A 57503-nucleotide genomic window follows, 5' to 3' on the forward strand; every position below is an offset into this window, starting at 1 on the left:
TCGAGATCGCCGCAGTGTTCGATGACTTGACTGGCCAGGTCCAGCGCGCTTGCCCCGCGAAAACCGGAGCCGAGCAGAACGGCCAGGAGCTCCCGGTCGGCAAGCACCGCCGCGCCGCTCGACATGAGCCTTTCTCGCGGCCGATCGCGCTCGTACAGATCTTTGACTCGCATTCGCAACCTCCGCACCCGTTCTATCAACGAGGACCGACAATCTCAGCCCCCGAGTTCCAGTCCGATAAAGGATGCAGTGCGCGGATATATCGCGCTTGAGTTACGTCGATGGTAACCCTGTGCCGGGAACGCGAGGAATGGCCACCTTCGCAATGCCGTGACGCGTATCAAACCCAGTCAGTGATGATCTCGCGCAGCGAGATTGGAGGGATGTTCTCGGGTCTCCATATGGCCGCCGGCCGGAACGCGCGATTTGCCAGCTTTGATGTGGGCCCCGTTGCTGGTGGTGATTTGACGAAGCCTTGCCCGGGTCGCCTGACAATGCCGTCTACGATTCCACGGCAAGCTTTCGACCGCTCTTGTTCGCCTGAAAGAGTCACAGTATTCTCGGACATTCGATGCCATACAATAAAAATCGGATAGTCCTGGATCGGCGCTTTTTCGTGACCGCGCATGTGGTTCCGGAAGCTGTTCTGATGGCTCCGCTGGAGACTCACTCCCCAAAGCGGTGACTGTCGCGCTAATTCCGACTGGGGACAGCGCAGCTCACTAGCATCGATTCGGAGATCGCATCGAGCGCGAGCCATACCAACCACCCCGAGGCTTCACCCTGGGCATATCTCCGACCCCCGCTGTCGGCAGCTGGGCGTATCGTCGACACGAGTCGCGCTTCGGTGGTCCGAGGCCGTCGACCGCCTGCTCGCGGTCTTCGAGGCCATTACGTCGTTGGTCGGGAAGACGACGCCTTGCAGATGCGCCTCGCTCGCCGCGGCGGAACGGCGCTCCTGGCCGTCAGTTCATCCCTCTCACATCCGGGCCTTCAACGCGTCGACCTCGCAGCCTGGCGCAAACGGGTCGAAGCCGTGCTCGATAAGCCATCTGATCGCCAGCAAGCTCCGTGAGGACCACCACCCGCGGATCACGTCGAGGTCGACGTCGGCCCCATAGCCGGCGATCAGATCGTCCAGGCGCTCCTCGTGTCCGAGCGTCAAGATGGCGAGGTCGAACAGCGCATCACCCTGGCCCGCCTCGGACCAGTCGATCACGCCGGTGACCTCGTCACCGTCGACGAACACGTGCGTGATCTGTAGGTCGCCGTGCGTGAACACCGGTTTCCATGGCCGGAGCGCAGCCGCGGCAACCTCGCGATTGCGCGCGACCAGGTCGGTCGGAAGGACGCCATTCGTGACGAGCCACTCGCATTCGGCGTCGAGACGCGATGTGACCTCGTCCAGGCTCTGACCAGGCCATGGTGGCAGGGGCGCGTCATGGAGCCTCCGCACGGCGGCACCCACTGCGGCCCAGGCCGCCGGCGACGCGACAGACGGCTCGCCCAAACGTCCGAGTGCGGTCCCTGGAACAGTGGCGAGCGCGAGCACGGGCGGTTTGCGCCACAAAACCTCCGGCGTCGGGATCGGCGCCATGGCCATTGCTTCGACCTCGACGTCAGTGCGCGCCTGATCGGCGTCGATCTTGAGAAACACGTCGCCGGCACGCAGCGTCGCGCGCTCGTTATGCGCGACGACGACCTCGATCTGCTCCACGTCGGTCATTATCGCGAGGATGACTATCGACGTCGCCAGGTTATTCGCGTGCAGTTGGGCGGCTGATCACGTCCTGCTGCCCGCCGTTGTGCAGGACACTGACCATGACGGATCAGGTCGTGAGGCGTCCCACGCCCGCAGGCGCAAGCCGCCATCAGCGACGGGATGACTCAGCTTGATCTACGAACAGTGAAGCCTGTGCGGCTTGCATGGACCTCCGCCGCCAGGACTGATTGGAGGTAAGCAGCAATCCGCACCTCAGGTTGCAACGGGCTCCTGACAAGCTCTGACGCGAATCCTTGTACCAAGGCCGAAGATGGAGTTGCAGCCGGAAGAGGATTCGTTGTGAGGCGACCGAGTACCAGAACATCCCCGTTGGGGCCTCCGGCGCGTAGTCCCCGTGTGGAGCTCCGCGAGGGCGATGGGGCAGGGCGACTCTTACCACGCCCTCCGGAAAATCAGTAGGCGCATAGCGATCCGGCCTGTGGTCCTTCGGTTCCTCAGGCGTCGCTTCCCGTGGGGCCTTCAGGCGGGTGCGTGAGGCTCCAGGCGGCAAGGAGCGGCGCCACCCGGAGCCCGGAACCGGTCAGACGGGCATGCTGTACATCACTCTGAAGCGATCGCCCGGAATGACGATGTCGCTCGTTTCGACAGGACGTTCGCCGGCCCAGTGCGTACGCTCCACATGCAGAACGTGAACCCCGGCCGCCAGATCGAGCGCATCGCTCTCGGCCGGTTGAGGCACCCGGGTGTGGATGCTCTCGACGACCTCAGTGATCTTTATGCCGTGCGCGTACATTCTCGCGACCAAGCTACGGCGTTCCTCCTCGGTGTGGGCGACGAACGCCATCGGCTCGTAAGCGGTGACAAGCTGAATCGGCTTGCCGTCTCCCCGAAAGACGTAGTGCGTTCTGGTCAGCGTGGAATGTTCGTCGATGCGTAGACGTCTGGCGATGTCGGGGCTGGCGTCGGCCGGTTCGCTGTGCCAATCCCACGTCACGCGTCTGCCTTGGGACTGCAGGTCGGACGCGAACGGCGCGGGGTGGTCCAGGAAGCGCCATCGATGCAAGGGCGTCAGATTTGGACGATCCCTGACGTAATGACCTGAACCGACACGGCCGATGATGAGACCCTCGCCCGCGAGGACGCGTAGAGCGTGACGGGCGGCGGTCTCGCCGACCTGGTACTTACGGGTCAGTTGCGCCCGTGAGGGAATGGGCGCGCCTGGGGGGAGGGTGCCGTCGAGGATCTGCCGCCGGATGTCTTCGACGACACGCAGGTAGACCGGATCTGAGGTGGCCACTAGTCCATCCCTGGGGGTTCGTGTGAGGCGTTGCCCCATGTTGCCGTATTCGACAGGTAACCGACCGTCATCGATGACTGCTGGAGCCCCAACTTTGCGATGGCGAAAAATTATCGGAGAAACCCTGTAACGCTGATGTAAGGGACACCGATTCTCCGGTAGAGGTCGTCGATGTGTGTACCCCCGAGCACATATCGGCGACCTCTTCCATGCGCGCCCTCAGGTGCGGCCGTTGACGCATGCTCCCGCAGCTCATTCAGTACGTCGAGCTCCGGTTCCTGTCTATTTATGGCATGTTCCCACCACCGTGCCGGAGGGACGGTTAGGGACGCACGGCAGCGGAGTTCTGAGAGAAGAACCTGACAGATGGGAACGGAACAGCACCAAGCTGCTCTGTCCTTGCCGGGCGCCCGTGTGACGGCCACAGCTGCGCGCGCCCGCGAACGCGGAGAGTGATGGGCCCACCGGGCACACGTGATCAGCTACGGCAGGAGTCCCAGCTGCGGTGCTCAATGAGCGAGACAGCAGCCGAGGGCAGCGCTACCTCCCGCAGGGGCGCAGTACCCGCAGGGCAGTCAGCACCGGCCGCCGGCACCCGCAGCGCCATCAACACCCGGAAGGTCAACACCCGGAAGGTCAACACCCGGAAGGTCAACACCCGGAAGGTCAACACCCGGAAGGTCAACACCCGGAAGGTCAACAACACCGGCAAGGTCTCCGGCAGCACACGCAGGGCCATCAGCGCCTGTAGAGCCATCAGTGCCGACAGGAGCCGTCGGTCGGCGGATTCCCCACGGGTCAGTGCTCTCGCCGAGGGGTTGTGCGGCGGTGCAGCGTCGGAGTGCCCCTCTAGGTTGATGGCTGACGACAGCGGCTGGACTTCGTGGCACATACCCCTGGATGTGGCCGGCACCAGGAAGAGTGGTCCTCTGATATCCCAAAGAAGTGGCTGTGTCGTAGAGGCCACCTTCTCCTTAGGTTGTGAGATTCCGTCTTCGTCTTAGTTGTCGGCGCCGTCCATCCTGTGGGCCCGGCTGTCTGAGGCCGTGCTTGTAAGGAGACCATGTGATCAGCATCGGCAAGCTCATGCCGTCCGACCGGGATGTGTGGGAGAGCTTGTTCCGGGCGTACATCGACTTCTACCAGCGAGTCGAGCCCGACGAGATGTATGCACGAGCCTGGCAGGAGTTCCAGGCAGACACCCGGCTGCACGCCTTCGGCGCGAGACTGGACGGGCGGCTCGTCGGCATTACCCACTTCTTGGTCCATGCCAGCACCTCGGCCCCTGACTCGGACGTCTGCTATCTCCAGGATCTGTTTACCGCTCCTGATGTCCGGGGCAAGGGGGTGGGACGCAAGCTGATCGAAGCTGTCGCGGACTGGGCTCGGGATGGCGGCTGCTCCCGTGTCTACTGGAACACTCACGAATCGAACAGCACCGCGCGCCGTCTCTATGACAAGGTGGCCGAGAACCGAGGTTTCATCAGGTACCAGATCGAACTGTCCCGGTAGGGGGCGCCGTGGGGCTGATCTTTGCTCTTCGGGCCCGTCCGGGGATAGGCGGGTGTGGGTGGAGATGATGGGGGCTCGGCTGTCGGCGAGGTGATCGCGAGCGAAGTAGATCGGGTTACCCCATGCGGTTATCCTTGTCACCTTGCTCCTCCGAATGCCTGTGAATGAGGGCAAATGGCTCCGTCGGGCTGGCAAAGCGGGGTGGCGACGTCCAACGTTTTTCCGAATCCAGGTAGCGTTCGCACTATGGCATCGCCAACTGGAACCGCCGAAGCACCCTTCGGTCGCATGCTGACCGCGATGGTCACGCCGTTCACCTCTGACGGCGACGTCGACTACGAAGGCGTACGACGCCTGGCCACCTACCTGGTGGACGAGCAGCGCAACGATGGCCTGATCGTCAATGGGACGACAGGCGAGTCGCCCACGACCTCGGACGATGAGAAGCGACGGATCGTCAGCGCCGTCCTGGAGGCCGTTGGCGACCGCGCCGCCGTAGTGGCGGGAGTGGGGACGAACGACACACGCCACACCGTCAAGCTCGCGAAGCAGGCGGCGGAGGTGGGCGCCCACGGGCTGCTGGTGGTGACTCCCTACTACAACAAGCCCCCGCAAGAGGGGCTCTACCAGCACTTCACCCTCGTGGCCGACGCCACCGAACTCCCGGTGATGCTCTACGACATCCCCGGGCGCAGTGGCGTGCCGATCAAGACCGAGACGTTGATCCGTCTGGCGCAGCACGACCGCATCGTGGCCGTGAAGGACGCCAAGGGCGACCTCTTCGCTGCCAGCCAGGTCATGACGGCGACCGATCTTGTGTTCTACTCCGGCGACGACCTGCTCAACCTCGCCTGGCTGTCCCTCGGCGCCGCAGGGTTCGTCAGTGTCGTCGGACATGTCGTGGGCTCCGAACTGGCTCGCATGATCGAGTTGCACAAGAGCGGTGACGTGAAGCAGGCGCTGGAGGTACACGGCCAGGTGGCTCCTGTAGTGGACGGGATCATGCTGAAGGCCGGTGGCGCGATCATGGCAAAGGCGGCGCTGAGCTTGGTGGGTATGCCGGTGGGACCGGTACGTCTGCCGCTCGTGGCCGCGACGGAGAAGCAAATCGCCGAGCTGCGTGCTTGCCTGGTAGCCGGCGGGGTGAAGTTGACAGACGCATAGGAACGGGGAGGAACCGGGAGTTTTGAGAACACGATTTGACCATGGGGGCCGGGCATGAGCCATCCGCATCCTGAGCTTGGCCCCCCGCCGGAGCTGCCTTACGGCGGCCTGCGCATCGTCGCGCTCGGCGGGTTGGGGGAGATCGGCAGAAACATGGCCGTCTTCGAATACGACGGCCGGCTGCTGATCGTCGACTGCGGGGTATTGTTCCCTGAGCCCGATCAGCCGGGCGTCGACCTGATCCTGCCCGACTTCGAATACATCAGGGACAGGCTCGACGACATCGAAGCCGTCGTGCTGACCCACGCCCACGAGGACCACATCGGGGCGGTGCCTTACCTTCTGCGCGAGCGGCGCAACATTCCGCTCATCGGATCCAAGCTCACCTTGGCCCTGATCGAGGCCAAGCTGACGGAGCACCGGATCCAGCCGACCAAGGTCGAGGTCGTCGAGGGCGAACGGCACATCTTCGGGCCCTTCGACTGCGAGTTCCTCGCGGTGAACCACTCGATTCCCGACGCGCTGGCCGTGGCGATCAGGACGCCCGCCGGCATCGTCCTGCACACTGGTGACTTCCGCATGGACCAGTTGCCGAGCGACGGCCGGCTCACCGACCTCGGCGGCTTCGCCAGGCTCGGCACCGAGGGCGTCGACCTGCTGATGTCGGACTCCACCAACGCCGAGGTGCCGGGCTTCGTCACCAGCGAGCGGGAGATCGGGCCGGTCATCGACGAGGTGATCCGCACCTCGGAGCAGCGGGTGATCGTGGCGAGCTTCGCCTCGCACGTGCACCGCATCCAGCAGGTGATGGATGCCGCGGCCAGGCACGGCCGCAAGGTCGCACTGGTGGGCCGATCGATGGTCCGGAACATGGGGGTGGCTCGTGATCTGGGCTACCTCAAGGTGCCGCCGGAGTTGATCGTCGACTCGCGCGACATCGAGCAGTGGCCGCCGGAGGACGTGGTGCTGGTCTGCACCGGCTCCCAGGGCGAGCCCATGGCGGCGCTGTCGCGGATGGCCAATCGCGATCATCCGATCCGCATCGCCGAGGGTGACACCGTGTTGCTGGCGTCGTCGCTGGTGCCGGGGAACGAGACCGCGGTCAACAAGGTGATCAACGGGCTCACCAGATGGGGCGCTCGTGTCGTGCACAAGGGCAACGCCAAGGTGCACGTCTCCGGCCACGCGGCCGCAGGCGAGCTCCTCTATGTGCTCAACCTGACTCGCCCCTCGAACTTCATGCCGGTTCACGGCGAATGGCGGCACCTGCGGGCGCACGCCAAGCTCGCCGCGCTCACCGGTGTTCCCGACGACCACATCGTGATCGCCGAGGACGGCGTCGTCGTGGACCTGGTCGACGGCAGAGCGAAGATCGTGGGAGCGGTTCACGCCGGGTACGTCTATGTCGACGGCACCTCGGTGGGCGAGATCACCGACACCTCGCTGAAGGACCGCAGGATTCTCGGCGACGAAGGATTCATTTCGGTGGTCGTCGTGGTCGACTCCGCCACCGGCAAGCTCACCGCCGGCCCCGAGATCCACGCACGAGGCTCCGGTATCGATCCGGCGCAGTTCGAGGAGTTCATTCCGCAGATCGAAAGAGCTCTTCAGGACAAGGCCGCGGATGGCGTGGTCGACATGCAGGAGATCCGCCGGGTCGTGCGTCGCACGGTCGGCCGTTGGGTCAGCGACACTTACCGTCGCCGACCCATGATCATTCCCGTCGTGCTCGAAGTCTGAGCCGCTGAGCGGTACGGCAGGCACCTGAGCCTGCCGTACCCACGGTTGCGGAACGAGATGGCAGAGGGTGTATCGCAACAAGGTCCATGGAGCGGGCATCTCAAGCATCCCTCCTGCGTATGAGCCAGATGGCGGTCAGCAGGGGAAGAGCTGCGTACAACACCAGCACGGTGGCGGCCGCAGGCGGAGACAGAAGTGACCCGTACACCGACGTGGTGATGAGCTCGCCGGTGATCTCGCGGGGAAGCGCACCGATCATGATCGAGCCCAGCCGCTCACTCCAGGGCTCCGGGATGTTGCCCACGATCATCGGAATGACGTAGATCAATCCCACCAACAAGGCGATCGCGCCGGTGGCGGAACGCAGAAGCGCGCCCAATCCCAAGCCAAGCAGCGCGAATACGACCACCGTGGAACTCGTGACGAGCAGGAACGGAAGCTTGTCCGCGAACGACGTCAGATAGGCGCCGGAGAATCGGTCGCCAAGCACCCAACGCGAGACGAAATACGTCCCGAACACCGCCACCGGACCAATGACCAAACTCAATACACCGACCACGACGGCCTTCGCAGCGAGAAGCGGCCATCTCCGGGGGACGACCGTCAGACTCGTTCTGATCAAGCCGGTGGCGTATTCAGATGTGATGGCCATTGTGCCCAGGACGCCCATGCAAAGTTGCGGCACGATCACCAGGACCTCTTCCAGATCCGCTATCCGGGCAGCCGGACGTTGCTCCACGGGAGCGTCGTCGTACATGCCGGCCGCCATGGAGGCCAAGGCAAGACCCAGAAGAATCGTGCCGAGACTGATGCCGATGATGAGATAAGAAGAGCGAACCGAACGAACCTTCAGCCACTCAGAGGCGAGAACACTCATACGTCCCTCCGCTTGAGCGAGATGAAACCGGCAACGAGCGCGAGCACCGGGTAAGCCAGGAGGACCAGCAGCGCGGCCCACGGTGGAAGAAAACCGTCTCCAAGCCGGGACGACAGGCGATCGCCGGCCAGCTGGGGAACCAGGTTCGGCAGCAGCAGTGATGCGGCACGCGTGTTCCACGGCGCAGGTAGGTAAACGACAACACCAGGCAGGACGAACAGCAAGGCCACGACCGAGATGAGCGCGCCAGCCGTCGACCGCGTGGCCATGCCCAGGCCGAGCCCCACCAGAGCCAGCGCAGTCACCGAGGCCCCCGCGGCCAACAGCATCGGCACGTCGTCGGCCAGCGAAGTCTCATTGAAGCCCAGCCGGTGGCCATTGGCGATCAGACGGCTCGCCGAATAGGTGACCAGAAGGATGACGTGAGCCGCAGTCAACGTGGCCAGGCCGACGACGACGGCCTTGGCCAGAAATAAGGTGCTGCGCCGCGGAACGACGGTAAGACTGGCGCGAATCATCCCTGTCGCGTATTCGGACGTGACCGCCAGCACGCCGAGCACAGTGAGGCTCATCTGCAGGAGGGGCAGGAAGCCCTGTTCCGGCGCGGCCGCCTGCAGCGTTCCCCGATCTTCGGCGAGGTCGCTGACGTAGAGCGTCCAGATCACGCCGAGCACAGCCATGAGAGCCGACGCACCCATTGCGTGCCAGGTGGAAGTCACTGACCGGAGCTTCAGCCATTCGGCCAGCAGGGCCGCCCTCATCTCGCCGCTCCGAACTGGACGCTGCTCGCTGTCAGAGCCATATAGGCGTCCTCCAGCGAGGGATAGCGCGCGGTCAGCTCGCTGACCGTGGAGTGCGCGACCAACCGCCCCCGGCCCAGGATCACGATGCGTTCAGCCGTCAACGCCATCTCGCTCATCAGGTGACTGGAGAGCAGAACGGTCCTGCCCTCGGCGGCCAGTGACCGCATCAGGTCACGGATCCAGCGCACTCCGTCGGGATCGAGGCCGTTGACGGGCTCGTCGAACAGCAGCACACCAGGATCGCCGAGCAGCGCAGCAGCGATGCCGAGTCGTTGTTTCATGCCGAGGGAGAAGCCGGCCACGCGTTTGCGTGCCACACCCGCCAATCCGACCTGCTCAAGCACCTCGGCCACGCGTGTGGCACCGATGCCGTTGGTGGTGGCCAGGCAGAGCAGATGGTTGTAGGCGCTGCGCCCGCCATTGACCGCACTCGCGTCGAGCAGCGCCCCCACCTCGAACATGGGCTTGCGCAAGGAGGCATACCGTCGGCCGCCGACCAGAGCCTGGCCGGAGGTCGGCGCGTCCAGGCCGAGAAGCAGGCGCAGCGTGGTGGATTTGCCCGCGCCGTTGGGGCCCAGGAAGCCCGTCACATGGCCCGGCTCGACCTCGAAGGACAGATCATCCACGGCGAGCGTGTCGTCGTAGCGCTTGGTGAGGTGCTGAAGTTCGATCACGCTGAAGAAGATGCGGCATGCCGGGCCGGCGGCGCATCAGACCACGGTTCGAACTTCAAGGTCAGACCCTGGGCTGACGTGCACGGCTCGGCGAGCGGCTACCGTTCAACGCGTGAACGAGAACCATCCCTTCTTCGCCAGGCGTTGGAGCCGCGGTCAGCTGATCGTGCTCGATCTGGCAGCGGGGCTGGGGTTCGCGTTCGTGTTCGTCACAGCGGCGGTCACCGCGCCTGGGATGCCGCCGTGGTTGAAGATCGCCCTCCCGTGCGGGCTGGGCCTGCCGTTGGCGGTACGAAGGCTGTGGCCTGTGCCCGTCTTCTGCTTCACACTGACGCTTGCCCTCTTCGCAGTTGCAGTTGACGTGGTGGGATATGCCTGCATCGCACCCGCTTATGCGATCTATATCGTGGCGACGTCCGACAGGTTCGGGGCCGTGCTGCCGTCCTCGGCCATCGGTGTGGTGAGCATGATCAGTGTGTTCGGACTGGTGGTCGCCGGTGGCGCACCGCGCGGGGGCACGCCTGCTTGGCTCGTGCACATCGATCAGCCGCTGGTCGGCATCGCGGCGCTCGGCGGAGCCTGGACCATAGGGCGGGCCGTCCGGGAACGCAGGCTGTACGCCGCTCGTGAGGCCGAGCGAATGGCCGAGCATGCAGTGACGCAGGAGCGGTTACGCATCGCGCGGGAATTGCACGACGTCGTGACTCACAGCGTGGGCTTGATCGCGGTCAAGGCCGGCGTGGCCAATCACGTGCTGGCGACCAGGCCGGAGGAAGCCCACGACGCCTTGCGTGTGATCGAGACCGCCAGTCGGAGTGCTCTGGTGGAGATGCGTCATCTTCTAGGCATGCTCCGTTCGACTCAGCTGCCAGATCTTGCTCCCGTTCCGGGTATCGCGGGCCTGGAGGGCTTGGTGGCGCAGGCGAGGCAAGCTGGGATCGAGGTCGAGCTTGATCTCCGGATTGGCGGAGATGAGGTTGGCCAGGGAAGTCCTGGCTTGCGGGGTCAGGCTGACAGCACGCCATGTGGGCAGCGAGGCGCGGGGCCTGGCGAAGTAGGCGGGCCTCACGACGGGGAACAGGCCACGCGGTGGGACGGTGACCGCGCGCTGGATGAAGGCTTGTGCGGAAGAGTCGTCGCCGCGAATGGAGTGGGGGAACGACGAGGAGGCGGTGCGACGCAGGAAAGACGGTTGCCCGATGGCGTGGAGTTGTCTGTGTATCGCATCGTGCAGGAGGCGCTCACGAACGTGGTCAAGCATGCCTCACCGACTCGCTGTCGCGTCTCTGTCGTAACGGACGCGGGCGAGGTGCGGATCGAGGTGGTTGACGAGGGCCCAGGAAGGCGCGTGTCGCCCGGGGACGGCTCCGGCCATGGACTGATCGGGATGCGGGAGCGGGTCATGATGTACGGCGGAGTCTTTGAGGCAGCGAGTCTGCCTCGGCGAGGGTTTCGTGTCTTCGCGCGTCTGCCGTTTCAGGAGGCCTCATGATCAGAGTGGTCGTTGCTGACGATCAAGCTCTGCTCAGGGGGAGCTTCACGATGCTGGTCGACTCCGAGCCTGACATGACAGTGGTGGGCGAGGCGTCAACCGGTGCTGAAGCAGTGGCGGTCGTCTTGGAGCATCGACCCGATGTGGTGCTGATGGATGTTCGCATGCCGCACATGGATGGCATCGAGGCGACTCGGCGGATCGGGGATGTCTCGCGGGTTCTCGTGGTGACGATGTTCGACCTGGATGCGTATGTCTACGACGCACTTCGGGCCGGTGCGAGTGGGTTTCTACTCAAGGACACGCCGCCTGCTGACCTGCTCGCTGCCGTTCGCGTGGTTGCAAGCGGTGAGGCTTTGCTGGCGCCAACGGTGACGCGACGCTTGATCGAGGAGTTCACGAAGACCCCGGTGGTGCTTCGCCCGCAAGGACTGGACAGGGTGACGGAGCGGGAGAGAGAAGTGCTGCTGTTGATCGCTCGTGGGCTGTCCAATGGGGAGATCGCTGATCATTTGCAGTTGAGCCTGGCCACTATCAAGACACATATCGGCCGCTTGCTCGCGAAGTTGGATGCTCGTGACAGAGCGCAGTTGGTTATCGCGGCGTACGAAAGCGGGTTGGTTACCGCAAGGGGGTGATGCAGAGGGCCTGGATCGACCATTGCTCAGTGCTTTCTGTGGCGGGTCGGAGGTCTCCGCAAGAGGCGGATTTGTAAGGCGAGTGTCGAGACCGCAAAGCCGAATTGGGTGTATTGGGCGGTCGCTTGCCGTCGGTCGTCTGCATGTAGGGAAAGTGAGTACTTCGGCCGCACTTCGTGATTTGGGTCGTCTGGATGGTTGGGCGTAGTTGCGAGCGGTGGGTTCGGGGCGCTACGGGAGCCATCATCTGCCGGATGCGTAGCAATCGATGTTGATCGATTCTCGGCTGGTTAAGGTCTTAGAGCGCTTAACAGAATGATCTCTGTTGTGCCTTGATCTCTCGCTGTAGTCGAGCGAGAGGGAGCGCGGGTGGCCAAGGTGAAGCTGTGGGAGGTCAGGGAGGAGTCGTGGTGGGTGATTGACCGTTGTCACCGCAGCGACAGCGGCGGTTCCGGCATCCGGGACGTAAACGGCTGGATGACTGGCTGGCGTTGCAGGGCATCCTGTTCGTGCTGCACACCGGGATCGTCTGGGAGCACCTGCCGCAAGAGCTCGGCTCCGGCGCTGGCATGACGTGCTGGTGAGGCTGGGCTGAGTGGAACAAGGCCGGCCTGTGGCAGCGGTTGCACGAGGTCCTGCACGAGGTCCTGCTCGATCGGCTGAGGGCGGCCGACGCGCTCGACTTCTCCCGCGCCGCGGTGGACTCCTTCCGGATCAGAGCGCTGAAAGGGGGCGCAGACCGGTCCGTCGCCGGTCGATCGAAGGCAGGTTGGCAGCAAGCATCACCTGATAGCCGAGGCCACCGGTATCTCGCTCGCGGTGATGCTGATCGGTGCCAACCGCGATGACGTCACCCGGTTGTGTCCGCTGTTGGACGCCATCCCGAAGGTACGCGGCAAGCGCGGCAGGCCGGCCGCGTCAGCGTCCTGGCGTGGTGCTCGCTGACCGCGGCTACGACCGCGACGAGTACCGCCGTCTCGTCCGCGAGCTGCAGATTCGCCGGCTGATCGACCGTTGCGGCACCCGAGCACGGCTTCGGCCTGGGCAAACAACGCTGAGTCGTCGAGCAGACCTTCGTCCTGCTGCACGGCTTCCGACGCTTGCGTATCCGATGGGGGTCCAGGCCGATATCCATGAGGCGTCCCTCAAGCTGGCGTGCCTGCTCATCTGCTGGCGGCGTCTCACCTCATTGCGTTAGCTGCTCTTTGAGAGCGGGGCCGCCGGGGGTCTGCCTGGCGGTGGTCCTCGGCAGACCCCTGCTGAGGTGTGGCGTCAGGATGAAACGGGCTCACTGGACCCGCCTGATGTTGGTGCTGAGGTGTCCAAGGCATGCTCGGTTCGGAAAAGGGGCGGCTGGAGTCGTTGGCCGTTGGCTTGATGGGGGCTGGCGCAAGCGGCATGGGGGCGTACTGAGGATGGACATGCTGGCGCCTGTTGCAGGTTCGGTTCGACCGTGATGAAGACGGTTGCCCTTCGGGGGAGTTGGTGCCCGCTCGCCGTGTTTGTGGCTCTTGGGTGTGGCCGTGGACGGTAGGTACAGAGGGGCAGCCGACTCGAAGGGGCGGCCCGCGCGGGCACAGGTGTAGGGGTTGGTGCTCGCGCGGGCCGGAGAGGAGGAACCGTAGGTGCCCGCGCGGGCAAAATGGAGGGGGATTCTAAGTGCCCGCGCGGGTGTCAATGGGATCCGGCATCGGATCGGTCTGTCCTACTTCGAACAGATTGGTGTGGAAACTGTTCGCTGTTTCGGCTTGCTCAGGGTGAAGATTACTAGCCGGTGGCCTAGTTGTGGGAGTGAATTCTTATCTTGATGCTGGCGGGATGGTGAAGGAGGGGCAGCCTCGGGGGTAGTGAGGCTAAGTGCTTTCTTTGGCGTTTTGTGCGGGATTGTCGTGAGTTCGAGGAGATTGTCTAGGGGGTTTGAGTTTTTTGAGGGTTCCGGGTTGCCTGGGTCAGGGGAGGGTGGTGTGGCCCCTTGGGTGGGTGTTCTTCGGGTCGCGCTTCCGCCAAGACGCGTTCCCATGTTCCGTCTTCGGTCCAGAGTTTGTATCGCTCGTAACAGGTTTGCCAGGGGCCGTAGCATTTCGGGATTTCTCGCCAGGTTGATCCGGTCTCAAAACGCCACAGGATTCCGTTCACCACTTGCCGGTGTCCACGCCACGGGCGGCCAGGGCCTGCGGTGGACGGGAGTAGGGGGGCGATCCGGTCCATGCTTTGTCGGTCAAGTCGCTGCGTGTTTCCACGGCTCACTATTTAAGCGGGATCCGAGGGGGGTGGTAAGGGGCTCCTGGGGGCGTTCTTTGGCCTGGAGGTGTGGGCGGGAGGCGGGAACCGTGAAGATGTCTGGTCTTTGGGTGTCAGGTCACAAATTATCAAGGCTTATGTCGTTTGGGAACTTTTGGGGGTGGCGATGTTGCTCTTGCGGTATGTGGTTGTGGTAGTTCCTCGTTGGTTGCTTGAAGTGTGTGCGGGCAAGGTGGCTAGCTGAGCGTGTTGCTGGCGCGGTGGGGTTCTGCCGGTACATGGGGGCTTTGTTTTGCGGGGGCGCAACTGTCTTGATTGGGGCGGGTTCTCGGCGTGGGTGTAGTGGGCTGGCCTTTGGTGTTGCGCGAGAAGGGCTGAGGGTCGATTGATTGAAGCATGCAGGGCGCTCGTCGTTGTGGTCTGCGCGTTAGAAGGCTGAGCACGCTCGGTGTGGAGGAGAAACTGTTCGAGCTGTGTTTGGCAGCAAGTTCAAGTCCGTCAGCGGTCTCGGCTGGTGGCTGATTAGGAATGGCCGCTGATGGTCGGCTCGTCTTCCGCGGGGTGGTTGAGAGGAAGGTCCATCGACTCTTGGGGAGCGTTGAGGGGCTTGAGGCGTTTGTGGTGCGGCGTACCTGGTGGCGGCTGCATGGTGTCGTGCAGTGGCAGGCAGGCAGGCAGGCAGGCAGGCAGGGGAGGGGCTGCGTCTGTGGCGAGGGCACGGTCTCAGGGCATGGGGGAGAGGGCGGCAGCGGAGGGGATGAGAGGGGTGACCTCTCGGTTCTCGTGGTGGAGGGGGACGAAAAGTAGATTTGTTCTATGAGTGATGTACGGGTGGTGTTTCGGAAGTACGGCGGGGCGTTGCACTGGAACCATCCGGGCACGGTGCTCGGAGACGATCAATATGGGGTTTGGGTGGCCGTGCCCGGCGGGACGGTTGCGCGCAAGGGGGATGGGCCGGCCATCACCTGGGACAACCACGCGACCATGCTGTTCCCGCGGGATGCCTGGTGGGCGGCATCGTTTAATGCGGCACCGCATCGCACTGAGGTCTACGTGGATGTCACCACGGTTCCCGAGTGGCGGGATGACGAGGTCACCATGTTGGATCTCGATCTCGACGTGATCAGGAAGCGGGACGGCCGGCTCATTCTCGACGATGAGGACGAGTTCGCCGAGCATCAGGTGGTGCTGGGGTATCCGCCGGAGTTGGTCGCCGGGGCGGAAGCGAGTGCGCGGTGGCTGATGGATGCGGTCGGGGCTCGTAGAGGGCCATTCGGGGGAGCGCACGTGAAGTGGCTCGCGATGATGGAGTGAGTGCCGTCGGTTCGGATGGTGGGTAGTGGGGCGGCGAGCTTGGGCTTGCGTCGGCGGCTGACACGGTGAGGTGTGTTGGGGCGTCGGGTGAGGCTGCTGGCGCTGCTGCTCAGGCGGGTCACCTTGGATTATGGACGGCGATGGTGCGAGGTGGCCGAGGGAGCGCCTGACTTGTGGTGAATCCTGCGTCCGTAAAGGCGCGGTGGATGGCCTGCCGTGGCCTGATGCTGAGGGCGGCTGGTGCAGTTTCCTTTTGCTTGCGCTGGTAAGTGAATGTTCGCCCGTTGGCGAGGTCGCAGGCGAGCAGGGTGGTCTGGGACCGTCGTTGGGTGGTCGATCACCGCTTGCGGCATCGGCTCACTGGCGAGCGTCAGCGACCTCGTGCGGACTTTCCGTTGTGTGGATTTGAGCGCTTCAACATCGACGAGTGCGGGTGCATCGCTGGGCTTTGCGACGGTGGGTCGTTTCGGGACAGGGGCATCGGCGGGGGAGGGCGGTGGGGACCGGGCGGGACCAGGCCTGGGAGCGGATCGGCAGGTACGAAGGCGGGATCGGGGACGTCCAGGACGCGGTGTGCCGGGGTGCGGGGTGGCGGCCCGGGTGGAGTGGTAGCCGGCGGCCAAGGCGATCGTGTCGACGCTCAACCCAGCCCAACCCAACCCAGACCAAACAGCCCAAGCCAAGCCAACCCGGCCCAGGCCAAGCCAACCCGGCCAAACCAACCCGGCCAAACCAACCCGGCCCAACCCGGCCCGGCCAGGCGGGCGGGCGGTGGTCGGGTTGCCGATGACGTCCCAGGGGTGGACGTAGGTGACGTTCACCAGCGGGGGAGCTTCGCGGAGAAGGCGGGCTCGATGCGCCGCATGTAGGTCGTGTCGTCGCGGGCGCGGATGCCGCAGGTCTCGTACTGCTCGTGCATGACCGCCAGCGCGTCGCGGTCCAGTTCGACGCCCAGGCCGGGGCCGGTGGGCACCGGTACGGCGCCGTTCACGAAGCGCAGGCTGCCGGGGAGTACCACGTCCTGGCCGTCCTGCCAGGGGGTGTGGGTGTCGCAGGCGAAGGTGAGGTTCGGGGTGGCGGCGGCCAGGTGGGTCATCGCGGCCAGGCTGATGCCGAGGTGGGAGTTGGAGTGCATCGACAGGTCCAGGCCGAAGGTGCGGCACAGGGTGGCGATGTGCGCGGATCGTACGAGTCCGCCCCAGTAGTGGTGGTCCAGCAGGAGCACGCCGATCGCGCCGGCGGCGATGGCGGGGGGCAGGTGTTCGGGGGTGACGACGCACATGTTCGTGGCGAGCGGCATCGGGACGGCTCTGGCCACCTCGGCCATGCCCGCGATGCCCGGCGTGGGGTCCTCCAGGTACTGGAGTGCGCCGTCGAGTTCGCGGCCGACGCGGATGGACGTCTCGACGGTCCAGGCGGCGTTGGGGTCCAGGCGGAGGGGGATGCCGGGGAACGCCTCGTGCAGGGCGCGGATGCCGGCGATCTCCTGGTCGGGCGGGAGGACGCCGCCCTTCAGCTTGATCGAGGAGAAGCCGTGCTCCTTGATCAGGAGGGTGGCCTGCGCCACCAGGGACGCCTCGTCGAGGGCCGGGCCGAAGCGGTCGGGGTCAGCGTCGGGGTGGCCCGCCCACTTGTAGAACAGGTACGCGCTGTAGGGGACGGCGTCGCGGACGCGGCCGCCGAGCAGGTCCACGACGGGTACGCCGGCCGCTTTGCCGCGGATGTCCAGGCAGGCCACCTCGAAGGGGGAGAAGACCCGGTCGACGCTCTTCTCCTTGGTGGCGACGCCGGTCAGTCCGTGCAGGTCGGTCACGACGTCGCCGACGGTGGCCGCGATGCGGGCGTGCATCTCGTTGGTCGCGTGGACGTCGAGCCCGAGCAGGACCTGTGCGCACTCGCGGACCTTGGTGAGGTGGCCGAGGTCGCCGTAGGTCTCGCCCAGTCCGGGGATGCCCTCGTCCGTGACGATCTCGACGACGGTCCGCAGGGCCCATGGCTCGTGCACGCCGGCGGCGTTCAGGAGGGGCGGATCCCGGAAGGCGACGGGGGTGACGTGGATCTGCCGGATGATCATTTCTGAACCGCCGTCCATATATGTGAACAATGGCCAGATTTGTGGACAGGCTGCTGCGACTGTAAGAATCGGGCCGAGAAAGTGTCAAGACTCCGAAGGGCCACTCGATGATCTACGGATACGACCCCAGGACCGGTGAGACCGTGGGCGGCGGGCTGCCCGAGACCGACGGCGCCGGGGTCGACTTGATCGTCTCCGCGGCGACGGCTGCGGGCGCCGCGTGGCGCGCGACGCCGGCGGACGAGCGGGCGGCGGCGCTGGAGGCCATCGCCGACGCCCTCACCGCGCACGTGGACGAACTGTGGCAACTCGCCGACCGGGAGACCGCGCTCGGTGAGGTACGGCTGCGGGGCGAGGTGGCGCGTACGGCCGGGCAGTTCCGGCTTTTCGCCCAGGTCGTCAGAGACGGCGGTTACCTGGAGGCCGTCATCGACCACGCGGACCCGGCGCTCGCGCCGCCGCGGCCGGACGTGCGGCGGATGAACCATCCGCTGCCCGGGGTCGTCGCGGTGTTCGCGGCGAGCAACTTCCCGTTCGCGTTCTCGGTGGCCGGCGGGGACACCGCCTCGGCGCTGGCCGCGGGGTGTGCAGTGGTGGTCAAGGCACATCCGGGGCATCCGAACACGTCCGAGCGGGTGGCGAAGATCGTACGGAATGCCTTGCCTTATCCGGACCTGCTCGGGCTGGTGCAGGGGATGCAGGCGGGCGCCGACCTGGTACGCCACCCGCGGGTGGTCGCGGCCGGGTTCACCGGGTCGGTGGCGGGCGGCAAGGCGATCCAGAAGCTGATCGACGAGCGGGAGACGCCCATCCCCTTCTACGGGGAGCTGGGCAGCGTCAACCCCGTGGTGGTGCTGCCGTCGGCGCCGGCGCAGGAGGTGGCGAGCGGGTTCGCGGCGTCGCTGACGCTGGGGGTCGGGCAGTTCTGCACGAACCCGGGGCTCATGTTCGTGCCCGAGGACGATGAGTTGCGCAAGGCGCTGGTCGCGGCGGTGGAGGGGACGAGCGGCGGCCCCATGCTGGCCGAGCGGATCAGGGACGGGTACCTGGGCGGGCTCGGCCGGCTCGGCGAGCTGACGCTGCTGGCGGAGGGGAAGCCGGGCGAGGGGGCCTGGGCGGTGGCGCCCAAGGTGTTCACGACCGATCTGAAGTCATTCGGGGAGCGGCTGCCGGAGATCGCGGAGGAGTGCTTCGGGCCGGCGGCTGTTGTGGTGACTTATCGGGAAATTTCGGAGCTGAGGAGGGTGCTGGAGCGGTTGGAGGGGTCGCTCACGGCTACCGTCCATGGCGGTGATCCGGAGGAGGCCGAGGGCATCGTCGAGGTGCTCGGGCGGAAGGCGGGGCGGCTGATCTGGAACGGATGGCCGACCGGGGTGGCGGTCTGCTGGGCCATGCACCACGGCGGGCCGTGGCCTGCGTCGACGTCGGCGTACACGTCGGTGGGGGCGACGGCGATCGGGCGGTGGGTGGCGCCGGTCGCGTACCAGGACTGGCCGGAGGCGCTGCTCCCGGACGAGCTCAAGGACGCCAACCCCCTCGGGATCCCGCGCCGGGTGGACGGCCGCCCGCAGACGGCATGAAAGGCCGCCCACGGCCTTGAGACGGCGCCGTCGCCGTCGAAGGGGGTCACGGGAAAGCCGTCTAAGAGGGGCACGGGAAAGCCGTCGAAGGGGGTCACGGAAAACCCGTCTAAGAGGGTCATGGGCAAGAAGAGAACACCACCGAGCCACATCGGCAGTCCTTCCAACGGGAGGGTCTAGCGGATGCCCTCCCTGCGCAGAGTGGCAGCCAGCTTGCGGGTGTGCCTGATCACCGCTTCGGTGACGCGCTCGATCTCGGCGGGCGGCAGCGCGGCCGGCATCGAGCAGCTGATCGCGTCGGTGGCCGGGATGCGGTAGTCGACCGCCACGGCCACGCAGGCCACGCCGGGGGTGCCCTGCTCGCGTTCGAGGGCCCAGCCGCGGGTGCGGACCTGGTCGAGCTCGCCGGTCAGCTTGGTCAGGTCGGTGATGGTGTGCTCGGTCAGCGGCCGCAGCGGGTCGGGCAGCAGGGCCACGACCTCGTCGTCGGTGAGCTGGGCGAGCAGCACCTGGCCGAGCGCGGTGACGTGGGCGGGCAGCCGCCGGCCCACCCTGGGGATCACGTGCCCGGCCTCGCGTGACTCGCGGGTGGCCAGGTAGAGGACGTGGGCCTCGTCCCGGCGGGCGAAGTGCACGGTCTGGCCGGTCTCGTCGCGTAGGTCCTCCAGGGTCTCCTGGGCGAAGGGCAGGGCCGGGTCCTTGTCGAGGTAGGCGGTGCCGGTCAGCAGGGCGTGCGGCCCGATCCCGAACGCCCCCCTGGTCGTGTCGGTCTCGACCCAGTTGAGCTCGACGAGGGTGCGCATGAGGGCGTGGAGGCTGCTGCGCGGGAAGCCGGTGCGCCGCTGGAGCTCCGACAGCGTCATGGGGGCGGCCGACTCTGCCAGGGTCTCCAGGATGCGTACGGTCCGCTCGGCGGACTTGACCAGCTGCGGCTCCATGCTCGTCCCATCTCGGCGGCGGCTTCCGGTGGGTCAGAATATGGGATCCCGTCCAGATACATGGACATCGCACCCCGCGCGAACTGGCCGCTGAACCGCCGGGAAGCGCCTTCCGGGCGGCCTCCTGATGGTGAGACATCAGACCGCCTCCCGTTCGCATTCGCGGACACGGCATTCGCGGACACGGCATTCGCGGACACGGCATTCGCGGACACGGCATTCGCGGACACGGCATTCGCGGACACGGCATTCGCCGCGAATTGTGTACAACGGTCGGCATGCGCATTCTCATGACCGGCGCCGCGGGAAAAGTCGGCACCCTGCTCCGTCCCCGGCTCGCCCGTCCAGGCCGCACGCTGCGGTTGTCCGACCTCCATCCGGTCGAGCCGGGCCCGGACGAGGAATGGGCGGGCGCCGACCTGGCCGATCGCGCGGCCATGGCCGAGGCCATGAAGGGCGTGGACGCCGTCCTCCACCTGGGCGGCCAGAGCCGCGAGCGTCCGTGGGACGACATCGTGCACGCCAACGTCCACGGCACCCAGGTCCTCATGGAGGCCGCCAGGAACGAGGGCGTACGGCACCTGGTGCTCATGGGCAGCCACCACGCGGCCGGCTTCCACACCAGGCCGCGCGACGGCTCGGACCTGCCCGACTACGCCTTCCCGCGCCCTGACACCTTCTACGGCGTCAGCAAGGTCGTCATGGAGGCCCTGGGCAGCCTGTACCACGACCGGTTCGGCATGAACGTGACCGTGGTCAGGCTCGGCACCTGCACCGAGCGCGCGGCCGACACCCGCGGGCTGGCCACCTGGATCTCGCCCGGCGACCTGGCCCGGCTGGTCGAGGCCGCGCTGGTCGCGCCCGGCTACCACGTCGTGTGGGGCGTCTCCGGCAACGCCCGCCGGTGGTGGTCGCTGCAGGAGGCCCGCCGCCTCGGCTACGAGCCCCGCGACGACTCCGAGCCCCAGGCCGCCGCCCTCGTCACAGAACAGGGCGAGCCCGACCTGTCGGACCCGGTGCACGACCGCGCCGGCGGGGTGTTCACGCTCAACGAACTCGGCGGCGCCTGGTAGGCAAACGGTTGCAGAAACCTTGACGCCGGGACCGCCGAAGGTCAAGGCTTGGCTCTGGCAACCGTTTGCAAGGAGGACGGCCATGACGGTGACGATCAAAGACGTCGCCCGCGCCTGCGGCGTGCACGTCTCGACCGTCTCGCGCACGTTCTCGGCGCCGCACCTGGTCAATCCTGCCACGCGCAACCGGGTGCTGGCCGCCGCCGACGACCTCGGCTACCGGCCCAACAGGGCGGCCAGGGCGCTGACGACCGGCCGCACGTTCAACCTCGGCCTCATCGTCGCCGACATCGCCAACCCCTTCTTCCCGCCGCTGATCAAGGCCGCGCAGGCGCAGGCGCGGGGGCGCGACTACCACGTCTTCGTGGCCGACACCGACGAGGATCCGCGGGTCGAGGAGGAGCTGATCCGCACGTTCGCCAAGCAGGTGGACGGCGTGCTGCTGTGCAGCCCCCGGCTGTCCAACCGGATGATCGAACGCCTGGCCGAGGACGTGCCGTTCGTGCTGGTCAACCGGCGGATCAAGGGCATGCCCGCGGTGCTGATGGACGTCGGCAAGGGCGCCAGGCTCGCGCTGGAGCACCTGGCCGGGCTCGGCCACCGCAGGATCGCCCTGCTGTCCGGCCCGCCCGGCTCGTGGACCAGCAACGAGATGCAGGCCGCCGCGGCCGAGATGCGGGGCCTCGACCTGCTCTTCTTCGGCCCCAACCAGCCCACCGAGTCCGGCGGCCTGGCGGTGGCGCCGGAGGTGGCCGCCTGCGGGGCGACGGGCGTGCTGGCCTACAACGACCTCGTCGCGCTGGGCCTCCTCGAAGGGCTCACCGCGATGGGCGTCGACGTGCCGGGCCGGATCAGCGTGATCGGGTTCGACGACATCCTGCCGGGGCGGCTCGGCCGGCCCAAGCTCACCACGGTGGCGATGCCCGCGGCGGTGGCCGGGCGGATGGCGGTCGACCTGCTGCTGCAGTCAGAGGGCGAGGGCGCGGTGATCAACCTGGACACCGACCTCATCGTCCGCGAATCCACGGGAAGGGCCCAAACATGATCTTCGGAACGCTGCCGTCGGGGGAGACCGTCGAGCGCGTGGAGCTGTCGTCCGGACGGCTGCGCGCCGAGGTGCTGACCTACGGCGCCGTCCTGCGCTCGCTGGAGGTCTCCGGCCTCGACGTCGTGCTCGGCCTGGACACCCTGGAGGACTACCGCACCCGCAGCCGCTACTTCGGCGCCGTGGTCGGCCGCTACGGCAACCGCATCGCTGGCGGCCGCTTCACCCTCGACGGCCGCGAGCACCGCCTGCCGGTCAACAACGGCCCCCACAGCCTGCACGGCGGCACCGAGGGCTTCGACGGCAAGGTCTGGACGATCACCGCCCGCACCCCCGACTCCGTCACCCTCGAACTGACCAGCCCCGACGGCGACCAGGGCTACCCCGGCACGCTCACCGCCGCGGTCACCTACACCCTGGAGGACGACGCCCTCCGCCTCGACTACGCCGCCGAGACCGACGCGCCGACCGTGCTCAACCTCACCAACCACTCCTACTTCAACCTGACCGGCGGCGGCGACGTGCTCGGCCACGTGGTCAGGCTGGACGCCGCCCACTACCTCCCCGTGGACGACGGCAAGATCCCCACCGGGGAGCTCGCGCCGGTCAAGGGCACCCCCTTCGACTTCACCGAGCCGCACGCGGTGGGCGAGCGGATGGGCGGCGCCTACGACCACTGCTACGTGCTCGACGGCGACATCGAGGTCAGCGCGGGCGGCCTGACCATGCGGGTGACCACCACCGAGCCGGGCGTGCAGTTCTACACGGGCGGCATGCTCGACGGGGTCGCCACGCCGTACGGGCCCTTCGCCGGGTTGTGCCTGGAGACCCAGCACTTCCCCGACTCGCCGAACCAGCCGCACTTCCCCTCCACCGTGCTGCGGCCCGGCGAGCGCCACACCTCCTCGACCGCCTACCGCTTCACGGCCTGACCCCGCGCAGCTCGGTCGCGGCCTTGATGACCAGCAGCGCCACGTCGTCCTGGGACGGCTCCTGGGCGAACGTCTCGACGGCGTGCCGCACGCGTTCGGCCACCGCGTGGGCGCTCAGGCCGCGGCAGGTGGACAGCAGCGCCGACAGGCCGTCGTCGTCGTCGAGCAGCCGGTCGCCGTCGCGCCGTTCGGTCACGCCGTCGGTGACGCACAGCAGCACCTCCTCCGGCGCCAGCTCGAACGTCTCGACGTAGAACCGGGCGCCGGCCTCGACGCCGAGCAGCAGTTGCGGCGCGGCCACCGTGTCGACCGCGCCGTCGGCGCGCAGCAGCAGCGGCGGCGGGTGCCCGGCGGACGCGATCGTGCACAGCGCGCCGCCCTGGGGCAGCGGGATCAGCTCGCCGCACAGCAGGCTGAGGAACCGGCCGTCGTCGCCCTCCTCCAGCAGGGCCTGGTTGAGCCGGTCGAGGATGTCGGCGACCGTGTAGTGCTCCTTGGCCAGCAGCCGGACGGCGTGCCGGGCCAGGCCGGTGACCGCGGCGGCCTCGGGGCCGCTGCCGCACACGTCGCCGAGGGCGAAGCACCAGTGGTCGGAGACGGTGAACAGGTCGTAGAAGTCGCCGCCCACGTCGGCGCCCTCCTCGGCCGGCTCGTAGACGACCGCGGATTCCAGGCCCGGCATGGGGGCCACGCGCATGGGCAGCAGGCTGCGCTGCAACACCCGCGAGGTGGTCGCCTGGCGGGCGTACAGCATGGCGGTGTGCAGGTTGAGCGCGACCAGCCGGCACAGGTCGGCCAGCAGGTCGGCCAGCTCCAGCGGCAGGGTGGGCTCGGCGCGGCCGATCACCAGCGCGCCGTGCGACCTGCCCTGCGTGAGCAGCGGGAACGACAGCACCGTCTCGGGGCCGACGGGCCAGCTCACCTCGTCGAGCGCGGTGCGCGGGATCGCCGGCAGCGACCTGCGCAGGTTGGCGTTGTAACGCTCCTCGCTGTGCCAGACGTGGGCGAGCCTGGTCATGCCCGCCAGATCGGTCAGGTAGACCGCCGCCCACGTCGCGATCTTGGGCACGACGAGCTGCGCGGTCAGCGCGGCGATCAGCTCCTCGTCGTGCACCCCGGCCAGCAGCTCGCCCGCCTCGGCCAGGAACGACAGCCGGCCCCGGTGGGCGCGCTCGCGCTCGGCCAGCCGCTCGCGCTGCACCGGCACCGCCACCTGATCGGCGATGTGCTGCAGGCTGACGGTGAGCTCCTGGTCGAAGCGGCCCGGCTGGGCCGCGGTCACCACGATGTAGCCGGTCACCTCGCCGCCCACGCTCATCGGCGCGCACGCCAGCGACCTGGCCCGCAGCTGCTGGGCCAGCTCGACGTCGCCGGCCAGCAGGTCGTCGATCATCGACGGCGTCCTGCCGTCGGGGCCGAACACGCCCGCGGCCAGCACGCCGACCAGCCCCGCCGTCGCGCCCGCGCCCGCCGCCACGCCGAACCGGTCGCCGCCCTCGGCGGCCAGCAGCACGTACGCCGCGTCGCCGCCGCTGCTGGTCTGGACGATCCGCGCGATGGTGTCCAGCAGCTCCGCGAACGGCATGTCCCGGTCGAGCAGGTCCTTGATCCGCCGTCCGGCCTCCCTGCGCAGCGGCGCGGCCGGCGGCGTCAGCACGTAACGGTGGTCGCCGGCCACCATCATCCAGATCGACCGCCGCTCCTCCGGCCCGCCGCGGCTGCGCACGTGGGAGACGTAGACGGGGATCAGCCGGCCGTCGAGGTGGCGCATGCGCGCCTCGCCCCGCCAGCGGCCCAGCGACAGGGTGCCGGCCAGGGACATGGCGTACGGGCCGTGGCCGCGCCAGGCCACCAGGTCGGCCAGCGGCCTGCCGACGGCCTGCTCGGACGTCCAGCCCAGCAGGTGCTCGGCCTCGGAGTTCCACGACAGCACGGTCCCGTCGCCGTCGGCGAGCAGCACCCCGACGTGCAGCCCCTCGATGGGCGCGGCCACGGTGGCGGGCGCCAGGCCCGGCGTGCCGACCATGACCTCCTGGTGGTCGGGCCCGTCGGTCAGCTCCATGCGGACCCACACCCGTTTGGCGGTCCTGGTGTAGGTGACGCCCCAGGCGTCGGCCAGCATGGCGGCCAGCGCCAGCCCGCGCCCGGACGTGCGCGCGGGGTCGGTGGACATGGCCTCGGGGGTCGGGACCGTCCTGCCGGGCCGGTGGTCGTCGACCTCGATCTCCAGCCTGGCCGGGCTCGCCGCGACGTCGAGGCGGCAGGTCAGCTCGATGCCGGTGCCCGCGTGCACCACGGCGTTGGTGACGAGCTCGCTGGTCAGCAGCACCGCGTCTTCCGTCAGGTGGCTGAGGCGCCACTCGCCGAGCACCTGGCGGATGAAGCGGCGCGCGTGCGCCGGGGCGTGCGGAGTGCCGTCGAAGGCTGTGCTCGACACTCTGGTCGTGTCCACTGTGCGTCCTAGAACATCACTCGTTGTGGCAGTTCGGTCACAGTCAGAGTGTCAGATGGGTGCCGTTGATACCTCCGGTTGTGAAGAAGGTGCTCCCGGCTAACGCACGTCCCGCAGAAGGCCGACCAGCGGCGCCGCGGCGGCCGTCACGACCGCGCAGGCCAGGAAGAGCAGGAAGTAGTTGGGCCCGGGGGCGAAGGGGTCGCGGCCGACGCCGAGCAGCACCGGCGCGAGCGCGGGCGCGACCGCCGACGGCAGGTGCTTGGCCATCGCGAACGCGCCCAGGAAGCGCCCGGCCTCGCGCTCGTCGGGCAGCACCTGGGTCACCATGCCGAGGTCGACCGCGTAGTAGACGCCGGTCGCCGCCCCCGAGACCACGGCCACCAGCACCACGACGGCCACGCTCGCGGTCGCCGCCTTGAGCAGCAGCATGGCGGCCAGGATCACGGTCGCCCACAGGACGAACGGCCGCCCCCTGCCGATCCTGGCCGCCCAGCGCCCGCCGAGGTAGGCCAGCAGGCCGGACAGCAGCGTGCTGACGATCGTCGTCAGGCCCACCAGCGCGGTCGCCGCCGCGGTCGCCATCTGCAGACGGCTCTGCAGGTAGTAGAGCGAGTACGACGAGATCAACGCGAACCCGATGCTGACCAGCACCCGCTGGATCCACAGCAGCCGGAAGTCGCGCGCCCCGGCGGGCAGCACCAGCAGCGCCGAGGCCAGGCTGCGCAGGCTCACCGGCCGCCGCCCGGCCGGATCGAGCCGGCGGTCCGGCAGCGCCACCCACAACACGAGCGCGGCGGCCACGGCCAGCGCCCCGCACACTGCGAACGCCGTGACCAGCGAGTCCTTGAACACCTGGGCGACCACCATCGCGGGCACGACGCCGACGATGTTGCACATCGAGAACACGCCGGCGACCCGTGTCCGGCGCTCGGGCGGGAACTGGTCCACGACGGTGGCGGTCAGGCCGGCCACCATGGCCTGGTAGCCGCAGACGGCGACGATCCAGCCGAGCGCGACCAGGGGCACCGAGCCGGCCATGGCGAGCAGCAGCAGGCCGGCCAGACCGGTGAGCGAGCCGCCGAGGATCCAGGGGCGGCGCATGCCGTACCGGCCGGCGGTCCGGTCCGACAGGTGGCCGGAGATCGGGTTGGCGATCACGGTGGCCACGCCGCCGAGGGCGGTGACCAGGCCGAGCGTGGTCTCCTTGCCCGCCGGGGCGATCTCCTGGATCTTCAGCCCGAGCCCGAGGACGAGGGGCAGCGCGCCGGCGGCGGCGTAGCAGAGCTCGGCCAGGCCGATGGCGGCGACCAGGCCGCGGCGCAGGCGTACCGGCTCCCGGGTGAGCGTCATGGCAGCAGGGCGGCGCGCAGCCGCCGGATCCGGGCGGCGGTGAGGCCGTGGGCGAGCAGGAACCTCTCGGCGCCGCCCAGGTCGTCCAGGGCGGCCAGGAACGTGCGCATCGCGCTCTCGGGCGCGTCGAGCAGCGCGGCCGGAATGCCCCCGGAAGTCCGGGAAGCCCCGGAAGCCCCGGAAATCCCGGAAGCCCCGGCAGTCCCGGACAGGCCGAGCATGGCCAGGACGTCGGGGAGCGCCCGCGCGGTCAGGGCGTAGTCGCGCACGATGGCCTCGTGGTCCACGCCGAGCAGGTCGAGGATGAGGGCGACGACCATGCCGGTCCGGTCCTTGCCGGCCGCGCAGTGCACGAGCGCGGGCAGACCGTCGGCGATCTCGGCGACCACCTCGGCGAACCAGGCGGCCCGGTGGTGGAGGAGGCCGACGTACAGGTCGCCGAGGTCCAGGTCGGCGGGCAGCGCCGCGAGCCGGGCGGGGGAGGAGTCGCCGCCCGTGCCGAGGGCGGCGTGACGGATGCCGTCGTTCGGCAGGCCGACCCAGTCGCCGGGCCGGCGCTCGTCGTCGCCGCGCAGGTCGGCGATGAGCCGGAGGCCGGCGACGAGCCGGGCGTCGTCGGGGCTGAGGGTGTGCGGTTGCGCCGAGCGGTAGAGCACGCCCGGACGCAGGGAGGTCGCGGTGGCGACGTCCCGGAGGTTCAGGAGGGGCATGGGTCATATATATGAGTGGACGGTCTGCGGAAAGGCTGCCCGCATGTGGCCGGAGGATGAACCCTGCGGCACCTTTAAGGTGTTCACGTGCCACGACAAGCCCGCTACCGAGAGATCGCCCAAGTCCTCGGCAGGTCCATCGAGTCGGGCGAGCTGGCGCCGGGCGAGCGCCTGCCGACCGAGGACGCGCTGGCCGAGCGCTACGGCGTCCACCGGCTGACCGCCCGCCAGGCGATGGTGGAGCTGCGCAAGGCCGGCCTGGTCGAGACCCGGCAGGGGCTCGGGAGCTTCGTCAGGCGGGCGCCGCGCCGGATCGAGGTCTCCGTCGACCCCGAGACACGCCGGCACCGCCCTTCGGACATCGCGGGCATGGCGGGTGTGTTCGGCGGCGGCGAGCGGGTCGTGGAGCGCGCGGAGACGGCGCATCCCGTGGCGGCCGGTCACCTGCGGCTGTCCGGCGGCGTCGTGCACGAGATCACCACCCTGCTCCGCAACGCCGAGCGGCCCTGCGTGCTCAGCCGCTACCGCCTGGCCCCCGAGCTGGCAGGGTTGCGCCTCGACGCCAAGGCGGGCGTGCTCGCCTCGCTGGAGGCCGCCGGGCACGCCTACCGCTACGCCTGGCACGCCATCTCGGCCGAGCCCGCCGACCTGCACGACCAGAGCATGCTGGAGATGCAGGCGGGCGAGGCGGTGCTGGTGCGGGAGGGGCTGCTCACGCACGAGGGCCAGCCCCTGTGCCACGTCGAGCGGCGCTGCCGCGGCGACATGATCTCGTTCGTCACCCGATATGACTGAGCAGGACCTCGGTGTCCAGCTCGTAGACCGGCGGCGCGGCCGACAGCGGCACGAGCGTGGCGAGCGCCCCTGACGGGCCGAGGTCCACCCGGGTGAACGCCTGCAGCGGCAGCGCCCGCGTGCGCCCCGCCGGGGGCATGGTGTCGGCGGCGTAGGCGCTGCCGGGGCCCACCCAGACCGGGATTCCGGCCAGCATGCCGGCGCTCGCGCTGTGCGTGTGACCGGCCAGCAGGAGCCGCACGTCCGTCCCGGCCAGCACGCGGGCCAGCCGTTCCGGCTCGCGCAGGCCGATGCCGTCCATGAGGGGCAGCACGCTGGGGATCGGCGGGTGGTGCAGCACCAGCACGCTGCCGTCGGGCGCGGGCGTGGCCAGGGTGTCCGCCAGCCAGGCGAGCTGGTCGTCGTCGAGCTCGCCGTGGTGCCGGCCGGGCACGGAGGTGTCCAGTGCGACCAGGCGCAGGCCGCCCGCCATCGTGACGGCGTCCCAGGGGCCCTCCTCGACGCGCGGCCGGGCGGCGGCGTTCAGCCCGGCCAGGCCCGCGCGGAAGGCCGCGCGCTCGTCGTGGTTGCCCATGGCGGTCACGACGACCGCGCCGAGCGCCCCCGCGGCCTGCCCGACCGCCTCCGCCAGCAGCCGGTACGAGGCCAGGTCCCCCTGGTCGGCCAGGTCCCCCGACAGGACGACGGCGGCGACGTCCGTCCCCGAGGCCAGGACGGCGGCCAGCGCGGCCCGCAGGGCGCCCACCGGGTCCGCCGAGCCGTGCAGCGGCCCCTCGGGTACGACATGGACGTCGGTGAGATGGATCAGCGTGTACGTCATGACCGCGAACCTGCACGACGCCACTGAACGTGATCAGTCATCTATATGAATACAGTCGGACATTTCGGGCGCACGGCGCGTCTTCGCGCGTGCGATGCCGTCTCCGACGTACCTTTGGCATCATGGCCACCCGTACGCCGAAAAGCGCATCGAAGGGGCCGGCGAAGCGGTCGACCTCGCCTCGATCGACCCCCGCGAAGCGGCCGGCCACGGCGGCGGGGCGACCGAGGCCGAAGGCCGCGAGCTCCGGCCGCAAGTCCTCCGTGACCCATCCCGACCCGATCAGCTGGGTCTTCACGATGATCGGCAAGCTGATCGTCGGGCTCTGGATGCTGCTCGCCAACGGCATCGGCAGCACCGCCCGCGCGCTCGGCAAGAACGCCCGCGAGCTCGACCCCGCGCACCGGCGCGACGGCGTGGGCCTGTCGGTGCTGGCCGGCGCGATCGTGCTGGCCGCGATGACCTGGCGCAACCCCGAGGGCACGGTCTCCGGCGTCGTCAACACCGTCGTGCACGCCGTGTTCGGCTCGCTGGCCTGGGCGCTGCCGCTGCTGCTCGGCCTGCTGGCCTGGCGTTACCTGCGCCACCCCGACCAGAACGCCGACACCGGCCGCATGGTCATCGGGTGGAGCGCGCTCATGGTCGGCGTGCTCGGCGTCATCCACGTGGCCAACGACACCCCCTACCCGGCGGGCCAGGGGCAGGGCATGGACAAGGTGTCGGCCGCCGGGGGCATGATCGGGTTCATCGTGTCGGCGCCGCCGATGAGCATCCTGCCGTCGTGGATCACGATCCCGCTGCTGCTGCTCCTGTCCGGGTTCGGCGTGCTGGTGATCACCGCCACGCCCGTCCACCGCATCCCCGAGCGGCTGTCGGAGCTGCGGCACATGTTGTTCGAGCGGCACGCCGAGCCGCTCGCGCCGCGCGAGCCCGCCAAGCGCCGGCCGCGGGCCAAGAAGGCGGAGGCCGAGGGCGCCGAGACGGTCAAGCCGTACGACACGCCGGTCATCGCCGAGAAGGACAAGCTGGCCGACCACTCGCCGGAGATCGTGCCCGGGCTCGTCGACGGGCCCGCGGACGAGGAGCCGTCCGTGCCCGAGCGCAGGCCGGAACCGCCGGAGCCCACGCCCGCGCCGCGCAAGGTCGAGCAGCTCGTGCTGTCGCCGCAGGCGGGCCCCTACAGCCTGCCCGACCTGCAGTTCCTCAAGCCGGGCACCGCGCCCAAGCCGCAGACCAAGGCCAACACGACCGTGGTCAACGCGCTGACCAGCGTGCTGGAGCAGTTCTCCATCGACGCGCAGGTGATCGGCTTCACCCGTGGCCCGACGGTCACCCGCTACGAGATCGAGCTCGGCCCGGCGGTCAAGGTGGAGAAGGTCACCGCCCTCACCAAGAACATCGCCTACGCCGTCAAGTCGGCCGACGTCCGGATCCTGTCCCCGATCCCCGGCAAGTCGGCGATCGGCGTCGAGATCCCCAACGCCGACAAGGACCTGGTCGCGCTCGGCGACGTGCTGCGCTCCCAGGTGGCCCAGGCCGACCACCACCCGATGATCGTGGGCCTGGGCAAGGACGTCGAGGGCCGGACCATCGTCGCCAACCTCGCCAAGATGCCCCACCTGCTCATCGCGGGCGCGACCGGCGCCGGCAAGTCGGTCTGCGTCAACGGCCTCATCACCAGCATCCTCATGCGCTCCACCCCCGACGAGGTGCGCATGGTGCTGGTCGACCCCAAGCGCGTCGAGCTCAGCGTCTACGAGGGCATCCCGCACCTCATCACGCCCATCATCACCAACCCGAAGAAGGCCGCCGAGGCCCTGGAATGGGTCGTGGGCGAGATGGACCGCCGCTACGACGACCTGGCCGCCAGCGGGTTCCGGCACGTCGACGAGTTCAACAAGGCCGTGCGCGCGGGCAAGCTGGTGCCGCCGCCGGGCAGCGAGCGGGTCTACCAGCCGTACCCGTACCTGCTGGTGATCGTGGACGAGCTGGCCGACCTCATGATGGTGGCCCCGCGCGACGTCGAGGACTCGATCGTGCGCATCACGCAGCTCGCCCGCGCGGCCGGCATCCACCTGGTGATCGCCACCCAGCGGCCCTCGGTCGACGTCGTCACCGGCCTGATCAAGGCCAACGTGCCGTCCAGGCTGGCCTTCGCGGTGTCGTCGCTGACCGACTCGCGGGTCATCCTCGACCAGCCGGGCGCCGACAAGCTGGTCGGCCAGGGCGACGCGCTGTTCCTGCCGATGGGCGCGAGCAAGCCCATCCGGATCCAGAACGCGTTCGTCTCGGAGAAGGAGATCGCCGAGATCGTCACGCACTGCAAGGAGCAGATGCAGGTCGAGTACCGCGACGACGTGGCCGCCGCGCCGGTCAAGCGGGAGATCGACGAGGAGATCGGCGACGACCTCGACCTGCTGATCCAGGCCGCCGAGCTGATCGTGACCACCCAGTTCGGCTCGACCTCGATGTTGCAGCGCAAGCTGCGGGTCGGCTTCGCCAAGGCCGGACGGCTGATGGACCTGCTGGAGAGCCGCAACGTGGTGGGCCCCAGCGAAGGCTCCAAGGCCCGGGAAGTGCTGGTGAAACCGGACGATCTGCCCGGCCTGCTGGCCGACCTGCGTGGCGAATGACCCCAATGCACGGTTCCACGGCGATAACTGATTGAATATGAACCACTACGCACTGTCGTGGTGGGGAGGCGTTCGCTGTGCAGGAACAGAGCATCGGGGCCATGCTGGCAGCGGCCAGGCAGGCGGCGGGAATGACGGTCGCGCAGGTCAGCGCGGCGACCCGGATCAGAGAAACGATCATCAACCGGATCGAGCAGGATGACTACGACCAGTGCGGGGGCGCGTTCTACTCCCGCGGTCACGTCAAGGCCATAGCCAAGGTCGTCGGGCTCGATCCCGAGGCCACGGTCCACCTGTTCGACCAGCAGTACGGCGGGCCGCCGCAGCCCGTCCGCGCCGCCGCGGTGTTCCAGGCCGACCGCACGCTCGCCCTGCGCGAACGCCGGGGGCCCAACTGGACGATGGCGCTCGGCGTGGCGCTGGCCGTCGTGGTGGTGTTCGGCACGGTGCGCGTGCTCGGCGGCGCGAGCGACCAGGTGCGCACCGCCGACGTGCACGCCATCACGCCCAAGCCCAGCGTGCCGCCGAACACGCCCATCACCGAGGGCCCCAGGGCCGCGGCGGACAAGGGCAAGGCGGGCAAGGGCATGGTCACCCTGAGGATCGAGGCCAGACGTACGTCGTACGTGAACGTGCGCGACGGTCAGGGCCGGATGCTCTTCGCCGGGATGTTGAAGGCCGGGGACAGCTCGACCTGGCGGGCCGCCGAGAAGGTCAGCCTGCTCCTCGGTGACGCCGGAGCGGTGTCCTTGCAGGTCAACGGCAAGAAGGTGGACAAACTCGGGGGCCGGGGCGAGATGGTGACCCGCTCGTTCGGCCTCGACGCGTCGCCTCCGCGGTAGTCCGGCGGGGAGGCCGTGCATCAGGTGGTGGCCAACTCCCGATACCGTAGTGTTCACCATGTCATCCCGCCGAACCGCATCGCTGATCACCCTGGGCTGCGCGCGCAACGAGGTCGACTCCGAGGAGCTGGCCGCGCGACTAGAGGCTGCCGGCTGGCAGCTGGGCGACGACGACCCCGACGTCGTCGTCGTCAACACGTGTGGCTTCATTGACTCGGCCAAGAAAGACTCCATCGACACGCTGCTCGCCGCCGCCGACTCCGGGGCGAAGGTGGTGGCCGCGGGTTGCATGGCCGAGCGCTACGGCAACGAGCTGGCCGAGGCACTGCCCGAGGCGAGCGCCGTCATCTCCTTCGACGACTACACCGAGATCGGCGGCCGGCTCGACGACGTGCTGGCCGGGCGTCCGCTCAAGCCGCACACGCCGCGCGACCGCCGCACGCTGCTGCCCATCTCGCCGGTCGAGCGCGGCAGCGCGCCCAAGACCGGCATCCCGGGCCACGGCGAGCTGCCCGACGGGCTGGCGCCCGCCAGCGGCCCGCGCGTGCTGCGCAAGCGCCTCGACGAGAGCCCGGTCGCCTCGCTCAAGCTGGCCTCCGGCTGCGACCGGCGCTGCACGTTCTGCGCCATCCCGGCCTTCCGCGGGGCCTACGTCTCGCGCAACCCCGACGAGCTGCTCGCCGAGGCCGACTGGCTGGCTCATCGCGGCGTGCGCGAGCTCGTCCTGGTCTCGGAGAACTCCACCTCCTACGGCAAGGACCTGGGCGACCTGCGGGCGCTGGAGAAGCTGCTGCCGCAGCTCGCCGCCGTGCCGGGCATCGACCGGGTGCGGGTCAGCTACCTGCAGCCCGCCGAGCTGCGGCCGGGGCTGATCGACGTCATCACCGCCACCGAGGGCGTGGCCGACTACTTCGACCTGTCCTTCCAGCACGCCAGCGGCGGCGTCCTGCGCCGGATGCGCCGCTTCGGCGACCCCGAGCGTTTCCTCGGCCTCCTGGAGAGCGTGCGCAAGGGCGCTCCCGAGGCGGGCGTGCGCTCCAACTTCATCGTGGGCTTCCCCGGCGAGACCGAGGAGGAGTTCGGCGAGCTGGTCGGCTTCCTGGAGCAGGCCAGGCTCGACGTGATCGGCGTGTTCGGCTACTCCGACGAAGACGGCACGGAGGCGGCCAACCTGCCGGGCAAGCTCGACCAGGAGGTCATCGACGAGCGGGTGCGCGTGCTCACCGAGCTGGCGGAGGAACTGACCGCCCAGCGCGCGGAGGAGCGCATCGGCACGGAGGTCGACGTGCTCATCGACGACGACCTGGGAGACGGCGGCTACGAGGGCCGGGCCGCCCACCAGGGCCCGGAGGTCGACGGCTCGGTGACGGTCCAGGGCATCGGCCTGGTCAAGGGACAGATCGTGCGCGCGGTCGTGGTCGACGCCGAGGGGGTTGACCTGATCGCGCGCATCAAGGCCAGTCCATGACCAGGGACGAGCGCCGCGTGGTGAGCCCGTGGAACATCGCCAACGTCCTCACGGTCCTCCGGTTGGCGCTCGTCCCCTTCTTCGTCGCATGCCTGTTCCTGCCCGGCACCGGCTGGCGGCTGGCCGCCCTGGGGGTGTTCGGGGTCGCCTCGATCACCGACCATCTCGACGGCGAGCTGGCCCGCCGCTACGGGCTGATCACCGATTTCGGCAAGATCGCCGACCCGATCGCCGACAAGGCGCTCACCGGGGCGGCGATGGTCTGCCTGTCGATCCTCGACGAGCTGCCGTGGTGGGTCACGATCGTGATCCTGGGCCGCGAGCTGGGCATCACCCTGCTCCGGCTGGTCCTGCTGCGGCACGCGGTCATCCCGGCCAGCTACGGCGGCAAGGTCAAGACCGTGCTGCAGATCGCCGCCATCGTGCTCTACATCCTGCCGGGGGTGCCCGACCCGCTGCGATGGGTGGTGATGGGCGCGGCGCTGGTCGTGACCGTCGCGACGGGCGTCGACTATCTCGTACGGGCGGTCAAGCTGCGCCAGGTGGCCAGACGGGCGCGTGGGGAGTGAGCTGAGCGATGACGGACGTGGCCGAGGTCCTGGCCCTGCTGGTGCGGCAGAGCGCCACCGTGGCGGTGGCCGAGTCGCTGACCGGCGGGCTCATCGGGGCCGCGTTCACGTCGGTCTCGGGGGCGTCCAAGGCGTTCCGGGGCGGGGTGATCTCCTACGCCACCGATCTCAAGCACGAGTTGCTGGGCGTGCCCGGCGAGCTGCTGCGGCGCGAGGGGGCAGTGCATCCCGAGGTGGCCGCGGCGATGGCCGAAGGGGTCGCCCGGGTGTGCGGGGCGGGATACGGGCTGGCCGTGACGGGTGTGGCCGGCCCCGAACCGCAGGACGGAAAGCCCGTGGGCCTGGTGTACGCCGCGGTCCACGGCCCGGGCGGGGAGAACCTGGTGCGTGAGTTGAGCCTTGAGGGGTCGCGCGAACGTATCCGGGTAAGGACGGTGCACGAGGCAGTCGATCTCCTCGCAGGTGTGCTGAAGGCCAACAAAGGGGAACATTCCGGATGATTACCGTGTTACGTCCCGAGCGAACATGCGAAGCACGGTCTGACGCGGTGTCGGTGGATACGGGTACGGTGGAGCTGTGAGTGAGGTCCGTGAGCCAACTGCAAGCACCGAGCGCCCGGCAGGCGGGCCTGATGAGTCGCGCGACCAGGCACGAGCGGCAGACCCGGGGAGGCGACGCCCCATGATGACGGCGAGGAGTATGTACGAAGCCAAGAAGACCAATGTGCGGCACGATCCGATCGCGCGGGGCGTGGTGAAGACATCCACGCCGGGGAGGGAGCGACAGATGATTCTGCTGCGTCAGCTGCTCGGTGACGTGCTGAGGCGGTTGCGGGTGCGTCAGGGGCGCACGCTACGCGAGGTGTCCACGCTGGCGCGTGTCTCGCTCGGTTATCTTTCCGAGGTCGAGCGTGGCCAGAAGGAAGCCTCGTCAGAGCTGCTTGCGTCCATTTGTGGTGCTCTGGGAGTGCCGCTCTCGCAGGTGTTGCGTGAGGTTTCCGACCAGTTCGCGCTGGCGGAGCTCCAGGCCGCGCCTGTGCTGGCCGACATGCCCGAGCACGAGCGACTGCCCCTTGCCGAGACGGTTCCCGGTTCGATCGGCGACACCGTGTTCCCCGAGGTCAAGGACATGGTGGCGGCCTAACGCGGCTGGCAGCCACCACACCACAGGATCAGCCTTTCCTGTGGCTGTGCCCCCATCTCCCCGCGGCTGATGCGCGTGCCGCATCGGCGACAGGGTCTCCCTGCCCTGCCGTAGACCCAGGTCTGGTTCGCCGGGCGGCGATCACCTGTCGTCACCGTGCCGCCATGCCCCTTGTTGGCCTCCAGCAGCCGGTGGGCCAGCGTGACAAGCCCTTCGAGATCCTCGATCTCCCCGACCTTCCGCCACGGCCAGATCCCGCGCAGGAACAGGGTCTCGGCGCGATAGATCGTGCCGATCCCCGCCAGGTTGCGCTGATCGAGCAGCGCTTCGCCGATCGTCCTGTCCGGTGCCGCTCGTAGCCTTCGCACGGCTTCGCCCGGGTCCCAGTCGGCGCCCAGCAGGTCCGGCCCCAGGTGTCCCACCAGCCGCTCCTCGTCGGCGGTCGTGACCAGGTCGACCATGCCGAGCTTGAGCCCCACCGCCTGCCACTCCGCGTTGGCCAGGATCAGCCGCACCTGGTCGCCGCCGGCCGTGCGCCGCCCCGCGGGCATGACCCGCCAGCTTCCGTCCATGCGCAGGTGGGTGTGCACGGTCAGGCCGCCCTCGACCCGCGTCAGCAGATGTTTGCCCCTGGAGACGGTGGTGAGCACCGTACGGCCGCTCAGGTCCGCGGTGGCGTGCCGTGGGACGCGGAAGTCCGACCTGGTCAGCACGCGGCCGTCGAGCGCGCCGCGCAGGCGCGCCGCGGTGCGGTAGACGGCGTCTCCCTCGGGCATCCCTCCAGTCTAGGTACCCGCCTCCCGGCCGGGACGGCGGCCACGGGCCCGAGGGCGCCCGCCGCCGCCACCGGCCGGCGTCAGTCCCAGGCGGCGGGGTCGGCGGCCAGCTGGCGGACGCGCTCGGGAAGGCTGCCCGTGGCCACCTGCTCGAGCGTGACCTCCTCCAGGATGGCCCGCTCGGTGGCGCGCAACGCGATCCACACCTGCTGCAACGACTCGGCCGGGCCTCGGTAGCCGACGTGTTCGGGACGCTCGCCGCGCACGTTGGCCAGCGGCCCGTCGACGGCCCTGATCACGTCGGCGAGCGAGATGTTCGCGGCGGGCCGGGCCAGCACGTAGCCGCCCTCGGGGCCCCGCTGGCCGCGCACGAGGCCGGCGCGGCGCATCTGGAGCAGGATGTTCTCCAGGTATTTGGGAGGCATGTCCTGTTCCTTGGCGAGCTCACCCACGGTAGTCGGACCCGCGCCGGCTGCGGCGAGTTCAGCGGCGGCACGGAGGGCGTAGTCGACACGAGCGGAAAGGCGCATGTTCTCGATTATCCCTCCTGGTCAACACTGGTTAGGCGCAAGGTCGTCAGAACGGGCAGGTGATCCGAATACGGCAACCTCGGCGCCTGACCGGAAATCGCCGTCAATCCCTTGGTGAGCAGCACGTGGTCGATGCGCTCCTTGGGGGCGTCGGCGGGCGAGGTCGGCGGGTCCCCGAACGCGGTCAGCGGGTCGCTCAGCCCGGCCGCCTTCAGCACCGCCATGGCCGGATCGGCGGGCCGGGTGTTGAGGTCGCCCGCCAGGATCACGGGCCGCCTCACCTGCTCCCCGGCTCCGGCGCCGCGGTGCCCGGCCTCCTCGGCGTCCCGGCCGGCGGCCAGGGAGCGGACGATCGCGGCAACCTCCGGGGCCTGGCCGTCGGGGGCCTGGAGGTGGGTGTTGACGATGCCCACCTCCCTGCCGCCGACGTCCAGGACGACCGTCTGGGCCTGCGCCCCCGTCGGGTAGTCGTGGGCGCCCAGGGGGTGGGAGTGCACCTGCCTGACCGGGAGGTTGGTGAGCAGCGCGTCGCCCCACACCTGGTCGGCGGCGGGCGCGAAGTGGTAGCGCATGCCGAGGCCGCGGGCGATCCTGGCCAGGTCGTCGTGGCCGCCGTTGAGCAGCCAGCCGCGGTCCACCTCGCTGAGCAGCACGACGTCGGGCTTCTGGGCGGCGGCCCAGGCCGCGATCCTGTCGAGCGACAGGCGGCCGTCCAGGCCGTAGCCCATGCGGATGTTGTAGGCGATCAGGGTGAAGGTGTCGCCCTGCTTGGCCCGTACGGGCGGCGCGGACGGCGCCCCGAGCGTGACGAGCCCCACCAGCAGCACGGCGACCGCCATCGGCAGCCAGCCGATGCGGACCGGCGCGGCCGGCGGCGGCGAGTGCCGGACCAGGGCCGTGATCACGCTGAGCACGGCCACCAGCACCGCCGCCGCCACGAGGACCAGGCCGTTGGGGAAGCCGAGGTTCATGTCGTAGGCCGCGTAGTAGACGAACAGCCCGACGAAGAAGACCAGCCCGCCGCCGAGCACGGCCACGCCAGGACGTCGCCCGGCGGGATAGTCGGGCCGCGCGGTTCCGGCGAGCAGGGAGCCGAGCCAGCTGATCACCAGCACGGCGGCGTAGGGCGCCGACAGGGCGAGCAGCACCGTGAAGGCCACCAGCAGGACCCCGAGGATGACGTCGAAGACCGGCGACAGCGGCGGGTGGGCGGCCACCACCACGGCCATGACCAGGACGACGGCGAGCAGGCCGGTGCCCGCCAGCACCTGCCACAGATCGGCCGGGCTCTGTTCCGGCTTGGCCCAGCCCGTGGCGGCCACGCCGGTCAGCAACATCGCCGGGCCGAGCAGGAACCACGTCAGCGCGGGCGCGCGGTCCACCTCGGCGGCCGGCGGGCGCAGGAGGCTCAGGAAGGCGGCGCAGAGCGAGAGCACCGCGAGCCACGGGAGCAGGCCGTCGCGCCAGACCAGGTCCACGCCGTCCAGCAGCAGGTGGACGATCAGCGACAGGCTCAGGCCGCCCATGACGCCGACGGGCACCGCCCGGCGCGGGACGGCGTGGGCGCAGCCGTACAGGAAGACCAGGCCCGCGGTGACGCCGGCGGAGGCGACGGGGAGCTGGCCCACGCCCGCCTGCAACAGGATCCTGGTGAGGACCAGCGCCGCGGCGCCGCCGAGCAGAGCGTGGCGCGGCTTGGCTAACAGCGCCAGGAAAGGCAGGATGAACCAGGCGGCGGCGTAGAGGCCCATCAGCTCCGGCGGCGTCTCGCCCGCGCGACCGAACAGGGTGATCAACGACGGGAGGAAGACTCTCAACACGTCCAGCAGCAGCACGAGGCCGAGCGCGAGCATGATCGCCGGGCCGCGGGGGATTGTCATGAGGCATCCTCGTGTTCGGCTCCGATGATATGCAAGAGCTGGGGCGCTAAACTTCCAACAACCTTTTCGAATTGACGGTGGGAATCAGCGTGGAGCGTCGTCCTGGTGTGCCCAGACTTCTCCGGGAGATCAACGATCGGGCCGCACTGGAGCTGTTGCTGGCCACCGGCCCCATGACGAGGGGGCAGATCGGCGACCTGACCGGTCTGTCCAAGGTCACCGCCTCCCAGACGCTCGCGCGGCTGGAGGAGCGCGGCCTGGTCGAGGTGGTGGGCGCGCAGGCGGGCGGCAGGGGGCCGAACGCGGCGCTCTACTCGGTCATCCCCTCCAGCGCCTACGTGGCCGGTCTGGAGGTCGGGCCCGAGCTCATCTCCACCGCCGTCGCCGACATCCACGGCCGCACCATCGCCGAGGTCACCGTCGATCCCGGCGGCCACGACGACCCGGTGGCCGCCGTGCACGGCGCGATCGTCAAGGCGTGCCGCAGCGCCAAGGTCAGCCTGGCCAAACTGCGCGGCGTGGTGATCGGCACCCCGGGCGTGGTCGATCCGCGCAGCGGCGACGTGCGTTTCTCCTTCGACCTGCCGGGCTGGCACGAGGGCATCCACGAGGCGCTCGCCGGCGACCTGCGGCGCGAGGTGACGATCGAGAACGACGTGAACCTGGCCGCCATCGCCGAGTACGCCGACGGCGCGGCCAAGGGCGTCGACGACTTCGTGCTGGTGTGGGCGAGCCGGGGCCTCGGCATGGCCGTCATGCTGGGCGGCAAGCTCCACCGGGGGCGTTCGGGCAGCGCGGGGGAGATCGGCTACCTGCCGGTGCCCGGCGTGCCGCTGCCGGAGGACATCCGCACCAAGCCGGGCCGGCTGCCGTCGCTGGCGGGCGGCCTGCAGTCGCTGGTGAGCGCCGAGGCGGTGGCCGAGCTGGCCCGCGGCTACGGTTTCGAGGCCGAGAGCGCCGGCGAGTGCGTCGAGGTCGCGGTGGCGGCCGGGTCCCGCGGTGAGCCGATGCTCGACGAGATCGCCCACCGGCTGGCGCTGGGCGTGGCGGCGGTGTGCGTGATCCTCGACCCGGGGCTGGTCGTGCTGGCCGGGGAGGTGGGCCACGCCGGGGGATCCGCGCTGACCTCCAGGGTGGAGGAGGCCGTGGCGCGGATCTGCCCGGTGCGGCCGCAGGTGGTCACCACGGCGGTCGCCCACGCCAACCCGGTGCTGCGCGGCGCGGTGCTGGCCGCCCTGGACCAGGCGCGCGAGGAGCTCCTCGCGCCCTGATCCGGCGGGCCGTGACCGCCCTGCTCAGGCGGTGATCAGTTCCACGGCGGCCTGGGCGTTGGCCCTGGCCGCCCCGTACGTGGCGATGTAGGCGGCGCTGTCGGGCCGCCAGACGGGCAGGCCCATCTCGATCACCGTCGCGTCCTGGCGGGCCGCCACCAGAGCGGAGACCAGTTCCTGGCTCGCCTGGTAGCGGTGGGCGTCCTTCACCACGATGACCAGCGACCGGTTCACGGCCTTGGCCAGCAGGGCGGGGACGTCGGCGGCCGCGGGCTCGACGCGGACGATCTCGGCGTCCGGCAGCCACGGGCCCACACCCCATGGCACGTTCCCCACGGCGATCGTGGGCGGGGTGTCCACCTCGATCACCAGGGGTTCCACCAGGGGTTCCGTCTCGCCGGTCAGCTGCACGGCGCGGCGGGCGGCGTGCAGGCCGACCCCGTTCTGCGCGGTCGCGATCACCTCGGGCGTGCCGAACCAGGCGCGCAGCGCCCCCACACGCTCGGCCGCCTCCTCCAGCCTGGCGGCCGGCAGCCGGCCCTCGGTCACCGCGGCCACGATCTCCCCGATGACCCGCTGGACGTCGTCCTCGCCGGGGATCGGGCCGAGGCAGATCAGGTCCGCCCCGGCCGCGAGCGTGAGCACGGCGCCGTTGGCCAGGCCGACGCTCTTGGTGATCGCGTGCATGTCCAGCGCGTCCGTGATCACCACGCCGTCGTAGCCGAGCTCGCCCCTGAGGAGCCCGGTCAGAGCGGCGGGTGACAGGGTGGCCGGAGTGTCCCCGGTCACCACCGGAACGGCCACGTGGGCGGTCATCACGGTCCTGGCGCCGGCCTCGATGGCCGCCTGGAACGGCGCGAGCTCGCGGGCGCGCAGCACGTCCAGGCCGACGTCCACGACGGGCACGGCCAGGTGGGAGTCCACCCGGGTGGCGCCGTGGCCGGGGAAGTGCTTGACGCAGGCGGCCACGTTCACCGACTGCAGGCCGTTGACCGCCGCCACCGTGTGCCTGGCCACCAGCGCCGGGTCGGCGCCGAAGGACCTGGTCCCGATCACCGGGTTGTCGGCCTCGGTGTTGACGTCCGCGCTCGGCGCGAGGTCCAGGTTGATGCCGCACGCGGCCAGCTCCGACCCGATCGCCGCGTAGACCCGGCAGGTCAGGTCCACGTCGTCGACCGCCCCCAGCGCCGCGTTCCCCGGGTACGGGCTGCCGACGTGGTAGGCCAGCCGGGTGACGTCCCCGCCCTCCTCGTCGAGCGAGATGACGGGCTCGGCCGAGGCGCGCAACGTCGTGGTGAGCGACCTGACCTGGTCGGGACCGGCGACGTTGAACCCGAAGAGCGTCACGCCGCCCAGGCCGTTGTCCAGCTCACGCAGCACCCAGTCGGGCGCCGTGGTGCCCTGGAAGGCGACGAGCAGCGTGCCGGCCGCGAGGCGACGCAGCCCCCGATCACTCTGACTCATGGCTCCTCATCACTTGAATGAAGGCACGACCGGGTACGGCCCGGACCAGCCGAGCCGTACGAGGATCAGTGCCTGTTACCCCTTCACGGCGCCGGCGGTGAGACCGGCGACCATGCGGCGTTGTACCAGCAGGAAGAAGACGACCACCGGAAGGGTCATCAGGGTGGAACCGGCCATGATCGCGCCCCAGTCGACGCCCTTCTGGCCGAAGAAGTACTGCAGGGCGACCGGCATCGTGTAGCCCTCGGACCCCGACATCAGGTAGAGGGCGAACACCAGATCGTTCCAGGCGGTGATGAACGAGAAGATGCTCGTGGCCACCAACCCCGGCGCGACCAGCGGGAACAGCACCTTCCAGAACGTCGTCAGGCGGCTGGCGCCGTCGATCCAGGCCGCCTCCTCCAGCGTCCGCGGCACCGCGGCCACGAACGTGCGCAACATCCAGATGCCGAACGGCAGCGTCAGCGCGACCTGGGTGATGATCAGTCCGAGGAGCTGGTCACCGAGGCCGACCCGCTTGACCATCATGTACAGCGGGATGAGCAGGCCCTCGGCCGGCAACATCTGCACGATCAGCAGGATGACCAGGAACGTGCCGCGCCCCTTGAAGCGGAAGCGGGCGATGGCCGTGGCCGACAGCAGCGCGAAGACCGAGCCGATGAGCACGGTGCCGAGCGCCACGATCGCGCTGTTGCGCATGTAGAGCCAGATGGAGTTGTTCGCCACGCCCTCGGTCAGCACCCGCGCGAAGTGGTCGAAGGTGAAGTGCGTCGGGAACGGGATGAACTCCGTCGTGAAGATCTGGTCGTTCTCCTTGAAGCCGGTGGAGACCATCCAGTAGACGGGGAAGACCGCGTAGAGGAAGACCAGCACACCGGCCGTGTTCAGGAGGATCTTCCCGAGCTTCTTGCGGGCCAGCGCGTTCACATCTCCTCCTGCTTCACGATCTGCCGGACGTACGCGACGGTGATGATGAGCAGGATGATCGTCAGCACGATGGAGATCGCCGCGCCCGTGCCCAGCTTCTGCGGGGGCTTGAACGCCTCCGCGACCGCGTACATCGACAGGTTGAAACCGTCGCGGTTGGTCGGGCCGTTCATCAGCACGTAGAGCTGGCTGAAGACCTTGAAATCCCAGATGATCGACAGGATCGTCAGGACGGCGAAGACCGGCTTGAGCAGCGGCAGGGTGATCTTCCTGAACGTCCGCCACGCCCCCGAGCCGTCGACCTTGGCCGCCTCGTACAGCTCGGACGGGATGCCCTTGAGGCCCGCCAGCACCGAGACCGCGATGAACGGGAACCCGGCCCACACCACGCACACGATCAGCGCGACGTAGAGCGGGAAGGTGTCGTTGAGCCAGGGGGTGCCCGACCAGTCCCGCTGGCCGGCGGGCGGCGCGGCCAGCCAGTCGGGCAGCAGGTTGAGCAGCCAGTTCACGATGCCGGACTCGGCGTCGAAGAGCGAGCGCCAGATGACGCCCTGCGCGACCGGCGGCACGGCCCAGGCGAACATGCACCCGATGACCACGAACAGGGACATCTTCTTGCCGAGCTTGTTCAGCAGCACGCCGACCGCGGTTCCCACGATCAGGGTGAGGCTGACGGCGACGAAGGCGAACACCACGGTGTTGCGCAGAGCCGACCAGAAGATGTCGTTGGAGAGGACCTTGTTGAAGTTGTCCAGACCCACCCATTCGGCCGGCTTGCTGCCCCTGATCTGCGCGAGCCCGACCTTCTGGAAGGCCATCACGCCGAGCTGGAACATCGGGTACAGCAGCAGTCCCGCGATGACCAGCAGACCGGGGATGAGCAGCACGTACGGGATGCTCCACGTGGGCATCCCGGTGGCCTTGACGGGCCCGCCGCCCTTCTTACGGCGGCGCCCCGGGGCGGGGGACGAGCCCCTGCCCCGGGTGACCGTAGTCGTGTTCGCCATCGTTACTGGTTCAGGATCTCTTCGAGTTCCTTGTTGGCGTCAGCGAGAGCCGTGGTGGTGTCCTTCTTGCCCTCGATGACGGCGCGCGCCGCGTTCTGCAGCACGGCCTTGGTGGCGTCGGCCTCGGCCCAGTTCGGGTCGGCCGGGAACGCCTTGGCCTTGGCGAAGGCCTGGGCGAACGGGCCCTGCGCCGGGTCCTCGTTCAGCGCCGCCAGGGTGTCGGGGTAGACCGGCAGCAGGCCGCCTTCCTTGGCGTAGCGGTCGGCCCAGGTCTTGCTGGTGGCGAGCTTGATGTACTCCTTGCCGAGGTCGGCCTCCTTGGTGCCGCCCCACAGCGCGATGTCGTTGCCGCCGAAGAAGGACGGGGCCAGGCCGCCGGTCTTGGCGGGCAGCGGGAAGAAGCCGAGCTTGTCGCCCTTCAGCTTGCCCTTCGAGTCCTCCTCGATGCCGGGCAGGTCCCAGCCGGCGGTGAGGTACATCGCCACCTTGTTGTTGGCGAAGCGCTTGCGGATGTCGACGGTGTTCAGCGTCAGGTTCGCCTTGCTGGACAGGCCGCCGGTGACCAGACCGGTGTAGGTCTCGAAGCCCTTCTGGAAGCCGGGGTCGGTCAGCTTGCCGACCCACTTGTCGCCCTCCTTGACGGCGAACTCGCCGCCCTCGGACCAGGCGAACGCGGCCAGCAGGTGGTTGGCGTCGGAGCCGCCGTTGAAGGCGAAGCCGTCGACGCCGGCGCCCTTCTCCTTCTGGATCTTCTTGGCCGCGGCGACGAGCTCGTCCCAGGTCTTGGGAACCTCGATCTTCAGGTCGGCGAACCAGTCCTTGCGGTAGAGCACCGCGCGGGCGCCGGCGCCCCACGGGATGCCGTAGATTTCGCCGTCGACCGTCTCGTAGCCGTAGAGGTTCTCGGGGATCTGGGCCCGGTCGCCCTCACGCGCGATGTCGGTGATGGGGGTGAGCGCGTCCTGGCTCTGCCACATCGGGACCTGGTCGTTGCCGATCTCGGTCACGTCCGGGCCGGTGCCGGTCGCGGCGGCGGCGAACTTGTCGGCCACCTGCGGCCACGGGATCCACTCAAGCTTGACCTCGGCGCCGGTCTGCTTCTTGAACTCGGCGTTGAGCTCTTCCATGTACTTGGCGGCGGCAGGGTTGCTGTCGCCCAGACGCCACACGCTGAGCGTCTTGCCCGCGAACTTCGGGCCACTGGAAGCGGGGGCGGCCGCGCTGGACGACGGCTTCGGCTCCTCGCTTGACCCACAGGCGGCCAGGCCCAGGGCCAGGGCGGCCGTGGTGACCGTAGTGGCTGTGATCTTCGCGATCCTCACAGGGTTCTCCCTTCCCGGGTGCTGGCCTACGGTCCGCACCAGGCTGATCGTCAAATGCCGAACGACGCTGTTAAACTAACAAGAAACTTTCTTAAAAGAAACGCTCGTTAGCCATTCGTGACGAGAGGGGTGCGGTAATGAGTCGAAGCCCGGGGATCCCCCGGCTGCTGCGCAGGTTGAACGACCGCTCGGCACTTGAACTCCTTCTCGCGGACGGTCCGCTGACCCGTGCCGAACTGGGGGAGCGAACGGGGCTATCCAAGGTAACCGCAGGTCAGCTGCTCGCTCGACTCGAAGAGCGGGGGCTGGTGGAGGTCGCCGGCGAGCGCGCCGGCGGCCGGGGCCCGCACGCCGCCCTGTACGCCGTGGTTCCGTCGAGCGCGTACGTCGCCGGGCTGGAGGTGCTGCCCGACAGCCTCACCGTCGGTGTGGCGGACATCACAGGTAAAATCGTTGTCGAGGTGACGGTCAACCCGTCCGACGCCCGCGATCCGGTCAAGGCGGTGCACTCGGCCGTCCAGCGGGCCTGCGCCACCGCCAGCGTCGAGCTCTCCCAGCTCCGCTCCTTCGTCATCGGCACCCGAGGCGTCGTCGATCCCCGCAGCGGCGACGTGCGCTGGTCCTACGACCTGCCCGACTGGCACGTCGGCGTGCTGGCCAGCCTGCGCCAGACCCTCGGCGGCTCGGTGACGATAGAGAACGACGTCAACCTGGTCGCCCTGGCCGAGAGCCGCTACGGCGCTGCCGTCGGCCACGACGACTTCGTGGTCATCTGGGCCGGCGTCGGCCAGGGCCTCGGCGTCATGCTCGGCGGCCGGCTGCACCGCGGCATCACCGGCGGCGCGGGCGAGATCGGCTGGCTGCCGGTGCCGGGCGAGCCGCTGCCGTCCGACGTCTCGCAGCCGCAGTCGGGCTCCTTCCAGCGCCTGGTGGGCCACGACGCCCTGCGCGGCCTGGCCGGCGAGCACGGCGTGATCGGCTATACCGTGCCCGACCTGGTCCGCAACGGCGACGAGGACTACCTGGACGAGGTGGCGGGCCGCCTGGCCGTGGGCGCGGCGGCCGTGGCCGTCGTGCTCGACCCCGGGCTGATCGTGCTCAGCGGCGACGTCGGCCGGGCCGGCGGCGAGCGGCTGGCCGCCAAGGTGGAGGAGGCCGTGGCCCGCGTGTGCCCGAGCCAGCCGACCGTGGTGACCACCAAGGTGACCGGCAACGCGGTGCTGCGCGGGGCCATGGTCGCGGCCCTGGAACAGGCCCGGGAGCAGGTTTTCTCCGACACTGTGTGAGAATTTCTGCCCATGTGGCAGCTCGACACCGACGTAGTCCTCATCTCCGACCCGCGCGTCTCGGCGATCCCCGTCCAGGAGTGCGGTGAGCCGCTGGCCGACGTACGCGGGCGGCTGCGGGTCGACACGCGGATGGCCGACGCCGACGGCGCGTACGCGCACCTGCGCGCGGGGCTGCTCGACCGGCTGGAGCGGGCCGAGAGCTCGTTGCCCGACGGCTTCCACCTGCTGATCGTCGAGGGATACCGGCCCATCGCCACGCAGCGGCGCATCTTCGAGGGGTACCGCGCGGAGCTCCTCACCACTTACCCCGACATGACGCCTGACGAGTCCTATGTTGCGGCAAGTCGGTATGTGTCTCCCGTCGAGGTCGCCCCCCACACCGCCGGCGCCGCCGTCGACCTGACCCTGTGCGCCCCCGACGGCACCGAGTACGACATGGGCACCCAGGTCAACGACACCCCCGAGGAGAGCGGCGGCGCCTGTTACACGGCCGCCGCCGGCGTCCCGGCGCAGGCCCGCGCCCACCGCGAGATCCTGGCCGCCGCCCTGGAACCCGTCGGCCTGGTCAATTACCCGACCGAGTGGTGGCACTGGTCGTACGGCGACCGCTACTGGGCCATGTCCACCGGCGCCCCCGCCGCCCTGTACGGTCCTGCCCCCTTCTAGCCAGGTTTTCCCCCGGCAGCGGTACGGGCACAACCTGTGGCGGAGGCTCTTCGGACTCCCCCAGCGAGGTGTGCATGGTTCCGTTGATCGGGATCGAAGAGGAATACCTCGTCGTCGATCCCCGCACCCGCCACGTGTCCCCCCGGGCGGCCGAGGTCCTGGCCGCCGCGACGGACATGCTCGACGTGGCCCACGAGATCACCCGTTTCCAGGTGGAGGCCCGTACGCCGCCCTCCGCCGACCTCAGTGAGCTGGGCTCCCAGCTCCGGGCAGCACGGAAGGAGGTGGCCGAGGCGGCCCGGTCCTGCGGCCTGGCGGTCGTGGCCAGCGGCATCCCGGTGCTCGGCAACGTCATGCCGCCGCCGCTCACCGACGACCACCGCTATCTGCAGGGCAAGGAGCTCTACCGGGCGTTGCAGGACGAGATCAGCATCTGCGCGCTGCACGTGCACGTCGACGTACCGGACGAGGAGATCGCCGTCTATGTCGGCAACCATCTCAGACCCTGGCTGCCGACGCTGATCGCGCTGGCCGCCAACTCGCCGTTCTTCGTGGGCCGCGACACCGGCTACGCGTCCTGGCGGGTGATCAGCTGGGGGCGGTGGCCGGTGTCCGGGGCGCCGCCGTACTTCCCGACGTTCGGCGACTACGAGCTGGCGCTGCGCGCGCTGTCGGAGTCGGGCGCGCTGATGGACCCCAAGACGGTCTTCTGGGACACCCGTCCGTCGCCGAGGCTGCCGACGGTCGAGATCAGGGTGGCCGACGTGCCGCTCGACGTGAGCGACAGCCTGACGATCATCGGCCTGATCCGGGCCCTGGTCGTGACCGCGTTGCGGGAGGTGGCGCGCGGCGACCGCGGGCTGCCGATCCCGTCGGAGGTGCTGCGGGCCGCCTACTGGCGGGCCGCCCGGGACGGCCTGGTCGGCGACAGCCTCGACGTGCGGCACGGGACGCTCGTGCCCGCCACGGTGATGGCCCGCCGCCTGTTCGGCCACGTGAGCGCCGCGCTGGCCGAGGCCGGCGACCTGACCTTCATCGAAGAGGGCCTGGAACGGCTGCTGAGCAAGGGCTCCGGGGCGGTGCGCCAGCGGCGCGTGCACGCCCGGGGCAACGACCTGAACGACGTGGTCGATGACCTGATCGAGGCCACCGTCGCCTGAACCGCCCGTTCAACACGCTACGACGCACGTACGACGCAGCTACGACCCAGGTACGACCCAGCTACCACGCAGTTTTCGACGCAGTTTCAACGCAGCGCGAGCACCGCCGCCACGCCGAGGCCGAAGGTCACGACGACCCCGCGCAGCACGTTCGGCGGCATGAGCCGGGCCACGCGGGTGCCGAGGAAGCCACCCGCCAGGCTGGCCGGCGCCACCACCGCCACGGCCTGCCACTCCACCGGGCCGAACAGCGCGAACGCCACCACCGACACCGTACTGACGACCAGCGACAACGCGGCCCGTACGGCGTTGACCCGGTGCAGGTCGTCGTGCAGGAACATGCCGAGCACGGCCAGCAGCAGCACGCCCATCCCGCCGTTGAAGTAGGCGCCGTAGCAGCCGCCCAGGAACACCCCGGCGTACACCAGCCTGCTCGGCGGCCGCCCGGCCGCGCCGCCGAAGCGGTCCTTGAGCCACGGCTGGGCCAGCAGCGCGAGGCTGGCGAACGTCACCAGCCACGGCACCAGCGAGTCGAACAGCCGGCCAGGCGTGAGCAGCAGCAGCGAACAGCCCGCCACGGCGCCCGCCACCGTGGCGGCCGACAGCGCCGCCACCCTGCGCCGCTGCCCGCGCAGCTCGGCGCGGTAGCCGACGACGCCGCCCAGGTAGCCGGGCCACAGGGCCACCGCGTTGGTCACCGACGCCGTGACGCCCGGGTAGCCGAACGCCACCAGCGCCGGGAAGGAGATCAGCGTGCCGCCCCCGGCCAGAGCATTGACCGCCCCCGCCAGCAACCCGGCCCCGACCAGAAAGACAACCTCCCCCACCGTCACCACCCCACCTCCGGCCAGGACGCCCGGTCGGTGGTGGTCCGCGCCTTAGGGCGGGACGTGTGGTCGCTGGCGGTCCGCGCCTTTGGGCGGGACGTGTGGTGGCTGGTCATCGGCCCGCCGCGTAGCCCTGGGCGCCGCGGGGGTTGGCGGCGGCGCGCAGGAAGGCGCCGTCGCGGGCCACCGCGCTCAGCCTGCCGAGCGACCACGGCCCCTCGACCTCGACCGCGTGCCCACGCCGCCGCAGCTCGGCCACCACCCCCGGGTCGAGCCGCTCCTCGACGTGCAGCACCCCGGGACGCGAGCCACGCGGGAAGAACGAGCTGGGGAAATGCGCGGAGTGGAACATGGGCGCCTCTATCGCCTCCTGGAGGTTCAGCCGCCCGTGCACGACGGCCAGGAAGAAGTTGACGCTCCACTGGTCCTGCTGGTCACCGCCCGGCGTGCCGAACGCCAGCCACGGCCTGCCGTCCCTGGTGGCGAACGACGGCGAGAGCGTGGTGCGCGGCCGCGCGCCGGGCCGCAGCGAGGCGGGCAGCCCCTCCTGCAGCCAGAACATCTGCGCCCTGGTGCCCAGGCAGAAGCCCAGCTCGGGGATCGTGGGGGAGCTCTGCAACCAGCCGCCGCTGGGCGTGGCCGAGACCATGTTGCCGAACCGGTCCACGACGTCCATGTGGCAGGTGTCGCCCCGCACCGCGCCGTCCGGCGTCACCGTCTGCTCACCGGCGCCGGTCAGGGTGCGCGGGCCGCCGGTCGGCGGTGCGTCGTGGCGGGCGACCGTCGGCTCGCCGATACCCGGACGAACCGTCGGCTCGCCGATGCCCGGACGAACCGTCGGCTCGCCGATGCCCGGACGAACGGGCGCCGGAATGGCGGGGGAGCCGGCCGTCGTGCCGGGCGGGAGGACCGGCAGCCGCGGCTCCCGGCCGCCGGGCGCGCCCGGCCGCAGCTCCAGGCTGGCCTCGGGCCCGATCAGCCGCCGTCGTTCATCGTTGTACGCCGCGCTCAGCAGGTCGGCCATGGGCACGTCCGCGTCGCCGTACCAGGCTTCGCGGTCGGCGAAGGCGAGCTTGGCCGCCTCGGTCACCACGTGCACGTAGTCGGCGCCCAGGAAGTCGGCGGCGTCGAGGTCGAACCCGGACAGCAGGGCGAGCTGCTGCAGGAAGACCGGCCCCTGCCCCCAAGGTCCCGTCTTGTACACGGTGTGCCCGCGGTAGTCGAAGCTCACCGGCTCCTCGACCGTGGCGGACCAGCGGGCCAGGTCGTCCCCGGTGAGCAGGCCGCCGTGGACCTCGCCCGAGCTGTCCCGCCAGGCGGTGCCGGTGCTGAAACCGGCGACGGCCTCGGCGACGAAACCCTCGTACCAGGCGTGCCGGGCGGCGGCGAGCTGACCTTCGCGGGTGGCCGACGCGGCCTCGGCCTCGGCGACCAGCCTGCGATAGGTCGCCGCGAGCACCGGGTTGGCCAGCCTCGAACCGGGCGCGGGCACCCGGCCGTCCGGCAGCCAGGTGGCCGCCGACGTGGGCCAGTCGTGCCGGAACAGCTCCTCGACCGTCCCGATCGTGGCGGCGATCCGGTCGAGCACCGGCACGCCGCGCTCGGCGTAGTGGATCGCCGGAGCCAGAACCTCGGCCAGCGACCAGGTGCCCCAGCGCTCCAGCAGCAGCATCCAGCCGCCGAACGCGCCCGGCACCGTCGCTGCCAGCAGACCCGTGCCGGGGACGACGTCCAGGCCCATCGCGGCGAAGCGCTCGACGGTCGCGGCGGCGGGGGCGACGCCCTGGCCGCACACCGCCGACACCTTCTGCTCCTGCTCGCTCCACAGCAGGATCGGCGCCTCGCCGCCGGGGCCGTTCAGGTGCGGTTCGGCGACCTGGAGCACGAACCCGGCCGTCACCGCCGCGTCGAAGGCGTTGCCGCCGCGCTCCAGCACGCCCATCCCGGCCGCCGAGGCCAGCCAGTGGGTGCTGGCGACCATGCCGAAGTCGCCCGTCAGCTCGGGCCTGGTGGTGAACAACGGTCTCTCCTCCGGGGGGACGGTTCAGGAGACTGTATACAATCCCTGGGCCTCACCCGCGCCGCGGGGTGCCGATTCCCGACTGTGCGTCCGGGTGGTTCGCGTCGTCCGCGTCGTCCGCGTGGTTCGCGTGGTTCGGGTCGGCCGGGTGGTCCGGGTCGGCCGGGTGGTTCGCCGTGCGGGTCACGGCCGCGAGGAACGACCGGCGGGCGGCGGCGACGTGCGCGACCGCCCTTGCCTGGGCCTCGTCCTCGTCGCCCGCCGCGATGGCCTCGCACAGGCTCAGGTGTTCCGTCCAGGAGTGCGGCCCCCGGACGGCGGCGGTCTGGCTGAAGACCCACTGCGCCCGCAGCACCATGGGCTTCATCATCAGGTTGAGGTAGGAGTTGCCCGCCGCCTCGCCCACGGCCAGGTGAAAGGCGGTGTTGAGCTCGGCCACCTCCGCCGGTCGCCCGGCCTCCACGGCCTCCTTCGCCGCGTCGAGCACCCGGCGCAGCCGCGCGACGGCCTCGGGGCTGCGTTTGCGTGCCGCCAGCCGGGCGGCCAGGCCCTCGACCGCCATGCGCACGTCGAAGAGCTCCTCGCCCTCCTCGGCCGTCAGCCGCGCGACGGTCGCGCCGACCCGCGGGACGACCTCGACGAACCCCTCGGCCGCCAGCACCCGGATGGACTCGCGCACGGGGTTGCGCGACACGCCGAGCAGCGCCGCCAGCCGGTCCTCGACCAGCCGTTCCCCCTGGGCCAGCTCACCCGACAGGATGCGACGACGCAGTTCCTCGGTGACCTCGCCCAGCAGCGTCGTACGCCCGGCGCCCCGCATCACATCAGCCATATGGCCGCCCATCGTATACAGATCCATGGGCGGCCGATCCCCGGCGACCACCGACCGGTCAGGCACGCAGGCGCAGCCCCCGGGGGGTCGGATGGAACCCGGCCGCCTCCAGGGCAGCCGCCAGCGGCGATTCCACGATGGACGCGCCGTCGGCCCGCTCCACCGTCAGCTTCCCGAGCGCCCCGTCGCGTACGGCCAGCGCCAGCGCGTCGACCGCCGGTTGCAGTCGCTCGTCGTCGGCGAACGACAACAACGTCTTGCCGCCCCGCTCCACGTAGAGGACGAGGTGACCGTCCACGAGCACGACCAGCGCGCCCGCCTTCCTGCCCGGCTTGTGCCCGACGTCGCCGGGACGTTGCGGCCAGGGGAGCGCGGCACCGTACGGGCTGGCCGGGTCAGCGGCGGCCAGCACCACGGCCCGCCGCCCGGACCCGCCCCGGCCGCCTCGACCGAGCATCCCGGCCTCGCCACCCTGGCCGAACCCGCCGCCACCGGGCCGCGAACCCCGGCCACCCTCACCGCCGCCGAACCCGCCACCGAACCTCTCGCCACCGAACCTCTCGCCACCGAACCCTTCGCCGGCCTCTCCGCCGCCGGGCCCGCCGGTCTCCCAGGCGGGGATCTCGGGCGGCGAACCGAAGCTCTCGCCCGGCCCGCCGCCGGTCGGTGCGACGCTCGGCGCCATGGCGCGCATCCGGTCGACCGCGCCCGCCAGCGCGAACTGGGCACCCCCCAGCCCCTCGACGAAGTACCCCCGGCGGCACCGCCCGCTCTCCTCGTAGGCGCGAAGCACCTGGTAGACAGGCGTGAACCCGCCGGGCAGCCGTTCGGAGGTCACCGCCCCGCGCGTCACCACGCCGTGCCGTTCGAGCAGCACCTCGGCCTGCGCGTGCGCCCGCTGCGTCGCGTCGTCGGCGGGGCCGGGCAGCAGCCACCACCGCCCGGCCACGGTCGGCGGCCCGCTCCGCGACGGCAGCACGGCCCGGCGCCGCCGCGTCGTGGCGGGCCGGTGCGCGGGACGCCCGGTGCCCAGCGTGGCCCGCAGCGGCGCGAGCGTGTCGCCGGAGACCCGGCCCGACCACACCAGATCCCACAACGCGGAGACCAGCGTCGCGTCGTCGAGCGCCCCGCCCTGGGCCCCGAGCTGGTCGGAGATGCCCCGGAAGAACAGCGCGCCCCCGCCGCCCAGCAGGTCGAGCACGCGCTCGTGCAGCGGCGTCATCGTGATCTCGGCCGGCTCGGGCAGCAGCAGCGGCGCGGTGTCGGCGAAGTAGAGCGACACCCATCCGTCGCCGCCGGGCAACGACCCCTGCCCCACCCACATCACCTCGCCCGACGAGGTCAGCTCGTCGAGCAGCGCCGGATGGTAGCCGGGCACCCGCGAGGGCAGCACCAGCGTCTCCAGCGCGGACGCCGGCACCGCGGCCCCCTGAAGCTGCTCGACGGACCGCACCAGCGCGTCCATGGCCCGGGCCGCCCCGGCCCGCGAGCCGTCGGACGACGCGCCAGAACCGGTGATGCCGTGCCAGGCGGGCAGGAAGCGGGCCAGCGTCTCGTGCGCGACCGGCTCGACCTCCTTGCGCAGCCGGGCCAGCGACCTGCGGCGCAACATCCGCAGCACCCCGGCGTCGCACCACTCCTCGCCCCGGCCGCCCGGCCGGAACTCCCCGTTCACGACGCGTCCCGAGGCGGCCAGCCGCCGCAGCGCGTCGGTCACCACGGCCGCGCCCAGCCCGAACCTGGCGGCGGCGGTGCCGGCGTGGAAGGGCCCGCGGGTGCGGGCGTGCCGGGCCACCAGGTCGGCCAGCGGGTCGGGCACCGGCTCCAGGAACACGTGCGGCACCCCCACGGGCAGCGGCACGCCGAGCGCGTCGCGCAGCCGGGCGGCGTCCTCCACGGCCGCCCACTGCTCCTCGCCCGCGATGCGCACGCGGATGGCCCGTCGCGCGCGTTCGAGCTCCTCCAGCCAGGACGGGTCACCGCCGCGCACGCTCACGTCGGGCGTCAGCAGCGGCCCGTGCGAACGCAGCAGGTCGGCCAGGTCCTCGGCGTCGCGCAGCGGCCGGTCGAGCCGGGCCAGCTCGCGTTCGCTGCTCACGATCACGTCGGGGTCGAGCAGCTCGCGCAGGTCGGCCTGGCCGAGGAGCTCGGCCAGCAGCGTGGTGTCCAGCGCCAGGGCCTGCGCGCGACGTTCGGCGAGCGGCGCGTCGCCTTCGTACATGAACGCGCCGACGTAGTGGAACAGCAGCGACGCGGCGAACGGCGAGGCCTGCGACGTCTCGACCTCGACCACCCGGATCCGGCGCGCCGCGATGTCGCGCATGAGCTGGACCAGCCCCGGCACGTCGAACACGTCCTGGAGGCATTCGCGCATCGTCTCCAGCACGATCGGGAACGAGGCGTACTGGGAGGCCACGCCCAGCAGATGGGCGGCCCGCTGGCGCTGCTGCCACAGCGGGCTGCGCCGGCCCGGCACGCGGCGCGGCAGCAGCAGCGCCCGCCCCGCGCACTCCCTGAACCGGGAGGCGAACATCGCCGACCCGCCCAGCTCCTCGGTGACGATCTGCTCGATCTCCTCGGCGTCGAACGCCGCCACGTCGGTGGGCGGCTCGGCCAGCGTGTCGGGGATGCGCAGCACGATGCCGTCGTCGGAGTGCACGGCCTGCACGTCGATGCCGTAACGCTCACGCAGCCGCCGGTTGATCGCCAGCGCCCAGGGCGCGTGCACCCGCGCGCCGTAGGGGGAGTGGATCACCACCCGCCAGTCGCCCAGCTCGTCGTGGAAGCGCTCGACCAGCAAAGTACGGTCGTCGGGCACGTATCCCGTGGCCTCGCGCTGCTCGTCGAGGTAGGCCAGCAGGTTGCCCGCGGCGAACTCGTCGAGGCCCGCCTCCCTGATGCGGTCGGTGGAACCCTGCTTGGCCTGCTCCCGCAGGAACTGCCCGATCGCCCGGCCCAGCTCAGCCGGACGCCCGGCCGTGTCGCCGTGCCAGAACGGCAACTTCCCCGGCTGGCCGGGAGCGGGCGAGACCAGCACCCGGTCGGCCGTGATGTCCTCGATCCGCCACGACGTCGCGCCCAGCACGAACACGTCGCCCACCCGCGACTCGTAGACCATCTCCTCGTCGAGCTCGCCCACCCGGGACGCCTTCTCGCCCACGAGGAACACGCCGAACAGGCCGCGGTCGGGGATCGTGCCGCCGTTGGTCACGGCCAGCCGCTGCGCGCCGGGCCGCCCCTGGAGGACGCCGGTGACGCGATCCCAGACGATGCGCGGCCGCAGCTCGGCGAACTCCTCGCTCGGGTAGCGGCCGGCCAGCATGTCGAGGGTCGCCTCCAGCGCGCTGCGCGGCAGGGTGGCGTAGGGGGCGGCCCGCTTGACCACGGTCTCCAGCTCGTCGACGGTCCACTCGTCGAGCGCGGTCATGGCCACGATCTGCTGGGCCAGCACGTCGAGCGGGTTACGCGGGTAGCGCAACTCCTCGATCTGCCCGGCGCGCATGCGCTCGGCCACCACGGCCGTCTGGACGAGGTCGCCCCGGTACTTGGGGAAGATCACCCCTCGGGAGACCGCGCCCACCTGGTGACCGGCCCGGCCGATGCGCTGCAACCCGCTGGCCACGCTCGGCGGCGCCTCCACGCACGCCACCAGGTCGACCGCGCCCATGTCGATGCCCAGCTCCAGGCTGGAGGTGGCGACCACGGCGGGCAGCCGCCCCGACTTGAGCGCCTCCTCGATCTGGGCCCGCTCCTCCTTCGACACCGAGCCGTGGTGGGCCCGGACGATCTCGCTCACCACGCCCTTGCTCGCCCCCGCCTGCGCCATCGTCTCGGCGGGCATGCGCCTGGACGGCGGCTCCCGGTCGTACGGCGGGGGCTCCTGGTCCTGCGGCGGTGTCTCCCAGATCGACAGGTCGACCGCCTCCGGCCCCTGCCGCCGCGCGTAGGCCAGCTCGTTGAGCCGGGTGCACAGCCGCTCGGCCAGCCGCCTGGAGTTGGCGAACACGATCGTCGAGCTGTGGGACTCGATCAGGTCGAACAGGCGGTCTTCCACATGGGGCCAGATCGACCGGCTGGACGACGGCTCGACCTGCTCGGGATCGGGCGCACCCTCCATCTCCGTCATGTCCTCGACCGGGACGACGACCTCGATCTCGATGCGCTTGTCGGACGGCGGCTGCACCACCGTCGCCGGACGCGTGCCGCCGAGGAAGGCCGCCACCTCGCTCACCGGCCGCACGGTCGCCGACAGCCCCACCCGCTGGGCCGGACGCTCCAGCAGCGCGTCGAGCCGTTCCAGGCTGAGCGCCAGATGGGCGCCGCGCTTGGTGGCCGCGACCGCGTGCACCTCGTCGACGATCACCGTCTCGACGTCGCGCAGCGCGTTGCGCGCCTGACTGGTGAGCAGCAGGAACAGCGACTCGGGGGTGGTGATCAGGATGTCGGACGGCTTGGCGGCGAACCGCCTGCGCTCCTCGGCCGGGGTGTCGCCGGAGCGGATCGCCACCGAGATCTCCGGCACGGGCAGCCCGAGCCGGCGCGCCGTCTGCCTGAGCCCGGCCAGCGGCGCGCGCAGGTTGCGCTCGACGTCGACGGCCAGCGCCTTGAGCGGCGACACGTAGAGCACGCGGGTGCCCGGCTTGTGCCCCTTCGCCGCGCCCTCACCCGGGGGCTGCTCGGCCGCCCGCGCCGCGAGCCGGTCGAGCGACCACAGGAACGCCGCCAGCGTCTTGCCGGACCCCGTGGGGGCGACGACCAGCGTGTTGTCGCCGCGCGCGATCGACTCCCACGCGCCCTCCTGGGCCGCCGTGGGCGCCTGGAAGGCGCCGGCGAACCATTGCCTGGTCACCTGGGTGAAGTGGTCTAGCGAGCTCACCAGCACATACTGCCTCGCGCCACCGACAGAAAACTCATTGGAGCGGCGCCGGGTGGTTGAGCGGGGGTCAAGGCGGACATACAGCGACCGTGACCATTGACTATGCCGCCGTCGAGACCAGACGCGCTGAATTGCGAAGTAAGTACGCCTTACCGCACCGGCCGTCGAGCAGCGCCCGTGGCCTGCACCACGTGGCCCTGCTGTCGTCCGACGTCGAGCGGACCATCAAGTTCTACCAGGAACTTCTGGAGTTCCCGCTGACGGAGATCATCGAGAACCGCGACTACAAGGGTTCGAGCCACTTCTTCTTCGACATCGGCAACGGCAACCTGCTCGCGTTCTTCGACTTCCCGGGGCTCGACCTCGGCCCGTACCAGGAGGTGCTCGGCGGGCTGCACCACGTGGCGATCTCCGTCGACCCCGCCACCTGGGAACGGCTGCGCGGCAAGCTGGAGATGGCCGGCGTGCCGCACCAGATCGAGAGCGGCGCCTCCATCTACTTCAAGGACCCCGACGGCGCCCGCCTGGAACTGCTCGCCGACCATCTCGGTGAGATGTACGGTGCGCGAGTTCTATGACTGTTCTGTGACTGTTCGTCCCGGCTCAGCGCCGTGACGCCCTGCGCGTACGCGGCCTGCCCGCACGCGGCTCCTGCCTGATTCCCGCGTGCCGCTCCGATCGCTGTCCCTTCTCCTTCTGGACGGTCTGCCGCATCGCGAGTAACAGCCGGCGGCGCCGCGCCCTGTTGGCC

47 protein-coding genes and 1 pseudogene (1 of these 48 cut by a window edge) are annotated in these 57503 nt (G+C 69.9%); 23 read left to right on the plus strand and 25 right to left on the minus strand.

The genetic code is table 11. From position 1 onward, the window contains the following. The 4 genes from radC to AB0J76_RS28735 form a co-directional block, all read right to left on the minus strand. On the minus strand, positions 1 to 173 hold the 5' end (the start) of the coding sequence (gene radC, locus AB0J76_RS28720) for a DNA repair protein RadC (protein ID WP_352320785.1). The gene continues 484 nt to the left of window position 1, outside the view; 173 of the gene's 657 nt are visible here — the first part of the coding sequence; its start codon is at positions 171 to 173; its stop codon lies off the left edge, out of view. 806 nt (positions 174 to 979) lie between these two features. Further along, a complete protein-coding gene (locus AB0J76_RS28725; protein WP_352320786.1) occupies positions 980 to 1726 on the minus strand; it encodes a phosphotransferase in 747 nt (248 codons plus the stop codon). A 577-nt stretch (positions 1727 to 2303) separates the two neighbouring features. Next, positions 2304 to 3020: a GntR family transcriptional regulator gene (locus AB0J76_RS28730; RefSeq protein WP_352320788.1), complete on the minus strand. Its 717-nt coding sequence runs from the start codon at positions 3018 to 3020 to the stop codon at positions 2304 to 2306. A gap of 478 nt (positions 3021 to 3498) precedes the next feature. Continuing rightward, positions 3499 to 3777 carry a hypothetical protein gene (locus AB0J76_RS28735; RefSeq protein WP_352320790.1) on the minus strand — a complete coding sequence of 93 codons (279 nt, stop codon included), beginning with the start codon at positions 3775 to 3777 and terminating at the stop codon, positions 3499 to 3501. A gap of 308 nt (positions 3778 to 4085) precedes the next feature. Between AB0J76_RS28735 and AB0J76_RS28740 the strand changes: the two genes are divergently transcribed. The 3 genes from AB0J76_RS28740 (at position 4086) to AB0J76_RS28750 (ending at position 7436) form a co-directional block, all read left to right on the plus strand. Next, complete coding sequence (locus AB0J76_RS28740; protein ID WP_352320792.1) at positions 4086 to 4532, plus strand: GNAT family N-acetyltransferase; 447 nt, start codon at positions 4086 to 4088, stop codon at positions 4530 to 4532. Between the two features lie 246 nt (positions 4533 to 4778). Then, on the plus strand, positions 4779 to 5696 hold the full coding sequence (gene dapA, locus AB0J76_RS28745) for a 4-hydroxy-tetrahydrodipicolinate synthase (protein ID WP_352320794.1): 918 nt from the start codon (positions 4779 to 4781) through the stop codon (positions 5694 to 5696). Between the two features lie 54 nt (positions 5697 to 5750). Beyond that, positions 5751 to 7436, plus strand: coding sequence for a ribonuclease J (locus AB0J76_RS28750; RefSeq protein ID WP_352320796.1), 1686 nt, complete (start codon positions 5751 to 5753; stop codon positions 7434 to 7436). 100 nt (positions 7437 to 7536) lie between these two features. On the opposite strand, the gene AB0J76_RS28755 is transcribed toward AB0J76_RS28750, so the two are convergent. From AB0J76_RS28755 to AB0J76_RS28765, 3 genes are read right to left on the minus strand one after another with little or no spacing between them, the layout of a single operon-like run. After that, the gene (locus AB0J76_RS28755; protein ID WP_352320798.1) at positions 7537 to 8313 is read right to left on the minus strand and encodes an ABC transporter permease subunit; all 777 of its coding nucleotides are present in this window, start codon (positions 8311 to 8313) and stop codon (positions 7537 to 7539) included. Next, positions 8310 to 9074 carry an ABC transporter permease gene (locus AB0J76_RS28760; protein ID WP_352320800.1) on the minus strand — a complete coding sequence of 255 codons (765 nt, stop codon included), beginning with the start codon at positions 9072 to 9074 and terminating at the stop codon, positions 8310 to 8312. The genes AB0J76_RS28755 and AB0J76_RS28760 overlap by 4 nt, the downstream gene beginning before the upstream one ends. Continuing rightward, positions 9071 to 9790, minus strand: coding sequence for an ATP-binding cassette domain-containing protein (locus tag AB0J76_RS28765; RefSeq protein ID WP_352320802.1), 720 nt, complete (start codon positions 9788 to 9790; stop codon positions 9071 to 9073). Before AB0J76_RS28765 ends, AB0J76_RS28760 begins: the two co-directional genes overlap by 4 nt. A gap of 112 nt (positions 9791 to 9902) precedes the next feature. Here AB0J76_RS28765 and AB0J76_RS28770 point away from each other — a divergent pair, with 112 nt between their 5' ends. The 3 genes and pseudogenes from AB0J76_RS28770 (at position 9903) to AB0J76_RS28780 (ending at position 13118) form a co-directional block, all read left to right on the plus strand. Beyond that, complete coding sequence (locus AB0J76_RS28770) at positions 9903 to 11282, plus strand: sensor histidine kinase (RefSeq protein ID WP_352320804.1); 1380 nt, start codon at positions 9903 to 9905, stop codon at positions 11280 to 11282. Next, entirely contained in the window at positions 11279 to 11920 is a 642-nt protein-coding gene (locus AB0J76_RS28775) for a response regulator transcription factor (RefSeq protein ID WP_352320806.1), read from the plus strand. The genes AB0J76_RS28770 and AB0J76_RS28775 overlap by 4 nt, the downstream gene beginning before the upstream one ends. Before the next feature lie 378 nt (positions 11921 to 12298). Continuing rightward, positions 12299 to 13118, plus strand: a pseudogene (locus AB0J76_RS28780) (IS5 family transposase). A 710-nt stretch (positions 13119 to 13828) separates the two neighbouring features. On the opposite strand, the gene AB0J76_RS28785 reads toward AB0J76_RS28780, so the two are convergent. Further along, positions 13829 to 14128, minus strand: coding sequence for a transposase (locus AB0J76_RS28785; RefSeq protein ID WP_352320808.1), 300 nt, complete (start codon positions 14126 to 14128; stop codon positions 13829 to 13831). Positions 14129 to 14977: 849 nt separating this feature from the next. Between AB0J76_RS28785 and AB0J76_RS28790 the strand changes: the two genes are divergently transcribed. Next, positions 14978 to 15475: a DUF402 domain-containing protein gene (locus AB0J76_RS28790; protein WP_352320810.1), complete on the plus strand. Its 498-nt coding sequence runs from the start codon at positions 14978 to 14980 to the stop codon at positions 15473 to 15475. Between the two features lie 817 nt (positions 15476 to 16292). Here AB0J76_RS28790 and AB0J76_RS28795 read toward each other — a convergent pair. Further along, positions 16293 to 17549 carry a glucarate dehydratase family protein gene (locus tag AB0J76_RS28795; RefSeq protein ID WP_352320812.1) on the minus strand — a complete coding sequence of 419 codons (1257 nt, stop codon included), beginning with the start codon at positions 17547 to 17549 and terminating at the stop codon, positions 16293 to 16295. 107 nt (positions 17550 to 17656) lie between these two features. Between AB0J76_RS28795 and AB0J76_RS28800 the strand changes: the two genes are divergently transcribed. Beyond that, positions 17657 to 19129 carry an aldehyde dehydrogenase (NADP(+)) gene (locus AB0J76_RS28800; protein ID WP_352320814.1) on the plus strand — a complete coding sequence of 491 codons (1473 nt, stop codon included), beginning with the start codon at positions 17657 to 17659 and terminating at the stop codon, positions 19127 to 19129. 176 nt (positions 19130 to 19305) lie between these two features. On the opposite strand, the gene AB0J76_RS28805 is transcribed toward AB0J76_RS28800, so the two are convergent. Further along, positions 19306 to 20067 (minus strand): IclR family transcriptional regulator, encoded by a 762-nt coding sequence (locus AB0J76_RS28805; RefSeq protein ID WP_352320815.1) that lies wholly within the window; start codon positions 20065 to 20067, stop codon positions 19306 to 19308. A 278-nt stretch (positions 20068 to 20345) separates the two neighbouring features. Between AB0J76_RS28805 and AB0J76_RS28810 the strand changes: the two genes are divergently transcribed. The 3 genes from AB0J76_RS28810 to AB0J76_RS28820 all read left to right on the plus strand — a co-directional run bounded on the left by AB0J76_RS28810 (position 20346) and on the right by AB0J76_RS28820 (position 23117). Further along, positions 20346 to 21140, plus strand: coding sequence for an NAD(P)-dependent oxidoreductase (locus AB0J76_RS28810; RefSeq protein ID WP_352320817.1), 795 nt, complete (start codon positions 20346 to 20348; stop codon positions 21138 to 21140). A gap of 82 nt (positions 21141 to 21222) precedes the next feature. Continuing rightward, a complete protein-coding gene (locus tag AB0J76_RS28815; protein ID WP_352320819.1) occupies positions 21223 to 22185 on the plus strand; it encodes a LacI family DNA-binding transcriptional regulator in 963 nt (320 codons plus the stop codon). Continuing rightward, positions 22182 to 23117, plus strand: a complete 936-nt coding sequence (locus AB0J76_RS28820) for an aldose epimerase family protein (RefSeq protein ID WP_352320820.1) — start codon at positions 22182 to 22184, stop codon at positions 23115 to 23117. Before AB0J76_RS28815 ends, AB0J76_RS28820 begins: the two co-directional genes overlap by 4 nt. Here AB0J76_RS28820 and AB0J76_RS28825 read toward each other — a convergent pair. The 3 genes from AB0J76_RS28825 to AB0J76_RS28835 all read right to left on the minus strand — a co-directional run bounded on the left by AB0J76_RS28825 (position 23107) and on the right by AB0J76_RS28835 (position 27632). Further along, positions 23107 to 25569 carry a SpoIIE family protein phosphatase gene (locus AB0J76_RS28825; protein WP_364391024.1) on the minus strand — a complete coding sequence of 821 codons (2463 nt, stop codon included), beginning with the start codon at positions 25567 to 25569 and terminating at the stop codon, positions 23107 to 23109. The genes AB0J76_RS28820 and AB0J76_RS28825 overlap by 11 nt on opposite strands. A gap of 99 nt (positions 25570 to 25668) precedes the next feature. Next, a complete protein-coding gene (locus tag AB0J76_RS28830) occupies positions 25669 to 26922 on the minus strand; it encodes an MFS transporter (RefSeq protein WP_364391027.1) in 1254 nt (417 codons plus the stop codon). Continuing rightward, positions 26919 to 27632 carry a tyrosine-protein phosphatase gene (locus AB0J76_RS28835; RefSeq protein WP_364391030.1) on the minus strand — a complete coding sequence of 238 codons (714 nt, stop codon included), beginning with the start codon at positions 27630 to 27632 and terminating at the stop codon, positions 26919 to 26921. Before AB0J76_RS28835 ends, AB0J76_RS28830 begins: the two co-directional genes overlap by 4 nt. Positions 27633 to 27719: 87 nt before the next feature. On the opposite strand from AB0J76_RS28835, the gene AB0J76_RS28840 reads away from it, so the two are divergent. Next, entirely contained in the window at positions 27720 to 28427 is a 708-nt protein-coding gene (locus AB0J76_RS28840) for a GntR family transcriptional regulator (protein ID WP_352323167.1), read from the plus strand. Here the strand turns inward: AB0J76_RS28840 and AB0J76_RS28845 are convergent. Further along, the gene (locus AB0J76_RS28845; RefSeq protein ID WP_352323166.1) at positions 28411 to 29247 is read right to left on the minus strand and encodes a metallophosphoesterase; all 837 of its coding nucleotides are present in this window, start codon (positions 29245 to 29247) and stop codon (positions 28411 to 28413) included. The genes AB0J76_RS28840 and AB0J76_RS28845 overlap by 17 nt on opposite strands. 122 nt (positions 29248 to 29369) lie before the next feature. On the opposite strand from AB0J76_RS28845, the gene AB0J76_RS28850 reads away from it, so the two are divergent. From AB0J76_RS28850 to AB0J76_RS28875, 6 genes are all read left to right on the plus strand, one after another. Continuing rightward, positions 29370 to 31880, plus strand: a complete 2511-nt coding sequence (locus tag AB0J76_RS28850; RefSeq protein ID WP_352323165.1) for a DNA translocase FtsK — start codon at positions 29370 to 29372, stop codon at positions 31878 to 31880. 77 nt (positions 31881 to 31957) lie between these two features. Beyond that, the gene (locus AB0J76_RS28855) at positions 31958 to 32722 is read left to right on the plus strand and encodes a helix-turn-helix domain-containing protein (RefSeq protein WP_352323164.1); all 765 of its coding nucleotides are present in this window, start codon (positions 31958 to 31960) and stop codon (positions 32720 to 32722) included. Between the two features lie 58 nt (positions 32723 to 32780). Further along, the gene (gene rimO / locus AB0J76_RS28860; RefSeq protein WP_352323163.1) at positions 32781 to 34190 is read left to right on the plus strand and encodes a 30S ribosomal protein S12 methylthiotransferase RimO; all 1410 of its coding nucleotides are present in this window, start codon (positions 32781 to 32783) and stop codon (positions 34188 to 34190) included. After that, complete coding sequence (gene pgsA / locus AB0J76_RS28865; protein ID WP_352323162.1) at positions 34187 to 34759, plus strand: CDP-diacylglycerol--glycerol-3-phosphate 3-phosphatidyltransferase; 573 nt, start codon at positions 34187 to 34189, stop codon at positions 34757 to 34759. Before rimO ends, pgsA begins: the two co-directional genes overlap by 4 nt. A gap of 8 nt (positions 34760 to 34767) precedes the next feature. Further along, positions 34768 to 35259 (plus strand): nicotinamide-nucleotide amidohydrolase family protein, encoded by a 492-nt coding sequence (locus tag AB0J76_RS28870; RefSeq protein ID WP_352323161.1) that lies wholly within the window; start codon positions 34768 to 34770, stop codon positions 35257 to 35259. Between the two features lie 286 nt (positions 35260 to 35545). Then, complete coding sequence (locus AB0J76_RS28875) at positions 35546 to 35902, plus strand: helix-turn-helix transcriptional regulator (protein ID WP_352323171.1); 357 nt, start codon at positions 35546 to 35548, stop codon at positions 35900 to 35902. Here the strand turns inward: AB0J76_RS28875 and AB0J76_RS28880 are convergent. The 3 genes from AB0J76_RS28880 to AB0J76_RS28890 all read right to left on the minus strand — a co-directional run bounded on the left by AB0J76_RS28880 (position 35899) and on the right by AB0J76_RS28890 (position 39088). Beyond that, the gene (locus AB0J76_RS28880; protein ID WP_352323160.1) at positions 35899 to 36678 is read right to left on the minus strand and encodes a DNA-formamidopyrimidine glycosylase family protein; all 780 of its coding nucleotides are present in this window, start codon (positions 36676 to 36678) and stop codon (positions 35899 to 35901) included. The two genes, AB0J76_RS28875 and AB0J76_RS28880, sit on opposite strands and share 4 nt — an antisense overlap. Before the next feature lie 80 nt (positions 36679 to 36758). Then, positions 36759 to 37208 carry an Rrf2 family transcriptional regulator gene (locus tag AB0J76_RS28885; protein WP_352323159.1) on the minus strand — a complete coding sequence of 150 codons (450 nt, stop codon included), beginning with the start codon at positions 37206 to 37208 and terminating at the stop codon, positions 36759 to 36761. Positions 37209 to 37216: 8 nt separating this feature from the next. Then, entirely contained in the window at positions 37217 to 39088 is a 1872-nt protein-coding gene (locus AB0J76_RS28890; RefSeq protein ID WP_352323158.1) for an endonuclease/exonuclease/phosphatase family protein, read from the minus strand. Between the two features lie 89 nt (positions 39089 to 39177). Between AB0J76_RS28890 and AB0J76_RS28895 the strand changes: the two genes are divergently transcribed. Then, positions 39178 to 40359: an ROK family transcriptional regulator gene (locus AB0J76_RS28895; protein WP_352323170.1), complete on the plus strand. Its 1182-nt coding sequence runs from the start codon at positions 39178 to 39180 to the stop codon at positions 40357 to 40359. Positions 40360 to 40383: 24 nt separating this feature from the next. On the opposite strand, the gene AB0J76_RS28900 is transcribed toward AB0J76_RS28895, so the two are convergent. The 4 genes from AB0J76_RS28900 to AB0J76_RS28915 form a co-directional block, all read right to left on the minus strand. Continuing rightward, a complete protein-coding gene (locus AB0J76_RS28900) occupies positions 40384 to 41823 on the minus strand; it encodes a glycoside hydrolase family 3 protein (protein ID WP_352323157.1) in 1440 nt (479 codons plus the stop codon). A gap of 75 nt (positions 41824 to 41898) precedes the next feature. Next, positions 41899 to 42750, minus strand: coding sequence for a carbohydrate ABC transporter permease (locus AB0J76_RS28905; protein WP_352323156.1), 852 nt, complete (start codon positions 42748 to 42750; stop codon positions 41899 to 41901). Further along, positions 42747 to 43760, minus strand: coding sequence for a sugar ABC transporter permease (locus AB0J76_RS28910; RefSeq protein ID WP_352323155.1), 1014 nt, complete (start codon positions 43758 to 43760; stop codon positions 42747 to 42749). Before AB0J76_RS28910 ends, AB0J76_RS28905 begins: the two co-directional genes overlap by 4 nt. Positions 43761 to 43762: 2 nt before the next feature. Continuing rightward, positions 43763 to 45082 (minus strand): extracellular solute-binding protein, encoded by a 1320-nt coding sequence (locus tag AB0J76_RS28915; RefSeq protein ID WP_352323154.1) that lies wholly within the window; start codon positions 45080 to 45082, stop codon positions 43763 to 43765. A gap of 137 nt (positions 45083 to 45219) precedes the next feature. On the opposite strand from AB0J76_RS28915, the gene AB0J76_RS28920 reads away from it, so the two are divergent. From AB0J76_RS28920 to AB0J76_RS28930, 3 genes are all read left to right on the plus strand, one after another. Beyond that, positions 45220 to 46368, plus strand: coding sequence for an ROK family transcriptional regulator (locus AB0J76_RS28920; protein WP_352323153.1), 1149 nt, complete (start codon positions 45220 to 45222; stop codon positions 46366 to 46368). A gap of 12 nt (positions 46369 to 46380) precedes the next feature. Further along, complete coding sequence (locus tag AB0J76_RS28925; protein ID WP_352323152.1) at positions 46381 to 47037, plus strand: M15 family metallopeptidase; 657 nt, start codon at positions 46381 to 46383, stop codon at positions 47035 to 47037. A gap of 74 nt (positions 47038 to 47111) precedes the next feature. After that, a complete protein-coding gene (locus tag AB0J76_RS28930) occupies positions 47112 to 48197 on the plus strand; it encodes a glutamate--cysteine ligase (RefSeq protein WP_352323151.1) in 1086 nt (361 codons plus the stop codon). An 86-nt stretch (positions 48198 to 48283) separates the two neighbouring features. Here the strand turns inward: AB0J76_RS28930 and AB0J76_RS28935 are convergent, their stop codons facing one another. From AB0J76_RS28935 to AB0J76_RS28950, 4 genes are all read right to left on the minus strand, one after another. Then, positions 48284 to 49024 (minus strand): sulfite exporter TauE/SafE family protein, encoded by a 741-nt coding sequence (locus AB0J76_RS28935; protein WP_352323150.1) that lies wholly within the window; start codon positions 49022 to 49024, stop codon positions 48284 to 48286. Positions 49025 to 49136: 112 nt separating this feature from the next. Further along, the gene (locus AB0J76_RS28940; protein WP_352323169.1) at positions 49137 to 51005 is read right to left on the minus strand and encodes a gamma-glutamyltransferase; all 1869 of its coding nucleotides are present in this window, start codon (positions 51003 to 51005) and stop codon (positions 49137 to 49139) included. A gap of 91 nt (positions 51006 to 51096) precedes the next feature. Next, positions 51097 to 51876, minus strand: coding sequence for a GntR family transcriptional regulator (locus tag AB0J76_RS28945; RefSeq protein WP_352323149.1), 780 nt, complete (start codon positions 51874 to 51876; stop codon positions 51097 to 51099). Positions 51877 to 51934: 58 nt separating this feature from the next. After that, entirely contained in the window at positions 51935 to 56752 is a 4818-nt protein-coding gene (locus AB0J76_RS28950) for an ATP-dependent helicase (protein ID WP_352323148.1), read from the minus strand. Between the two features lie 89 nt (positions 56753 to 56841). Between AB0J76_RS28950 and AB0J76_RS28955 the strand changes: the two genes are divergently transcribed. Beyond that, positions 56842 to 57330, plus strand: a complete 489-nt coding sequence (locus AB0J76_RS28955) for a VOC family protein (RefSeq protein ID WP_352323147.1) — start codon at positions 56842 to 56844, stop codon at positions 57328 to 57330. Positions 57331 to 57503 lie beyond the last annotated feature (173 nt).

The sequence above is a fragment of the Nonomuraea sp. NPDC049624 genome, from assembly GCF_040675255.1.
Lineage (GTDB): Bacteria > Actinomycetota > Actinomycetes > Streptosporangiales > Streptosporangiaceae > Nonomuraea.

Bases quoted from the DNA above. Each gene is read 5' to 3' on its own strand.
- AB0J76_RS28815 (WP_352320819.1), top strand. From the start codon at position 21,223: ATGACGGTGACGATCAAAGACGTCGCCCGCGCCTGCGGCGTGCACGTC.
- AB0J76_RS28940 (WP_352323169.1), bottom strand. From the start codon at position 51,005: ATGGTCGCCAGCACCCACTGGCTGGCCTCGGCGGCCGGGATGGGCGTG.
- AB0J76_RS28910 (WP_352323155.1), bottom strand. From the start codon at position 43,760: ATGGCGAACACGACTACGGTCACCCGGGGCAGGGGCTCGTCCCCCGCC.
- AB0J76_RS28795 (WP_352320812.1), bottom strand. From the start codon at position 17,549: ATGATCATCCGGCAGATCCACGTCACCCCCGTCGCCTTCCGGGATCCG.
- AB0J76_RS28900 (WP_352323157.1), bottom strand. From the start codon at position 41,823: ATGAGTCAGAGTGATCGGGGGCTGCGTCGCCTCGCGGCCGGCACGCTG.
- AB0J76_RS28920 (WP_352323153.1), top strand. From the start codon at position 45,220: ATGAGTCGAAGCCCGGGGATCCCCCGGCTGCTGCGCAGGTTGAACGAC.
- AB0J76_RS28755 (WP_352320798.1), bottom strand. From the start codon at position 8,313: ATGAGTGTTCTCGCCTCTGAGTGGCTGAAGGTTCGTTCGGTTCGCTCT.
- AB0J76_RS28930 (WP_352323151.1), top strand. From the start codon at position 47,112: ATGGTTCCGTTGATCGGGATCGAAGAGGAATACCTCGTCGTCGATCCC.
- AB0J76_RS28885 (WP_352323159.1), bottom strand. From the start codon at position 37,208: ATGCGCCTTTCCGCTCGTGTCGACTACGCCCTCCGTGCCGCCGCTGAA.
- AB0J76_RS28810 (WP_352320817.1), top strand. From the start codon at position 20,346: ATGCGCATTCTCATGACCGGCGCCGCGGGAAAAGTCGGCACCCTGCTC.
- AB0J76_RS28820 (WP_352320820.1), top strand. From the start codon at position 22,182: ATGATCTTCGGAACGCTGCCGTCGGGGGAGACCGTCGAGCGCGTGGAG.
- AB0J76_RS28925 (WP_352323152.1), top strand. From the start codon at position 46,381: ATGTGGCAGCTCGACACCGACGTAGTCCTCATCTCCGACCCGCGCGTC.
- AB0J76_RS28725 (WP_352320786.1), bottom strand. From the start codon at position 1,726: ATGACCGACGTGGAGCAGATCGAGGTCGTCGTCGCGCATAACGAGCGC.
- AB0J76_RS28875 (WP_352323171.1), top strand. From the start codon at position 35,546: ATGATTCTGCTGCGTCAGCTGCTCGGTGACGTGCTGAGGCGGTTGCGG.
- rimO (WP_352323163.1), top strand. From the start codon at position 32,781: ATGTCATCCCGCCGAACCGCATCGCTGATCACCCTGGGCTGCGCGCGC.
- AB0J76_RS28750 (WP_352320796.1), top strand. From the start codon at position 5,751: ATGAGCCATCCGCATCCTGAGCTTGGCCCCCCGCCGGAGCTGCCTTAC.
- AB0J76_RS28850 (WP_352323165.1), top strand. From the start codon at position 29,370: ATGGCCACCCGTACGCCGAAAAGCGCATCGAAGGGGCCGGCGAAGCGG.
- AB0J76_RS28775 (WP_352320806.1), top strand. From the start codon at position 11,279: ATGATCAGAGTGGTCGTTGCTGACGATCAAGCTCTGCTCAGGGGGAGC.
- AB0J76_RS28830 (WP_364391027.1), bottom strand. From the start codon at position 26,922: ATGACGCTCACCCGGGAGCCGGTACGCCTGCGCCGCGGCCTGGTCGCC.
- AB0J76_RS28805 (WP_352320815.1), bottom strand. From the start codon at position 20,067: ATGGAGCCGCAGCTGGTCAAGTCCGCCGAGCGGACCGTACGCATCCTG.
- AB0J76_RS28945 (WP_352323149.1), bottom strand. From the start codon at position 51,876: ATGGCTGATGTGATGCGGGGCGCCGGGCGTACGACGCTGCTGGGCGAG.
- AB0J76_RS28870 (WP_352323161.1), top strand. From the start codon at position 34,768: ATGACGGACGTGGCCGAGGTCCTGGCCCTGCTGGTGCGGCAGAGCGCC.
- AB0J76_RS28785 (WP_352320808.1), bottom strand. From the start codon at position 14,128: ATGGACCGGATCGCCCCCCTACTCCCGTCCACCGCAGGCCCTGGCCGC.
- AB0J76_RS28890 (WP_352323158.1), bottom strand. From the start codon at position 39,088: ATGACAATCCCCCGCGGCCCGGCGATCATGCTCGCGCTCGGCCTCGTG.
- AB0J76_RS28845 (WP_352323166.1), bottom strand. From the start codon at position 29,247: ATGACGTACACGCTGATCCATCTCACCGACGTCCATGTCGTACCCGAG.
- AB0J76_RS28835 (WP_364391030.1), bottom strand. From the start codon at position 27,632: ATGCCCCTCCTGAACCTCCGGGACGTCGCCACCGCGACCTCCCTGCGT.
- AB0J76_RS28760 (WP_352320800.1), bottom strand. From the start codon at position 9,074: ATGAGGGCGGCCCTGCTGGCCGAATGGCTGAAGCTCCGGTCAGTGACT.
- dapA (WP_352320794.1), top strand. From the start codon at position 4,779: ATGGCATCGCCAACTGGAACCGCCGAAGCACCCTTCGGTCGCATGCTG.
- AB0J76_RS28800 (WP_352320814.1), top strand. From the start codon at position 17,657: ATGATCTACGGATACGACCCCAGGACCGGTGAGACCGTGGGCGGCGGG.
- pgsA (WP_352323162.1), top strand. From the start codon at position 34,187: ATGACCAGGGACGAGCGCCGCGTGGTGAGCCCGTGGAACATCGCCAAC.
- AB0J76_RS28880 (WP_352323160.1), bottom strand. From the start codon at position 36,678: ATGCCCGAGGGAGACGCCGTCTACCGCACCGCGGCGCGCCTGCGCGGC.
- AB0J76_RS28735 (WP_352320790.1), bottom strand. From the start codon at position 3,777: ATGGCTCTACAGGCGCTGATGGCCCTGCGTGTGCTGCCGGAGACCTTG.
- AB0J76_RS28790 (WP_352320810.1), top strand. From the start codon at position 14,978: ATGAGTGATGTACGGGTGGTGTTTCGGAAGTACGGCGGGGCGTTGCAC.